The sequence below is a fragment of the Bradyrhizobium murdochi genome (assembly GCF_000472965.1).
GTDB classification, from domain to species: Bacteria; Pseudomonadota; Alphaproteobacteria; order Rhizobiales; family Xanthobacteraceae; genus Bradyrhizobium; species Bradyrhizobium murdochi.
The window spans coordinates 167,485-215,035 of record NZ_AXAU01000013.1; the positions used below are offsets into that span (position 1 = coordinate 167,485).

The following is a 47,551-nucleotide window of genomic DNA, read 5'->3' on the forward strand; positions in this document are numbered from 1 at the left end:
GCTCCCCGCCAGGATGGAAAACATGAAACGGCTGAAGGCGCTCGATTACACCAGCCCGCGCGAGGCCATCGCCGAGAAATTTCACATGAGCGAGGCGCTGCTCGCGGCCCTCAACCCCGGCAAGAAATTCGACCAGGCCGACCAGACGATCTCGGTAATCAATGTAGTGGCGAAAGAGACGAAACCAATTGCAACCCGTGTCGAGGTCGACAAGAGCTCCCAGACCGTGAAGGCGTTCGCGAATTCAGACCTGATTGCCTTCTTTCCCGCAACCGTCGGAAGCGAGGAAAAGCCGACCCCGAGCGGCGTGCTCAAGGTGACCTCGATCGATGCCCGCCCGCACTACCGCTACAACCCGGATTACAAGTTCAAGGAAGTCAGATCCAGGCGCGCCTTCATGATCAAGCCCGGGCCGAACAACCCCGTCGGAACGCAGTGGATCGGACTTTCCGCGGAAGGCTACGGCATTCACGGCACGGCCAATCCGTCGAAGGTGAGCAAGGCGGAATCTCACGGCTGCGTGCGTCTCACCAATTGGGACGCCGACAGGCTGGCCAGGCTACTGAAGAAGGGCGTGGAGGTTGCTTTCATCGAGCGCGAGGTGGCCAACAGGAAGTGACGATGGTCGCCACCAACATCATTTGCAATGACGCATGTGAGCGGTGAATATGCGCCATGTCATCTGCCTCGCTCCAGAACAATGTCCGACAGCTCTACGTGGGTGCGACGCCGGAAGGCGTCCGTTTTCGCTACGCGCTGCTGACGTTCGATATCGTAACCGTCCTGTTCATCATCGCGACGTCGTTTTTCCCCTCCAACGACATCACGGAAATACTCGATGTCCTGTTCGGCATCGTGATCCTGGCGGATTTTTCCGCGCGGCTGCTCGTCAGCCGGCATCGAATGCTGGAGTTCACACGCTTCTCGACATGGACGGATGTCGTCGCGATCATTTCGTTCCTGGCGCCGCTGGCCGGAGAGGCCGGTGGTTTTCTGCGGATCCTGCGAACGCTGCGGCTGCTGCGCGACTATCAGATGCTGGTGCGGCTGCGCCAGGACAGTTCATTCTTCCGGCGCAACGAGGAAGTGATCTTCGCGGTGACCAATCTGGCGGTCTTCATATTCGTGATGACTGCGATCGTCTATGAGACCCAAAAATTCCGTAACCCTCAGATATCGAATTATGCCGACGCGCTCTATTTCACCGTCACCGCGCTGACGACGACCGGCTTTGGCGACATCACCCTGCACGGGACTGTCGGCCGCATGATCTCGGTCGTCATCATGATTTTCGGAGTCACCCTGTTTTTCAATCTTGCCCGCGCGCTGCTCTCGCCCAACAAGGTGCGATTTGCTTGTCCAACCTGCGGATTACAGCGCCACGACAGCGATGCGGTTCACTGCAAGGCCTGCGGTACGGTTTTGAATATTCCCGACGAAGGTTTGTCGTAGCGCGGCTGCCACCGGATCATTCGTCCGTGGCAAACGCGTCGTAAACCAGCTTCTTGAACGCGGGTGTGATGCGTCCACGTTCGTTCTGGGTCTGCTCCAGCAGGATGTAGATCATGTCCAGCTTCGGGTCGACACCGAAGTAAGTGCCGCTGCCGCTATCCCATTTGAGTTCGCCGATCGAACCCGGCGGCGGCGGTTTGGCATTTCCCGGATCGGTGCGCACGGCAAAACCATAGCCGTAGCCAAAGCCATCTCCGGGAAAGTAGTAATAATCCCGCGCGACGCCGGAGCCAGGCCCGATATGGTCTGACGTCATCGACTTGAATGCGGCTGGGCTAAGGTAGCGTTTGCCATCGAGTTGCCCGCCGTTGAGGATCATCTGGGCAAAACGGGCATAGTCGTTGAGTGTCGAGACCAACCCGCCGCCGCCGGATTCCCATTCCGGATGGGCACGGCGTTCAGCCTCCGAAAGTTTCAGGATGGTATCGCTTGGCAGCGGCTCCGCCATCCGCGCGCGTTCGTCGGCACTTTCCAGCACGAATTTCGTGCTGGTCATGCCGAGCGGATCGAAGATGTGCTGCTTTTCAAACTGATAGAGTGTCTGCCCGGATACGATCTCGATGATGCGTCCGAGGACGTCGGTTGAATGTCCGTAACGCCAAAGCGTGCCGGGTTGTCGTGCCAGGGGCAATCTGGCGATGCGATCGGCAAACACCTTGTTGTCGTAACGCCCATCGAAAAGGCCCGATTCCGAATAGGCCTTCATGATCAGCTTGCCGCCGATGTAATCGTACGTGATGCCCGACGTATGGCGTAGTAGATCCATGATGGTCACCGGCCGATCTGCCGGGACAAGCGTCAAAACGTTCTTGCCGTCAAGCGTGTCGGAACCGACAAGTACCTTCGCGTCAGCAAACGCCGGAATGAATTTGGAGGCTGGATCCGCGGGCGAGAGCTTGCCTGCGTCGATCAACATCATCGCCGCGACACTGGTGATCGGCTTCGTCATCGAATGAAGCGCAAAGATCGTATCTGATGTCATCGGAGCCTTGGTCTCGACATCCTGAACGCCGAAACATTTCAGATAGACCGGCCTGCCGTGCTGCTGAATCAATACGACGGCGCCCGGCAACCGCCCCGTTGCAACTTCGTTATTGAAAAATTCAGTGATGCGTTCGAGCTTGCTCGGAGACGGCGCGGGGACTTTGGCCGCTTGGTCGGCTGCTGCCATGTCCGTCCAGATTGCCAATGACAAGGCCGCAGCAAAAAGTCGTTTGCCGCGAGATCCAGCGTTGCAATGCAATATCTGCCGGCTCGGCGTCTTCATTTTGATTTGCCCCGCGGACCGACTGATTTGCCGGAGAATTCGACCAACTGTCGAATGACTAGCATGTCGCGCACTCTGTCGCCACGTGGGCAATTGCTCCCAAGCGCGATGATGGGCGCAGCCTCCTGACAGACATGCATTGGACGAGGTGATGCCATTTTCGGCTGCAAGCTTGAGCAGAGAGCAGAATCGAAGCTCTCGTAACCAGGTGCGGACTTGGTTAACCTCAGGTTGCCAGGCCGGATCAACGGCCGGCGAACAGATTGGGAGGATGCGATGACACGCCAGGAGCGGCGCGATCCAGAACAGCAGCGCGATCCAGAAGTGACGATTTCACGACGAACGCTTGTCCACGGCTTGGCCGCCTGCGCCGGCGCGACGGTGGCAGGAGCAAGCGGCGCGCTGGCCCAGACTGGTCCTGTGGCGCCGCCGTCAACAGTCACCAGCCCGCCGCGCGATTTCAGTCCGCGCGGTGCCCCCACCACCTATTTCTGGGACCCCGACATCATCGCCGTCGATCCATCCTTCAACAATCTCGCCCAGCCCAATACGGCGATCAAGCGCCTCTATACCGGCCTGTTGTGGGCCGAAGGCCCCGCCTGGAGCGCGCAGGGACGCTATCTCCTGTGGAGCGACATTCCCAATAACAGGCAGATGCGATGGTCGGAGGATGACGGTCATGTCAGCGTCTTCCGTACGCCGTCCAACAACAGTAACGGCAACTCGTTTGATTTCCAGGGACGACAGCTCTCCTGCGAGCATCTCACCCGGCGCGTCGTGCGCTATGAGCATGACGGCACCGCGACCGTGCTGGCTGATTCCTATAACGGCAAGAAGCTGAACTCGCCGAACGACGTCGTCGCGCATCCGGACGGCAGCTACTGGTTCACCGATCCGCCCTATGGTGGCATGCTCTATGAGGGTGAGCCTGACGTCGCGGGTGGGCCGAGCAATCCTGCCGGCAAGCTCAATCCGCGGATCGGTCAGCCGGCAGGCTTCGTGCCGGGCAAGCGCGAACTGCCGACCAACTGCTATCGCATCGATCCATCCGGCCGTGTCGACCTCGTCGTGACCGAGGAACAGGTGCCCGATCCCAACGGCCTCTGCTTCTCGCCCGACTACAAAAAGCTGTATGTCGCCTCTACCGGCAAGGGGCCGGGCGACACCGGTCCGGGCGGCAAGGGCGACATGTTCGTGTTCGACGTCGGCACCGACAACAAGCTGACCAACCACAAGCGGTTCAGCGATTTCATGGTCGACGGCGTGAAGTGCGGACCGGACGGCGTGCGCTGCGACGTCAACGGCAATGTCTGGTGCTCCAGCAATGCCGGCCGCGCCGTCGGCTACAGCGGCGTGACGGTATGGTCCCCGGAGGGCAAGCTGATCGGCCGCATCCGTTTGCCCGAAGTGTGCGGCAACATCTGCTTCGGCGGCCCCAAGCGTAACCGCCTGTTCATGGCCGCGAGCCAGTCGCTCTACGCCGTGTACACGGCAACGCAGGGTGCCGGTCCGGGCTGATCGGCTAGCCTTGCTCACGACGTCATTCCGGGCCCTCGCTTCGCGAGCCCCGGAATGACGAGAGGGCGATTCATTAAAATTTGCTGCAAATTGGCAACCGCCAACCAACCGCTCCGGCAAAAGTTGGGCACGCTTAAACTGAGCGTTTATTGCGAACGGACCACCCTTCTTCGCAGGAAGGGACTCGTCCACCAATGCCCATATTCAAATATTTTACCATCGTAGGATCGACACTGCTCATATTCCTGTTTGTTTCGAACGCTTACCTCACCGACGACGAAAGCAATTTGCGCTTCGATGGATCGCTATACGGGAGCGCGCTTTACGCGCCTCGCGTGGCAGAAACCCAAGCGACCACGGAGCTTCGCTTTACCCGCGATGTCACGCCTGCCGTTCGCGTCAGGGAAGTATTTGCCGTGTTCGTCCCCAATGAGCGACGCCGCAACAAGCGGGATTCATAACACCGGTGCGCCCGCGGTTGAGACCGATGGGCACTCCGGAGCGGCATCCCTCCGGCGACGTTGCCGGTCTCTAAGCGACAGATAATGCAGGCATTTTGGAACGGGCCCGGGCCTCCGCCGTTATCTCCAAGTTCAGTTTCGCTTCATTTCCCGATGCGAAGCGTCTCCGAAACCCGTGCTTTTCAGCTAGGATGAACCCATGTTTGGTATAGGTGAGGCGAGACGTTGCGTCCCGATCATGAGGAGGTCGCCATGAGCTTCCGCCGCGATTTCATTAGCAAACCGATCTTCGCTTTCGCGCGCGGCGCTATGCCCGCGATGTCCGATACCGAGCGCGAGGCGCTGGAGGCGGGCGATGTCTGGTGGGACGCCGATCTCTTCACCGGCAATCCGGATTGGTCGAAATTGCTGGCTGTCGCGCCGGCGACGCTGACTGAAGAAGAAAAGGCCTTCCTCAACGGTCCCGTCGACGAGCTTTGCGCCATGCTCGACGAGTGGAAGATCAATTGGGAATGGCGCGACCTTCCGCCGGAGGTATGGTCCTTCATCAAGCGCCACAAGTTCTTCGGCATGATCATTCCGAAGGAATTTGGCGGGCTCGGCTTCTCGCCTTATGCGCATTCGGAAGTGGTGCGAAAGCTTTCGTCGCGCTCGCTGACCGCAGCCGTCACCGTGATGGTGCCGAATTCGCTCGGACCCGGCGAGTTGTTGATGCGCTTCGGTACCAAGGAGCAGCAGGATAGATGGCTGCCGCGGCTCGCCGAAGGCGCCGAGATTCCTTGCTTCGGCCTGACCAGCCCTGAAGCCGGCTCGGACGCGGCCTCGATGGTCGACACCGGGATCATCTGCAAGGGCAATTTCGAGGGCCAGGAAGTCATCGGCCTGCGCCTGAACTGGCACAAGCGTTACATCACGCTCGGTCCCGTCGCGACGCTGCTCGGTCTCGCTTTCAAGGCCTATGATCCCGATCATCTCGTGGGCCAGCAGGAAGAGCTCGGTATTACGGTCGCCCTGATCCCGACCCATCTGCCCGGCGTCGAGATCGGCCGCCGCCATCTGCCGGCGATGCAGATGTTCCAGAACGGTCCGAACTGGGGTCGCGACGTGTTCATTCCGATGGACTACATCATCGGAGGGCAGGAGCGGCTGGGCCAGGGCTGGAAGATGCTGATGACGGCATTGGCTGCTGGCCGCGGCATCTCGCTGCCGTCGCTGTCGGCCGCGGGGGCGGCGTATGCGGCGCGCACCACCGGCGCCTATGCCCGCATCCGCGAGCAGTTCGGCATCTCCATCGGCAAATTCGAAGGCATCGAGGAGCCGCTCGCGCGCATCGCCGGCACCGCCTATCTGCTCGATGCCGCGCGGCGGCTGACCTGCGCGGCGCTCAACCAGGGGCATCATCCCGCCGTCATCTCCGGCATCATGAAGCTGCACGCCACCGAGCGGATGCGGATCGTGATCGACGACGCCATGGATATCCATGGCGGCAAGGCCGTGATCGACGGACCGCAGAACTACATGGGCAGCCTCTATCGCGCGGTGCCGGTCGGCATCACCGTTGAAGGCGCCAATATCCTCACGCGAAATCTCATCGTGTTTGGGCAAGGTGCGATCCGCGCTCATCCATTCCTGCTCGACGAAATGAATGCGCTGGGTGAAGCCGATCGTGCTAAGGGCTTGGAAGCCTTCGACAAGGCGTTCTGGAGTCATGTCGGCCACAGCTTCAAGACCATGTTCCGTGCCTGGGCCAGGTGCTGGACCTTCGGCCTGTTTGCGCCAGCGCCCGATGCCGGCGAGGCGACGCGGTTCTACCGCCAGCTCTCGCGCTACTCCGCAGGCTTCGCGCTGTGCGCCGACATGGCGCTGTTGACGCTTGGCGGCGCGCTCAAACGCAAGGAAATGCTCTCGGCCCGGTTCGGCGACATTCTGTCCGAACTGTATCTGCTGTCCGCCGCACTAAAGCGCTGGCAGGACGAGGGACGGCAGAAGGAAGATTTCGCCGCGCTCGAATGGTGCATGGCGAGCGGCTTCAAGACCATCGAGAACCGCTTTGCCGAAATTCTGGCCAACCTGCCGAACCGGTTTGTCGCTGTGATCCTGAAATTCCTGATCCAGCCGTTCGGTGCGCGCGTGCTCGGCCCGTCCGACCGCGTCGTGCATCAATGCGCGCAGCTCGTGCTGGAGCCATCGGCCGCGCGCGACCGGCTCACCTCCGACCTGTCAGCCGTCGATGATGATGGCGGCATCGCCCGGCTGGAGAAGGCGTTCCGGCTGGTGGCGGCTGCGGACGACGTCGCAAAGCAGATGCGCGCCGCGCGGCTGCATGACTGGAAAGAGGCGGTGAAAAAGGGTGTCATCACTCAGGCCCAGGGCGAGAAGCTGCAGGCTGCACATGAAGCCGTTGCCAAGGTGATCGAGGTCGACGATTTCGCGCCCGAGGCGTTGTCGCCGATTTACAGCAAGGGGGCCGACGTGCATCAGTTCTTCCAGGAACTGGGTGAACAGAGGGCTGCAAGCTGATGGCGCGACCGGTCTTTATCGTCGACGGTAGCCGGACGCCGTTCTTGAAAGCGCGCTCCGGCCCCGGGCCCTTCACGCCGGTCGATCTCGCCGTGCAATGCGGCCGACCGCTGTTGGCGCGGCAATCCTTTGCGCCATCGGCGTTCGATCAGGTCATTCTCGGCTGCGTCAACGTCATCGCCGACGAGATGAATCCGGCCCGTGTCGCCGCGCTGCGGCTCGGCATGGGCGAGAAGATGGTCGCCTTCACCGTGCAGATCAATTGCGGCTCCGGCATGCAGTCGATCGACACCGGCTATCGTTACATCCGCGAGGGCGTCTCCGACCTGATCCTGGCAGGCGGCGCCGAAGCGCTGAGCCATGCCCCGCTGGTCTGGCCGCAACAGGGCGTGCGCTGGTTCGCAGGGCTTGCAGGGGCAAAAGGCATCGGCGCGAAAGTTATGGCGGCGCTGAAAGTGAAGCCCGGCTATTTCAAGCCGATCATCGGGCTTGAGCGCGGCCTGACCGATCCCATCACCGAACTCAATATGGGTCAGACCGCCGAGGTGGTCGGCCATCTCTTCGGCATCACCCGCGCGCAGTCGGATGCCTATGCTGCCGAAAGTCACAAGCGACTCGCAAAGGCGCAATCGCAGGGCTGGCTCAAAGACGAAGTAGAGACCGCATTCGCGCGCGACGGAAAGTTCTACGACCACGACGACGGCGTGCGGCCGGACTCGACACCGGAGAGCTTGGCAAAGCTGAAGCCGGTGTTCGAGCGTCCGTGGGGTAAGGTCACCGCCGGCAATTCCTCGCAGATCACCGATGGCGCGTCCTGGGTGATCCTGGCTTCCGAAGAGGCCGTCGCCAAGCACGGCCTGACGCCGAAGGCGGTCATCCTCGACAGCCAGTGGTCGGCGCTCGATCCCGGCATCATGGGTCTCGGGCCGGTGCTGTCGGCGACGGAGCTTCTCAAGCGCAACAAGCTGACGCTTTCCGATATCGAGAGCTGGGAATTGAACGAGGCGTTTGCGACCCAGGTACTGGGCTGCCTCGCCGCCTGGAACGACGAAAAATTCTGCAAGGAGATTCTCGGCCTCGACGGCGCGGCAGGCGAGCTCGATCAGACAAAGTTGAACGTCGATGGCGGCGCGATCAGCCTCGGCCATCCCGTGGGCTGCAGCGGCAACCGCATCGTGCTGCATTTGGTCAACGCCATGAAGCGATTGGGCACCAGGCGCGGCATCGCCACCGAATGTATCGGCGGCGGGCAGGGCGGCGCGATGTTGATAGAGACGGTGTGAGCATGGATAGCCAGATCATGAACGTTCTCGGCGATCGCGTGCTCGAACTCGGGCCGAAGCCTGGCGCTGAGGGGCCGTACAAGAATTTCAGGCTGACTCGCGATGGCGACGGTGTCGCTTGGCTCTTGTTCGATCGCGAAGGCACCAGCGCCAACACGCTGTCCACCGACCTGATCGAGGAGCTCAGCAAAATCTTGTCCGAGCTGGAAACCGCGCGGCCCACCGGTCTCGTCATCCGCTCCGCCAAAAAATCCGGCTTCATCGCCGGCGCCGACGTCAACGCGTTTCGCGGCGCCTCTGATGCGGCCGCCGTCGAGGCCGAGATCGGCCGCGCGCATGCGGTGATCGATCGGCTCGAAGCCCTGCGGATTCCGAGCGTGGCCGTGATCCACGGCTTCTGCCTCGGCGGCGGCCTCGAAATGGCGCTGGCCTGTCAGATGCGGATCGCGATCGAGGACGCGCGGTTTGGCTTCCCCGAGGTGATGCTCGGCCTGCACCCCGGTCTCGGCGGCACCGTGCGCTTCACGCAGCTTGTCAATCCGATGCAGGCGATGCCGCTGATGCTGACCGGCAAGACCATCGATTCCCGCCGCGCAAAATCGCTCGGGCTGGTCGATGCCGTGACGCAGGAGCGGCATGTCTTGAATGCTGTGAAGGATGCCGTGTCCGGCCGCTTAAAGCGCGCGAAGCCCGGACTGCTGAATAATCTGCTCAGTCTCGGCTTCGCCCGGGGGTTCCTCGCCTCGCGCATGCGCCGCGAGGCCGGCAAGGCGGCGCGCGAGGAGCATTATCCCGCGCCCTATGCGCTGATCGATCTCTGGGAAAAGCACGGCGGCGACCGGCGCGCGATGCTGAATGCGGAGAAAGCGTCTTTCGCCAGACTGATGGTGACGCTGACCGCGCAGAACCTGATCCGCGTGTTCTTCCTGCGCGAGCAGATGAAGAAGTTCGCGGGATCCGGCAATAGGATCGAGCATGTTCACGTCATCGGCGCCGGCGCCATGGGTGGCGACATCGCGGCCTGGTGCGCCGGCCAGGATTTGCGGGTGACGCTCGCCGACATGAAGCCGGAGCCGATCGCAGGCGCAATCAAGCGCGCCGCCGATCTCTACGGCAAGATCCTGCGCAAGCGGACTGCCGTGCGCGATGCGCTGGACCGGCTGATGCCGGACATGCAGGCCGAGGGCGTCCGCAACGCCGATCTCATCATCGAGGCGGTGCCGGAAAAGCTGGAGCTGAAGCAGAAGGTCTATGCCGACCTCGAACCGAAGATGAAGCCCGGCGCGATTCTTGCCACCAACACGTCGAGCATTCCGCTGCAGGACCTGCGCACCACGCTGCAAAAGCCCGAGCGGCTGCTGGGGCTGCACTTCTTCAATCCGGTCTCGCGGCTGCAGCTCGTCGAAGTCGTCAGCCATGACGGCACCGACGCGCAACTCTTGAGGGAAGCGCTCGCCTTCGTCGGCGCCATCGACCGCCTACCGCTGCCCGTAAAGTCGTCGCCCGGCTTCCTCGTCAACCGCGCGCTGACGCCCTACATGCTGGAAGCGATGCTGATGCTGGACGAGAAGATCGATAAGACAGTGATCGACGCCGCCGCGAAAAAGTTTGGCATGCCGATGGGGCCGATCGAACTCGCCGACCAGGTCGGCCTCGACATCTGTCTCGATGTCGGCGACATGCTGCGCTCGAAGCTCGGTGACGGGCTTCCGCCGACGCCGGCCTGGTTGCGTGAGAAAGTTGCCAGAGGCGAACTCGGCCGTAAGACGGGCAAGGGCTTTTACACCTGGAAGGGCGGCAAGGCCGATACCTCATCCGGCCTGCCCGCGACATCGGAACCCTCGGCGGAAATGATCGACAGGCTGATCCTGCCGATGTCGAATGTCTGTGTCGCCTGCTTGCGCGAAGGTATCGTCGACGATGCCGACGTGGTCGACGGCGCCGTCATCTTCGGTACCGGCTACGCGCCGTTCCGCGGCGGTCCCCTGAACTATGCACGAACCCGAGGGATTGAGAACGTGGTCTCGACACTGCGGGCGCTCACGGAAAAATTCGGCGGAAGATTTGCTCCGGATGCCGGTTGGGAGAATTTCAAGTGAATGAACCCCGTCTGCACGCGCCGGTCTCGACCGAAACCGAGACCCGCGGTGATCTCTGCATTCGCACGCTGGCGATGCCGGCCGACACCAACGCCAATGGCGACATCTTCGGCGGCTGGCTCTTGAGCCAGATGGATATCGGCGGCGGCGTTTTCGCTTCCAAGATCGCGAAATCGCGCACGGTGACGGTCGCGATCGAGGCGATGAATTTCCGCAAGGCCGTCTATGTCGGTGACCTCGTTTCAGTCTACGCCAATCTGGTGCGGGTCGGGCGCACCTCGATCACGGTGCATCTCGAAGCCTGGGTCGTGCGCCGCAAGGAGTTGCAACAGATCCTCGTGACCGACGGCAACTTCACCTACGTCTCGATCGACGACAACGGCCGTCCGCAGCCGGTCAGCCCGGACGGCGTGATCAAGACCTAGCGATTACGGGCAAGGACGCTCGTAGCCGTCACGACCGATGAAGGTGCCGCGGCGCGGATCATAGGTCTGCGAGCGCATGCAGCGCGGCGTGTCGTCGTAGTACCGGGGCGGCGGCGGTGCGTATTGCGCCTGGACGCCACAGTAACGCGGCGAAACTGCGACCCAGCCGTCAGGCTGCTCCACGTAGCAGCCGCCTTGATACCAGCGATAGCCGCCGGGCCGCGGCTCGCCCTGGGCGCCGATCGCAGCACCCGTCGTCGCCCCGACGATGGCGCCAACCGCCGCACCGCGGCCGCCGCCGAGCGCGCCGCCGACAATGGCGCCCGCCGCACCGCCGAACAGCGCGCCGCCTAGCGTGCTTTCCTGCGCCGCCGCCTCTTGGAGCGGTGCGCAAGCTGCAACGGCGACCAGCATCGAGAGCGCGAATTTCGGCATCATGTCAGTTCTCCAGCCATTTGAACGATTCGCCAGCGTGTTCCGCGACCAGCTTTGGCATAGGTTGGCCTTGCGGCGCAACGGCGGAAGCAGGAACAATTGGCCGTGCAACCGGTTGTAGGCCCGGAATAAATCTGAGGCTGGGCCATGTCGGACACCTACATCATTGAGGTCGGCTCGCAGCCGGCAGGGATTATCGTGCGCGCTCCCGGCGGCTATCAGTTCTTCGCCGCCTCGCACCGTTTCAACCAGTTGGAAGGACAGATATTTCGCAACGCGCGCGAGGCCGAGCGCGCGGCCTACCGTCTCGTCAACGGGATGACGCTGGCGGCGTAACCCGACAGCGCCGATCTGCCGGCGGTCAGAGCTTGGTGGCCGACCGCGACAGCAGCTTCCAGTCCGAGCCCTGTTTCTGCCAGTTCATCAGGACGTGCAGGTTCTGCGGCGTCTTCTTGCCGTCGGTGAACTCCTGCTCGCCGACGAAGTTGAAGCGCACGATGGCCGCCGGGCCGACGACACGGATGGTGGGGTTCTTGTATTCAAGCGAGGTCCATTTGTATTTCGCATTCTTGACGCCCGCCAGCAGCGCCGCCTTGTCGTCGACAGACCCGCTGGAGTGGCTGTAGCTGAGTTCTTCCGCGCAGAGCGGGGCGATCCCCTCGGCATCGCCGGCCGCCTGCGCTGCACGGAAGGCTTCGACGTTCTTCGCGATGGCATCCTCGTCCGCGCCGGCAAAAGCGGGCACCACGCTCATGAGCCCAACCCCAAGCCCAAGTGCGAGCACGGGCAAGGCGAGCTGACGGCGATTGATCTTCATGGTTTCCTCCATTCGTTTCTGGTTATGATCACAGTGTTGCAGCCACAAATTGCTTTGTCGAGCGGCCGCGCCTGGTGCGGCTCGCATGGCTTCGGGCGCGGCTGCCTTAACCAGGATTTGTTGTTTCGCCCTGCCAAACGCCTTTGCGGCCGATCTCCCTCGTTGACCGCTGCCCCAATCAGCCGCACCATAACGGCAACTTTGTGCCCGGAGTCTATATTGTAAAGGGTGCCAGCCGTGGCCGGATTATCCCATCGCCAGACCGAAATCCTCAACATCGCCCGCGCCTTTGGCCGGGTGATGGTGGAAGACCTCGCCAAGCGTTTCGAGGTTTCGGCGCAGACCATCCGAAAAGACCTCAACGACCTCTGCGACCAGCGCTCGCTGACGCGCATCCATGGCGGCGCCATTATCGCCTCCGGCGTGGAGAACCTCGCCTATGAGGCGCGGCGCTTCGTGGCGGCAGAGGAAAAGCGGGCGATCGGCGTGGCCGCCGCATCGCGGATTCCGAATGGCTGCTCGCTGTTCATCAACATTGGCACCACGACGGAAGAAGTCGCGAGCGCGCTGACCTCGCATGAAGATTTGTTGGTGATCACCAACAACCTCAACGTCGCGATGCTTTTGTACCGGCATCCGCGCATCGAGGTGATCGTGGCGGGCGGCGCGGTGCGCCGTGCCGACGGCGCGGTGATCGGCTCGACCGCGATCAGCCTGATCGGCCAGTTCAAGGTCGACTACGCTATCATCGGGGCTTCCGCGATCGACGAGGAGGGCGCGCTCTTGGACTTCGACTATCGCGAAGTGCAGGCGGCGCAAGCGATCATCGCTAACGCCCGCAGCGTCATGCTCGTCGCGGATTCCACAAAGCTCCGTCGCAGTGCGCCGGTGCGCATCGCCCATCTCAGCCAGATCCAGACCTTTGTGACCGACGCGCCGTTGCCCGCGGGTCTTGCCAGCATCTGTAGCCACCGCGGCATCGAGGTGGTCCAGGCGATGGAGAAGCCGGCGGGCGATATCGACGAGCCCGGCGGCGAGCCGGCTTCAACCGTGGTGCGGCTGAAGTAGCGCGCGACTATCCGAGCGAGCCGAGCAGCGATCTCGTTTTCAGGAACTCCCGACAGTTGGCGATGCCAAGCCAAACGACAAGAGAGGCCTGCGCAGCCAGTTTGAAGCTGAGATGACGGCCGGCAGCCTCGAAGGCCCGCAGTCCGTTGAGCGGAGGCAGTCTGTAGCTCACCAGGATTCCATCCATAGGGCGTTAGGCGCGCGCAGATTAGAAAATCTGACTTAACTGTCCAGGAAAAATGGTTTGTGCGCGACGAGCGCAGCGGTGCACGAGGTGATGTTTCGAGGACAGGAGAAACCTAATGCACATCCGACGCATCAATGCCGAAACAGTCACCGTGCCGACGACTGGCTACAGCCAGGCGCTGGAGGTCAGCGGTCACACCCGTCTGCTTTTTGTAAGTGGCCAGATTCCGCTCGGCATCGACGGCACTGTGCCTGAGGGCTTTGAAGCGCAGTGCAGGCTTGCCTGGCGAAATGTCGAGGCTCAGCTCAAGGCAGCCGGCATGACCCTCGACAATCTGGTCATGCACCGAACCTTGCCGACCGGCGCTACGCTCTTCTCAATCGCGCCGTGCGAAACGAGGTACTTGGTGGACGGGAAACCGCGCTCACGGTGGTTATCGCTGGTATCTTCGACGAGGCGTGGCTTCTCGAAGTCGAGGCCGTGGCTGCGGGCTGACCGATACGAGACCAATGCGCCGCGGTCTGAGCCCGTGGTACGGACCTGTGCGGCCAAGCCTGAACCTAGCCTCAAGTAGGAGATCCGGTTCCCCGCTTTCGACTTGCTTTCGCTTTCCTTTGTGATTAACTCCCATTCGAAAGCAAAATCGCCGAAGTGAAGAGGCGATCGCCGGGGAAGCGTTTCGTTGGATCGGATATTCGACCTCGCCATTATCGGAGGCGGCATTAACGGCTGCGGTATCGCGCGCGACGCGGTGGGCCGGGGCAATTCCGTTTTCCTTTGTGAAATGAATGATTTGGCGAGCGGAACGTCATCCTGGTCGACCAAACTCGTGCACGGCGGGCTGCGCTATCTCGAATATTATGAGTTCCGCCTGGTCCGCGAGGCGCTGATCGAGCGCGAAATCCTTTGGCAGATCGCGCCTCACATTATCAGACCTTTGCGTTTCGTTTTGCCGCACCACGCTGGCTTGCGGCCGGCCTGGCTGCTCAGGTTAGGGTTGTTCCTGTACGACCACATCGGCGGCCGTCATCTCCTGCCGCCGACGCGCTCGGTCGATCTCCTCCATGACGAGGTGGGCAAACCCTTGATCGCCAACCGCTACAGAAAAGGCTTCGAATATTCCGACTGCTTCGTCGATGACGCGCGCCTGGTCGTGCTCACGGCGCGGGATGCGGCCGATCGTGGCGCCGAAATTCACACCCGTTCGCGCGCGGTCGAGATCAGGCAGTTGGACGGCATCTGGCACGTGACCGTCGAGAAGGCCATCAGCGGCGAGCGCACCACCATCCAGGCACGCGCGCTGGTCAATGCCGGTGGCCCGTGGGTCGAGCAGGTGCTGTCGTCGGGCTCAGGCGTCAACGCGCGAGCAAAAGTGCGGCTGGTGCAGGGCTCCCACATCGTGGTGCGCAAGCTCTATGAGCACGACCGCGCCTACATCTTCCAGAATGCCGACGGCCGCATCATCTTCGTCATCCCCTATCAGGACGACTTTACGCTGATCGGCACCACCGATCGCGATTACGACGGCGACCCGGCCAAGGTGAAAGCCAGCCCTGAGGAGATTCAGTATCTCTGCGCCTCCGCCAGTGAGTACCTGAAAAAGCCGGTGCTGCCTGCAGACGTGGTCTGGACCTATTCCGGCGTCCGCCCGCTCTATGATGACGGCGCCAGCGAGGCCAAGGCCGCGACCCGCGATTACGTGTTCGAACTCGATACGCCCGGCGGTGCGCCGCTGCTATCGATCTATGGCGGCAAGATCACGACCTATCGGCGCCTCGCCGAAGAGGCGCTGGAGCGGCTCTCGCCATATTTGAGCAGCGACAAAACGAAAGAAGGCTGGACAGGCAAGGCGCCGTTGCCCGGCGGCGATATGGATGTTTCGGCGGTCGCTGCGCTGACGGCGGAACTGACGCGGAAGTATCCGTTCCTGACCTCGGCGCATGCCAACCGGCTCGCGCATGCCTATGGCACGCGCGCGACAAAATTGCTCGGCAATGCGAAATCATTGGCCGATCTAGGTCAGGCGTTTGGCGCTACCTTGACCGAAAGCGAGGTTCGGTACCTGATTTCGACCGAGTGGGCTTGCAGCGCCGAAGACGTGGTGTGGCGAAGGTCCAAACTCGGCTTGCGACTGTCGGCCGATGAAGTCGCCGTGCTCGACGAATGGATCAAGGCCAACAACGCCTCCGGTGAACGTGCCTTGCGCGAAGCGGGAGGGCGGACATGAGCGTCACGCTCGAACATGTCACGCGAACCGTGGACGGCATGGCGACCATTCGCGACGTCTCGCTGACGCTCGAGCGCGGCACGCTGAGCGTGCTGCTCGGGCCGACGTTGTCGGGCAAGACCTCGATCATGCGGCTGCTCGCCGGTCTCGACAAGCCGTCAACCGGTCGCGTGCTGGTGGACGGCAACGATGTCACCGGCGCCGATGTACGGCAGCGCTCGGTTGCGATGGTCTATCAGCAGTTCATCAATTATCCCTCGCTGACGGTGTACGAGAACATCGCCTCGCCCTTGCGAGTGCAGGGCCGGCCGCGCGAGGAGATCGACCACCGCGTCCAGGACGCCGCGAAACTCTTGCGGCTCGTGCCCTATCTGAAGCGCACGCCGCTGCAGCTTTCCGGCGGCCAGCAGCAGCGCACCGCGATCGCGCGTGCGCTGGTCAAGGGCGCCGACCTCGTGCTGCTCGATGAGCCACTCGCCAATCTCGATTACAAGCTCCGTGAGGAGCTGCGCACCGAACTGCCGCGCATCTTCGAGGCGTCGGGCGCGATCTTCGTCTATGCCACCACCGAGCCCTCGGAGGCGCTGCTGCTCGGCGGCAACACGGTGTGCATGTGGGAAGGCCAGGTGCTTCAGGCCGGCAATACATCGCAAGTCTATCGCCGTCCCGATACGCTGCGCGTCGCGCAGGTATTCTCAGATCCGCCGCTCAACATCGTCGGTATGGAGAAGAAGAACGGGCAGGTCGCATATGCCGGCGGCATCCAGGCGCCGGCCATCGGGCTCTATGCGCAGCTTTCCGATGGCCCCTATCGCGTCGGCTTCCGCGCCCACCAGCTCGAAGTGGCGAACGGCGTCGCCGGCCGCCACGCGTTTCACGCTACTGTCACCGTGACTGAGATCACCGGCTCGGAAAGTTTCGTGCATCTCAACCGCGACGCTTCCAACTGGGTTGCGGTGCTGCCGGGCGTGCATGAATACGAGCCCGGCCAGACGCTCGATGCCGTGCTCGATCCCGACAATGTCTTCGTGTTCGACGCCGCCGATCGCCTGGTCGCAGCGCCAGCCATCGCGTTTTCAAGCGAAATGCGTAGCGTTTCGCATGGAGAGAACGCATCAAAAGCTAAGAGCATGTGAGGGAGATGCGATATGGCACGCATTGACCTCGTCGATCTCGCGCATTCCTACGGCGGCAATGACGCTGCGCCCGAATCCTTTGCGTTGAAGCCGGTGACCATGATTTGGCGGCAGGGCGGGGCGTACGCGCTGCTCGGCCCCTCCGGCTGCGGCAAGACCACGCTGCTCAATCTGATCTCCGGCATCGTCACGCCGTCGCGCGGAAAAATCCTGTTCGACGGCGCCGATATCACGCCGCTGTCAACCCAGAAGCGCAATATCGCGCAGGTGTTCCAGTTTCCGGTGATCTACGACACGATGACGGTCGGGCAGAACCTCGCATTCCCGCTGCAGAACCGCGGCGTGCCGAAGGCCGAGGTCGAGGCGCGGGTGAGGCAGATCGCCGATCTCCTCGATCTGACGTTCTATCTCGACCGCAAGGCGACGCGCCTGACCGCGGACGCCAAGCAGAAGATTTCACTCGGCCGCGGCCTGGTCCGGTCCGACGTCGCGGCGGTGCTGTTCGATGAGCCGCTGACGGTGATCGACCCTGAATTGAAGTGGCAGTTGCGCTCGAAGTTGAAGGCGCTGCACCGCGAGCTCGATCTCACGATGATCTACGTCACCCATGACCAGACCGAGGCGCTGACTTTTGCCGATACGGTGGTGGTCATGCATGACGGCCGCGTGGTGCAGAGCGGCACGCCGGCCGAACTGTTTGACAAGCCCGCGCATACATTCGTGGGTTACTTCATCGGCTCGCCCGGCATGAACATCGTGCCGGCTGCCGTGAGCGGGCATGAGGCCCGGATCGACGGCCACATCATCGGCCTGCACCGCAATTACGGCGTACTGCCGGCGGGTGCGAAGATCGAAATCGGCGTGCGGCCGGAATTTGTCAATATCGCCGCTCCCGCGTCCGGCTTGCTATCGGCCACGATCGAACGGATCGATGATCTCGGTCGCGCGCGCTTCGCCCGCGTTCGCATCGGCGACGCCAAGTTTGCCGCGCGCGTGCCGCCCGGATTCTCCGTGCCCGACAACATGGTCGGGCTGGTGTTCGATCCCGCTCATGTTCACGTCTATGCCGACAGCCGTCTGGTCGAGGGGGTTGCCTGATGGACAAGATCGTCAACCAAAAAGCCTGGTTTCTGGTGCTGCCGGTATTCGCGGTGGTCGCGTTCTCCGCGATTCTGCCGCTGATGACGGTCGTGAACTATTCGATGCAGGACACGTTCGGTAACAACCAGTTCTTCTGGAATGGCGTCGGCTGGTTCAAGGAGTTGCTCGATCCCTCGACCGATCTCGGCGGACGCTTCCTGGCCTCGCTCGGCCGCAACCTGTTGTTCTCCGCAATTATCCTGGCGATCGAGGTGCCGCTCGGCATCGTGGTGGCGCTGTCGATGCCGCGCGAGGGATGGACCGTCGCCGTATGCCTCGTCATCCTGGCGCTGCCGCTGCTCATTCCGTGGAACGTGGTCGGAACGATCTGGCAGATTTTCGGCCGGCCCGATATCGGCCTGCTCGGCTATGCGCTCAACAGCCTCGGCTTCGACTATAATTACGTCTCCAACGAGTTCGATGCCTGGGCGACCGTCATCGTGATGGACGTGTGGCACTGGACCAGCCTCGTCGCGCTGCTGTGCTATGCCGGGCTGAAGTCGATCCCGGACGCGTATTACCAGGCGGCTCAGATCGACGGCGCCTCGCGCTGGGCGGTGTTCAAGGCGATCCAACTGCCGAAGATGAACCGCGTGCTGCTGATCGCCGTGCTGCTGCGCTTCATGGACAGTTTTATGATCTACACCGAGCCGTTCGTGGTGACCGGCGGCGGTCCGGGCAACTCGACCACCTTCGTTTCGATCGAACTGGTCAAGATCGCGCTCGGGCAGTTCGACCTCGGCAAGGCTGCTGCTCTCTCGCTCGTCTACAATTTGATCATCCTGATCGTGTGCTGGGTGTTCTACACCGTCATGACCAATGTCGGGACTGAGCGTCCCGAGAAGAAGGGAGCCGCGTGATGCACTCGATTCCCGGCCGCCGCCTCATCATCTCGCTGTTTTTGATCTTCCTGCTGTTGCCGATCTACTGGCTCGTCAACATGAGCTTCAAGACCAATGCCGAGATCGTCACCACGATGACGCTGTGGCCGCACCAGCCGACGCTGGAAAATTACAGGCGCATCTTCACCGATGAGAGCTGGTATTCCGGCTACATCAACTCGCTGAACTATGTGATCATCAACACGGTGATCTCGATTGCGGTAGCGCTGCCGGCCGCCTACGGCTTCTCGCGCTACCGCTTCCTCGGCGACAAACATCTGTTCTTCTGGCTGTTGTCGAACCGCATGGCGCCGGCCGCGGTGTTCGCGCTGCCGTTCTTCAACCTCTACTCGGCAATCAACCTGTTCGATACACCATGGGCGGTCGCGCTGGCGCACTGCATCTTCAATGTGCCGCTGGCGGTCTGGATTCTCGAAGGCTTCGTCTCGGGCGTGCCGCGCGAGATCGACGAGACCGCATTCCTCGACGGCTATTCGTTCCCGCGCTTCTTCGTCAAGATCCTGGTGCCGCTGATCGCGAGCGGTATCGGCGTCGCCGCGTTCTTCTGCTTCATGTTCTCCTGGGTCGAATTGCTGCTGGCGCGCACCCTGACGTCGGTCAACGCCAAGCCGATCTCCGCGATCATGACCCGCACGGTCTCAGCCGCGGGCATGGATTGGGGGCTACTGGCCGCCGCCGGCGTGCTCACCATCATCCCCGGTGCGCTGGTGATCTGGTTCGTCCGCAACTACATCGCGCGCGGCTTTGCGCTGGGCAGGGTGTAGCCATGGAAAACATCGCATGGATGGCCTGGACGCTGCCGACCGCGATCTTCTTCGTGATGCTGGCGCTGACGCTCGGCGTGATGACATGGCTTGGAATCGCCTATCCCGAAGCCGAGCGCGTCGGCATCCTGCGCATTCCAACCACGCGCGGCGACCGGCTGTTCATCTCGCTGGTGACTGCCGCCGTCATCCATTTGCTGTGGATCGCCTTTGTCGGCACCGATCCGCTTCTGACGCTGCCGATCGGGGAGGGCGTTGAGATTTCGAGCCTGTGGCTCGCAACCCTGATTTCGCTCGTTTCGGCTGTTGCGATCTTTCGCACGGTCTGAAACGGCGGAAAAAGACAGATCCGGGATCAACCCGGGCCTGAACATGTGTTTGTCGCTGCAACGGAGGATCCAACATGCGACGCTTGAGAGGAAGAAACGGTCCCTTGACCAAGGAGAGCTTTCTGACGATGACCAGCGCGGCTGCGCTGATCGCCGCATCTGTGACCATTGCCGCACCTGCGCGTGCGGACGACGCCGTCAATCAAAGGTGGATCGACAGCGAATTCCAGCCCTCGACGCTGTCGAAGGCGGACCAGATGAAGGAGCTGCAATGGTTCGCCAAGGCGGCCGAGCCCTTCAAGGGCATGGAAATCAACGTCGTGTCGGAAACGATCACGACGCACGAGTATGAAGCGCGCACGCTGGCGAAAGCCTTCACCGAGATCACCGGGATCAAGGTCAAGCACGACCTGATCCAGGAAGGCGACGTCGTCGAAAAGCTGCAGACGCAGATGCAGTCCGGCAAGAACGTCTATGACGGCTGGATCAACGATTCGGACCTGATCGGCACCCACGTCCGCTACGGCCAGACCGTGATCCTGTCGGACTACATGACCGGCGAGGGCAAGGACGTCACCAACCCGCAGCTCGACGTCAACGACTTCATCGGCAAATCCTTCACCACGGGCCCGGACGGCAAGCTCTATCAGCTTCCCGACCAGCAGTTCGCGAACCTGTATTGGTTCCGTTACGACTGGTTCTCCAATCCGGAGTACAAAGCCAAGTTCAAGACCAAGCATGGCTACGAGCTCGGCGTTCCCGTGAACTGGTCGGCCTATGAAGACATCGCCGAGTTCTTCACCAACGACATCAAGGAAATCAACGGCGTCAAGGTCTATGGCCACATGGACTATGGCAAGAAGGATCCCTCGCTCGGCTGGCGGTTCACCGACGCCTGGCTGTCGATGGCCGGCAACGGCGACAAGGGCATCCCGAACGGCCTGCCGGTCGACGAATGGGGCATCCGCATGGAAGGTTGCCGTCCGGTCGGCTCGTCGGTTGAGCGCGGCGGCGACACCAACGGCCCGGCGGCGGTCTATTCGATCACCAAGTACCTCGACTGGATGAAGAAGTATGCTCCGCCCCAGGCGCAAGGCATGACCTTCTCCGAAGCAGGTCCAGTGCCCGCGCAGGGCAACATCGCCCAGCAGATCTTCTGGTATACCGCCTTCACTGCCGACATGGTGAAGCCGGGTATTGCAGTCGTGAACGCGGACGGCACGCCGAAATGGCGCATGGCGCCGTCGCCGCACGGCTCGTACTGGAAAGAGGGCATGAAGCTCGGCTACCAGGACGCCGGCTCCGCGACGCTGCTGAAGTCGACCCCGCCCGATCGCCGCAAGGCGGCCTGGCTCTATCTGCAGTTCATCAACTCCAAGACGGTCAGCCTGAAGAAGAGCCATGTCGGCCTCACCTTCGTGCGTGAATCCGACATCTGGGACAAGTCGTTCACCGAGCGCGCGCCGAAGCTCGGCGGCCTGATCGAGTTCTACCGCTCGCCCGCGCGCGTGCAGTGGACCCCGACCGGCAACAACGTGCCTGACTATCCGAAGCTCGCGCAATTGTGGTGGCAGAACATCGGCGACGCGTCGTCTGGTGCGAAGACGCCGCAAGCCGCGATGGATGCGCTGGCCGCAGCCCAGGATTCGGTGCTCGAGCGTCTCGAGAAGAGTGGCGTGCAGAAGGAGTGCGGGCCGAAGCTGAACAAGAAGGAGACCGCCGAGTTCTGGTTCGCCAAGGCCGAGAAAGACAAGACCATCGCGCCGCAGCGCAAGCTGGCGAACGAGAAGCCGAAGGGCGAGACCGTCGACTACGACGCGCTGATCAAGTCGTGGCCGGCCACTCCGCCGAAGCGGGCTGAGGCGAAGTAAGCCTGTTACGCACGAGTGATGCAGACGAAAGGCCGGGAGCGATCCCGGCCTTTTTTCGGCTGTCATTCCGGGGCGACACGAAGTGTCGAACCCGGAATCTCGAGATTCCGGGTCTGGTCCTTCGGACCATCCCGGAATGACGACGGTTGGATTGCGACCGCCCCTCACTCCGCCGCCTGCGCCGCCGCCAATGTTGGGTAATCCGTGTATCCCTTCGCGCCACCGCCGTAGAACGTCGCCTTGTCCCACTCATTCAGCGGCGCGCCCTGCTTCAGCCGCTCGACCAGGTCGGGGTTTGAGATGAACGGCTTGCCGAATGCGATCAGGTCGGCGGCGCCGGCTTCGAGCACTTTCGTCGCGAGGTCGAAGTCATAGCCGTTGTTGGCGACATAGGCCCCGCCAAAGCGCTTTCGTAAGGACGCGTAATCGAACGGCGCGATATCGCGCGGGCCGCCGGTCGCGCCTTCGATGACGTGGATGTAGCTCAGCTTCAGCGCGTTGAGTCCATCCGCGATATGATCGAACAGCGGCTGCGGATTGCTATCGGAGACGTCATTGGCCGGCGTTACCGGCGAAATGCGGATGCCGGTGCTTTCGGGGCCTGCGATCGCGGCCACCGCCTGCGATACTTCCAGCATCAGCTTTGCGCGGTTCTCGATTCCTCCGCCGTAAGCATCGGTGCGCTTGTTGGTGCCGTCCTTCGCGAACTGGTCGAGCAGGTAGCCGTTGGCGCCGTGGATCTCGACGCCGTCAAAGCCGGCGGCCAGCGCGTTCTCGGTGCCGCGCTTGAAGTCATCGATGATCCCTGGAATTTCCGACAGCTCCAGCGCGCGCGGTTCGGAGATTTCGGTGAAGGTGCCGCCCACAAATGTCTTGCCCTTGGCTCGGATTGCCGACGGCGCGACCGGCTTGCCGCCGCCGGGCTGCAGCATGGTGTGCGAGATGCGACCGACATGCCAGATCTGGATGAAGATGCGCCCGCCTTTTTCGTGCACGCGGTCGGTGACCTTGCGCCAGCCCTCGACCTGCTCCTTCGAATAGATGCCGGGCGTGTCCTGATAGCCCTGGCCCTGCTGCGAAACCTGGCTCGCTTCGCTGATGAGAAGTCCGGCGGAGGCGCGCTGGCCGTAATAGTCGACCGCGAGCGGGCTCGGCACCATGCCTGGAGGTACCGCGCGGTTGCGGGTCAGCGGCGCCATCACGAGGCGGTTCGGCAGCGCAATCGGGCCAAGCTTGAAGGGCTCGAACAGTTTAGTCTGGCTCATGTCGGAGACGTCCGGATGGATGATGATAAAGAAGAGTTGGGCATTGCGGGCAGTTTCGCAATCCCAGAGCCATTCGGCTTGCGCAGACGAGCTGCGCACGGTACCGGCCCCGCCGGTGTCGAGCCGTAGCGGTTGCGCGCCGGCGTAGGATAATTGTTTCGAAACCGGCATCGGCGCAGCATAGGCAACCTCTCTACGGGTGCCGGATCACATTGGTTCAGGCTTCCTTCATCAAGCTCTGGTGCGCGGCAAATCCCATGCGCCTGTTCTCCAATTCCGCGATCAGCCCCGCGGAATCGACTTGCAGCAGCTCGAACGTCAGGCATTCGCAACCGATCGAGCGAAGCACCTGGCTGGCGGCCTTCTGGGCGCTATTGCCAAAACTCTGGTGATCCATCTGAATTTCCAGGCGGGACTTTCGGCTGCACACCGCTTTCGCGACCGACTGCAGGCGGATGAAGATCTCGTCCCGGTAGTTCTGGGTGCTCTCGAAAGCGGCCCTGGGATCGACGATTTTCGTCCGGACGACATAGACGAGGTTGACCGCAAAGCGGTCGGCGGACACCGCGCCTTGCATGAACCGAAACACTTCGGGGCGCAAATCGATCCGCGCCAGTTGGCGACTGCCGGCGCGGATCCGGTGCCGGCCCGGCATCAGGGCCTCTTCAAAACGCCCGTTCCGGTAGAGCAGCACGGTTTCGAACTGCTGCACGCAGACCCGATCGAAGCCGAGCAGCGTCATGACGCCTTTCCTGAACAGCGTCGAAATCCAGGTCCATGCGCCGGCGATTAGAACGATTACAATCAAAGAAAAAACGATAGAGCCCAGAAGTTCACCCACTTTTATCCTTCCCTGCCGTGTTTTTATCTCGTTGGCGGATACCGCGATATCCGCCCTTCTCTTGGCTCTTCCTGCGTCGAAAATAAGTCATTCTATCTGAAGTAGAACGATTGATCGAAAAAAAGCCGGCTCTTTCCCCGCCATTTGGATTTCCGATCGCTGCATCATGACGCCGGATTGCCGGCAGTCATCAAGATCGTCATCCCCGCGAAGGCGGGGATCCAGTACTCCGCGGCTTCTCGGTTCAATCATTGGCGTCTCTGGAATACTGGGTCACCCGCCTTCGCGGGTGACGACGACTGAATATGCGTTCGCGATCTCGCGACATGAACTGCCCGAGGTTTGCTCTCAACTTCCCGCTCTCTCAAACAGAGGGCGCAGGGAAGACCGGGTGCTTGCTGCACCCGCGGTCTCGTGTGCCATTGCGCATCAAGAACACGCACACGAGCATACAGGTACAGCGGGAGCATCCCGGCCTTCCCTGCGCAATGGCTTTACGGCTTACTTCGTGCTCTTCCCGGAGAACGGCTTTCTTGCCTCCGTCGTCCCCGAGAAGCTTCGCTTCTTAAGGACTTAACGCCAGCACCGCGGCGCCAGAACCACACGACTTCGCCGTACGCGTCCGGCGCGTACGTCTCGCGCCTTCCGCGTCCATCGCATCTCACCGCACGTTCGTGACGATCGCGAGCGCCCCTCAACGGGTGAGACGGGCGAAGTTATGCGACTGATTTGCCCTCAAAGTTAAGCGGAATATTTTTGATTCTTGGGCTTGACACGATTTCTGATAATCAGAAGTGATTTGCGCCGTCGCGTTGCTTTGCCGCAGTCGCATTGAAGTTTCGCTTGGGCGCGCCGCAAATCAGTTCGCGGTTCGTAGGGTGGGCAAAGGCGCAAAGCGCCGTACCCACCATCGCGCAACGCGATCGGTGATGGGATGGTGGGCACGGCGCTGCGCGCCTTTGCCCACCCTACGAATCTGCGAATCGCGAACGTACCGGATGGCGATTGCGTCCCGCGCGCTGCGGGCTACGATAGGGCCAACATCGCGCGACGAGAGGTTCACGATGGCCATCAAAACGGACAAGCTCGATGACACCGTACTGGCACTGCTCTATTTGACCCTGCATGACGGCGACCGGGCATGGAAGCTTTTGCCTGGAGTGTGCTCGGCCGCCTGCACGAAAAAGGCATGATCCACGATCCCGTCGGCAAGGTGAAGTCGGTGGTCTTCACGCATGAGGGGCTGGAGCGGGCGAAGCGACTGTTCAAGGAAATGTTCGAGGAGTAGCGCGGCGTCGCGTAGGATGGGTAGAGCGAAGCGAAACCCATCGCTATCCCAGCGGCGTCCCGACGATCCCGGTTCAACCATCAGTAACGTGAGTTGCGCGGCGCTCTCTAGCCGTGCCCGGGTACGTCGACGCCATCAGACGCATACTGCCGGATCTTGTTGCGCATCGTGCGCACCGAAAGTCCGAGCACGCGGGCTGCGTGGGTGCGATTGCCGTGGCAGCGCGCCAACGTCTGCAGCACGAGCTCGCGCTCGATCGCCTCGACCGTTGAGCCGATCAGCATCGGCACGATCTCGTGGGGTGAAAGGGCGGCTTGAGAATCCGAAAGAGGAGTCTCGGGCACGGAAACACAATCCGTGCCAAGGTACACGTCACAGTACTCCTGGGGCATCAACACCTCCCGATCGACGCTTGCTCCGAAACGCGGAGCAGAAACATCAGGAATCACACCCCCTGCCGCAGGGAAGCGTGGGCGCGAATGGTTAACGGAAGGTTAATAGGCACGTGTCCGCATCAGTAAACGATGTGGAGAGGAGATGTAGCCCGCATGAGCGCAGCAGTATGCGGGACTGATTCCCGGATCTCGCTACGCTCATCCGGGCTGCGGTTGCAACTCGCTACGGCGCCGGCTCCTTGGTCCGTTGTTCGGCCGCCACCGCTTCTGCAGGCTTGCTTGACCGAACCATCAGAAACGTCCCGGAGTCCGCCGTCCCCGGCACCTTCCAGCGCCCGTCGATCTCCGTCGCCTCGGCATTGACCGAGCCCTCATAAGAGACGGTGCCATAGCCGTGGCCGGGCGGCTCGTAACGCTTGATGAACGAGACGGCGCTGCCGGATCGATGACCCGCAATCGAAGCGTTGTGGGTGCTGATCGGGCAGGCTGGCACCGTGCAGGGCTCGGTCACGTTTCCCGTGAGCGCGCCACCGGATTCGATGAGCGTCGCGAGAAACGTGACCATTCCAACCTGCCGCTGAACGAAGGTGCCGTCCCAGACACCGGTCAGATTGTCGGTCATTGCGGTTTCGGTGAGTGGGTAGCGCTCACAACACCCGATTGCTCTCCTTCACCTTCTCCGCATCCAGATAGAGATCGCTCCCCATCTCCTTGAACTTGGCGCTCATCGCTGCCATCCCCTCCTTCACCAAGGCTTCGGAGGGCAGGCCGTCCTCAAGTTTGCCACTCACCGACATCCCCACACTCGTCGGATCGTTCAGTGTCGCCGCGTAGTCCCGCACATCCTGCGTGATCTTCATCGAACAGAACTTCGGCCCGCACATCGAGCAGAAGTGGGCGACCTTGTGGGCTTCCTTCGGCAGCGTCTCGTCGTGGAAGCTCTTTGCCGTATCAGGGTCGAGGCCGAGGTTGAACTGGTCGGTCCAGCGGAAGTCGAAACGGGCGCGGGAGAGCGCGTCGTCGCGGAGCTGGGCTACCGGATGGCCCTTGGCCAAGTCAGAGGCGTGGGCTGCGATCTTGTAGGTGATGACGCCGGTCTTGACGTCGTTGCGGTCGGGGAGACCCAGATGCTCCTTCGGCGTGACGTAGCAGAGCATGGCGCAGCCGAACCAGCCGATCATCGCGGCGCCGATGCCTGAGGTGATGTGGTCGTAGCCCGGCGCGATGTCTGTCGTCAGCGGCCCAAGCGTATAGAACGGGGCTTCGCCGCACTCCTTGAGCTGCTTGTCCATGTTGATCTTGATCTTGTGCATCGGCACGTGGCCGGGGCCTTCGATCATCACCTGGCAGCCCTTGTCCCACGCGATCTTCGTCAGTTCGCCGAGCGTCTCGAGTTCGGCAAATTGTGCGCGGTCGTTGGCGTCGGCAATCGAGCCGGGGCGCAGACCGTCGCCGAGCGAGAACGAGACGTCATACTTGCGCATGAGGTCGCAGATCTCATCGAAATGCGTGTAGAGGAAGCTTTCCTTGTGATGCGCCAGGCACCACTTCGCCATGATCGAGCCGCCGCGCGACACGATGCCGGTGACGCGGTTGGCGGTGAGGTGGATGTAGGGCAGGCGCACGCCGGCGTGGATCGTAAAATAGTCGACGCCCTGTTCGCACTGCTCGATCAGCGTGTCCTTGTAAAGCTCCCAGGTCAGCTTGACGGGGTCGCCTTCGCACTTCTCCAGCGCCTGGTAGATCGGCACCGTGCCGATCGGCACCGGCGAGTTGCGCAAGATCCATTCCCGCGTCGTGTGGATGTTGCGCCCCGTGGAGAGGTCCATCACGGTGTCTGCGCCCCAGCGGATCGCCCACACCATCTTGTCGACTTCCTCTTCCACCGAGGAGGTGACGGCGGAGTTGCCGATATTGGCGTTGATCTTGGTCAGGAAGTTGCGGCCGATAATCATCGGCTCGAGTTCGGCGTGGTTGATGTTGGATGGGATAATGGCGCGGCCGCGCGCGATCTCGGAGCGGACGAATTCCGGCGTGATGAAGGCGGGCACCGACGCGCCAAAGCTTTCGCCGTCGGCAAGTGCGGCTTCCGCGCGCTCGAGCTGCTTTTTGCGGCCGAGGTTTTCGCGCTCGGCGACGTAGATCATCTCCTTGGTGATGATGCCGGCACGGGCGAATTCGAGTTGCGTGATCTTGTGGCCGTCGAGGCCGCGGATCGGCTTGTGATGCGCGGTGAAGGCCTTTGCGGCGTGCGAGGCGCCGACATTACCGTTATCTTCCGGCTTGATGGCGCGGCCCTCATATTCCTCGACGCCGCCGCGCTCCTTCACCCAGGCGAGGCGGTTGCGGGGGAGACCGGCGTTGACGTCGATCACGACGGAGGGGTCGGTATAGGGGCCGGAGGTGTCGTAGACCGGCAGGTTCGGTTCGTCAGCGGCTTCCGAGAGGATGATTTCGCGCAAGGGCACGCGCAGGTCGGGCGCGGCGTCGGGGGTTGAAAAGATTTTGCGCGACGAGGGAAGCGGGCCCGTGGTGACGGCGGGCAGGGTGGTGTCGGGGTTGGAGCGAATGTTCATGGAATCCTCCGTTTTATGGACGTCGTTCCGGACGGGCCGCGAAGCGGACCGATCCGGAACCTCGAGGTTATAGAGCGAGATTCCGGGTTCGCGCTTGCGCGCGCCCCGGAATGACGCCGGTGGGGTGCTTTCTTGTTCATCTCACGCAGCCTCCGCGCTTTGGCCCAGCCATTGCCGCACCCTTGCATCCGGGTCGGCGTTCTGGGTGACGTCGCTGACGACGGCGATCGAGTCAGCGCCGGCGGCGTAGATTTCGGCTGACTGCTCGAACTTGATGCCGCCGATCGCAACCAGCGGGATGTTGCCGATGCGCTTTTTCCATTCGGTGATCTTTGGAATGCCCTGCGGCGCAAAACGCATCGATTTCAGCGTGGTCGGGAAAATCGGGCCGAGCGCGATGTAATCCGGTTTGGCGGCAAGCGCGGTCGCCAACTCCTCGTCGTCGTGGGTGGAGATGCCGAGCGTCAGCCCTGCTTTGCGGATTTCGTTGAGGTCAGCGTCGACCAGATCTTCCTGGCCGAGATGCAGGTGCTTTGCGCCGGCGACGATTGCCGCGCGCCAGTAGTCGTTGACGACGAGTTTGGCGTCGGTGCCCTTGATGACCTCCAGCGCGTCGGTCACGATCTGCAGCGCCCCGGCGTCGTCGAGATTCTTGGTGCGCAACTGGATGGTGCCGGCGCCGAGCAGCGCCAGACGCGCCACCCAGGCGACGCTGTCGACCACGGGGTAAAATCGATCAGGATACGGCATGCCAGAACGGGGTCCCGATCACAGGGGTGGAGGGCGAGGCGAAGTCGCGGGCTTCCATCAGACCGGCTTCGTAAGCGGTGCGGCCGGCTTCGACGCCTGATCGAAACGCCTTCGCCATCGCGACGGGATCGGCAGCTTTTGCCACCGCGGTGTTGAGCAGTACGGCGTCGTAGCCGAGTTCGAGGGCGTGGGCGGCATGCGACGGGGCGCCGATGCCGGCATCGACCACCAGCGTCACGTCAGGCAGGCGCTCGCGCATCAGTTTTAGCGCATCGCGGTTGGTGATCCCCTTCGCGCTGCCGATCGGCGCGGCCCAGGGCATAACCACTTTGCACCCCGTTTCGACCAGCCGCATCGCCACCGAAAGGTCCTCGGTGCAATAGGGGAACACCTCAAAGCCGTCCTTGATCAGGATTCCGGCGGCTTCGACCAGGCCGACCACGTCGGGCTGCAGCGTGTCGTTATCGGCGATCACTTCGAGCTTGATCCAGGGCGTACCGAACAATTCGCGCGCGAGCTTTGCCGTGGTCACCGCCTCGCGCACGCTGCGGCAGCCGGCGGTGTTCGGCAGCACGGTGACATCGAGCTCGCGGATCAGCGACCAGAATGCATCGCCCGTCTTGCCGCCGGCGGCCTCGCGCCGCAGCGACACCGTGACGATGTTGGCGCCAGAGGCGCGGATCGCCTCCTGCATGATCGCCGGCGAAGGATAGAGCGCCGTGCCGATCAGCAGGCGGGAGGAGAAGGTTTTGCCGTAGAAGTTGAGCATGGTCACGGTGTTTCCTCAAATGATCCTGTCATCCCCGCGAAGGCGGGGATCCAGTACGCCGGGAAATCGAGTTCAAATCGGCAGGCCGCGGCGTACTGGGTCGCCCGGTCAAGCCGGGCGATGACAGTTGAGTGCGAGGCGCGCTTCGCAGGGACGACGGGTGGAGTGCGTGCGTTCATCATCACCCTCCCTGCCGTGGCGTGATGATCTCGATCTCGTCGCCGGCTTTCAGTGCAGTCTCGGCCCAGCGGCTTTTCGGCAGCACGTCGTAATTCACGGCGATCGCGAAATGCGTGCCTTCGTATTCGAGCTCCGAGAGCAGCGCGTCGACGCGCTCCGAAGCGATCTCGCGCTGTTCGCCGTTGATGGTCACACGCATCGCATCACCTCATTGTCGATCTGGCCGCGCTGCACGTAGGCGAGCGTCAGCTCGGCCAGCGCCGGCGCCACCAGAAAACCGTGCCGGTAAAGGCCGTTGACCGCGATCTTGTTCTTGCGAACCGTGATCCGCGGCAGGTTGTCGGGGAAGGCGGGACGCAAGCCCGAGCCGAATTCGACGATGCGCGCTTCGGCAAAGGCCGGATGCACGGCATAGGCCGCGCCGAGCAACTCGAGCGCCGAGCGCACGCTGACGCCGGTATCCTCGGCCTCGATCGAGGTCGCGCCCAGCATGAATTTGCTGTCGCCGCGCGGGATGACATAGAGCGGCCAGCGCGGATGGATCAGACGCACCGGGCGCGACAGCTCGACTTCGCTCGTCTCGATGATGATCATCTCGCCCTTGACGCCGCGCAATTCCGGCTGCGCGTCGCGCGCGGAAAGCCCGCGGCAGTCGATCACGATGCCGTCGAGATCTTCCGCACTGATATCGCAATCGAACTTGATCGTGCCGCCGGCGGCTTCGATGCGCGCATGCAGCTCGGGCAGCACCTTGCGCGGCTCGACATGGCCCTCCTCGGCATAGAACAGGCCGTCGCGGAAGCGGCCGTCCAGCGAGGGTTCGAGCTGGCCGACGCCGCTTGCGTCGAGCCTGACATGGCCGGTGGTGAGTTTGGCAAAACGCTCGAAATCGGCGCGGTCGCGCGGATGCGCCACCACCAGAGATCCGTTGAACGGGGTGTTGGGAAAGAGCTCGCGCCACAAATCCAGCGAGCGAAAGCCGAGCCGGCCGATCACGGGCTCGGACGTCTCTGCCTCGCAATAAGGCGCCAGCATGCCGCCGGCCAAGTGGCTGGTGGAAAGCGTCATATCGGCGTCACTGCGCTCGTACAGAGTGACGGCGTGGCCGGCCTGTGCGAACAGCAAGGCCTGCCAGGCGCCGGCAATGCCCGCGCCGATGATGGAGACGGGGGAATCCCCCCACAGATCTGACTTCTGGTACATCCCTGTCCCTTCGCCGGCATGACCCGGATCAGGTTCAAAGGGTCACCGCGGTCCCAGGCTGAACTGCCCAAGCTTGCGGTATCTCAGCTCCTCGTCGGAGCACCCCTCGGAACAGGGCTAATGTAGGCGGTTGGGCGGAGGTGTCAACGCGGCTTTGCAGGAACTTGCAATGCTGCCGTGCCCCGGACGCAGCGCAGCGCCTTTTAGCGGTGCGCTGCTGAGCCGGGGCCTAGCGGCTGGTATTGGGTCCCGGTTCTGCGGAGCAGCGCAAACGCGCTGCACCGCGCCCGGGACACGAGGTTTGCTGTCGTGGTTAGCTATTTTGCCGCCTGCAGCGCGTTCGCGTCAGCCGGCGTTCCAACAGGCGCGGCGACGATCTTCGGCGTCGCACCGCTCGCCAGCACGGGCGCGATCTGCAGCGGCTTTTCCTGCCGTTGGCGCTTTGCAGCGTAATAATAGCCGCTCGCGTAATAACGTACGGCGCGGCTGTGATCGCCGCCCGCGGCGCGATAGGCGCCGGCGAGATATTTGATGCCCCAGGCGAGATTGGTGTCGGGATCGCGCAGGCCCGCGGCGTCGCCGGTGTAGCCGAGGCCGCGCGCAGTCGGCAGCTTGATCTGCATCAACCCGATGGTGCCGCCGCGTCCGACCAGGTTCGGATGATACTTGCTCTCGCGCACGATCACCCGATGTACCAGCGCTTCCGGCACGTTGTTGGCAGCGGCGTGGGCGGCGACCATGCTTTGATATTGCGCGCGGCTCTGCGCCATTGCGTCGGGCGAAAGCAGCAGCCCGGTCGCGGCGGCGAGCCAGACGAATTTCGGAAAACTTTTCATAAAAATGATCTCGGCGGGTGGACGCGTGAGCGAGTGGCGCTTTCAATTAGTTCCACCGGCGGGCCAAGATGTGGCGAAAAACCGACGACATCACGGCGAGATGTTCGCATCTGATGCACGTGTTAACGAACACGTTCAGCGTGACGCTTACGTTGTGGGTGCGATGCATCGCATCGAGCGACGCGAATCTGCGTCATGCGGACGCGCAAGGAATGTCGTGCAAAAGACGCAGTCAAGGTGTAAAGAAGACGCCGGGACAAAAACCAATTCATTCCGACAGCAAACCTGTCCATTCAATGACATTTAAAAAGCGAGACGTCGTTATGACGTCCGAAGTCTAGGGAGATGCGCAATGGCTCGACTCGACTCCAGCTCTCTGCCTCGCGGAAATCCTTGTGCCCAGTGCGGCAAGCCGATCCCGAGACCAGATTGGGTCGAGAGCAGCCCGGGACGCACATCCTTCCTCTGGTTCTGCCGCGCCTGCGACTATCGCTTCGAGGCGATCGCAATCTACGAGGAAGCCGACCCCGACGCGCTCGCGGCCTGACACGCGCAGGCTTCATTCGACGCTGCAGCATCATTGCCGGCGCCGCCGCCATATTTGGGCCGCGGCGGCCACGTCGGGGCATTTCGCAAATTCCGAATAGGGCAGGCTGGTTGCCACAGAGCGGAACCAGCCGCGCGCTGCCACGTTGATTCCTTCATCCATGTGTGGAGGGTCCAATGGCAAGCGATGTCATGGCCAAGCCGCATCAGTTGATCGCAAGCGACCGCGTCGAGGGGACCGCGGTGCGCCGGCCGAACGGGGACATGATCGGCCACATCGAACGGCTGATGATCGACAAGGTCACCGGTAAAGTATCGTATGCAATCCTGAGTTTCGGCGGGTTTTTGGGCATCGGAGCCAATCTGCTGCCGTTGCCGTGGGGACGGCTTCGCTACAACACGAAGTTCGAAGCCTACGAACTCGACATCGACGATGAAGAGTTGAGGCGCGCGCCGTCATTCCGTGCGGACAAGGATTTCGACTGGGGCGATCGCGCAAAGGAAGCCGAGCTGCATCGCTACTACCGCATGCCGCCTTACTGGGGCGGCTTCTGATGCCGTGTCGCAGGCCTGTTTCATGCGAAAACGCGTGGAACACTTGTTGAAGTGCCGGGTTTTCCTCAGAGCGTTTCTGAACTGAGGAGAACGGATATGTTAACGAAAACTGCCGTTGCCGGCCTCGCGGCGTCCGCGTTGCTGGCGAGTGTAGCGTTTGCGCAGCAAAGTCCTTCGGCAACGACTGACAGCGCCCAGACCGCCGCGCCTGCGGCTGCAACCGATACCTCGTCGTTCAAGGGTACCTGGCGGGCTTCGAAAATGGTCGGCCTGAACGTGTACAACGATAGCAACGAAAGCCTCGGCTCGATCAACGATCTCCTGACCGACAAGAGCGGCGATATCAAAGCAGCCGTGATCGGTGTCGGCGGCTTCCTCGGCGTCGGCGAGCACCTGGTTGCGGTGCCCATCGACAAGGTGAAGTTCGTCGATGAGCCGATTGCCTCTACCACCGCGACCGCGCCCGCGACCGGTGGGGCACGCACAGGCGCAGGCGGAGGCACCACGACGGGTGCTGCGACGGCGCCTGCCGCGGCGAAGAAGAATCCGTGGTATCCGGATCACGCCGTGTTCAGCGCCACGAAGGATCAGCTCAAGGCGATGCCGGAGTTCAAGTACTCGATCGAATGAGGCCGCGGTCTTAAACACCAGGCTTCCCTCAAAATGGCCGGACGGCGTGATGCCGGCCGGCCATTTGATTTTGGAAACGTCCGTTCGCGCAATGGTGCAGCGCATCCTATCTGTGCGTATTTCCCGATGATAGGTTGTATCGCGGCAGGAGCATCTGCCTCCTGTCTTGCATGATCCTGCGTCAACGGGAGGACGACATGGCGGATAGCGTCTACAAGGTCATCGAGCTGATCGGCACCAGCACCGAATCCTGGGAGAAGGCCGCCGCCGGCGCGGTCAGCCGCGCCGGAGAAACCCTGCGGGATCTTCGTGTTGCCGAAGTGGTCCAGCTTGACTTGCAGCTTGATGCACAAGGCAAGGTGGAAGCCTACCGCGCCAAGCTGAAAGTCTCATTCAAGTTCGAGGGTTCGTAGTCGGCAGTTTCGGAGGGTGGGCAAAGGCGCGCACGCGCCGCGCCCACCATACCTGTGTCAGACCTCATCCTGAGGAGCGCGCAGCGCGCGCGTCTCGAAGGATGAATGGCACCAGCGGGGCCTCGTGGTTCGAGACGGCGCTAACGCGCCTCCTCACCATGAGGGTTTAACGAGATATCACAGCGCCGGCAGCGCGCTGACGTGGACATTGATGGCGCCTTCCGCTTCCGCGATCACGCGCAGCGTTTTGGAATCGAAGGCGATGCCGGCGAGCCGCAGCTTGCTGATCTCGGCCGAGACGCGCAGGCCGTTCTCGTTCCTCTGAAGATCGGCGATCGCTGCTGCAATCTTCTTCTGCGCGTTGCCGGCGAACGGCTTGAGGTCGACGACAGCCTTGTCCGCCAGCGTCTTCTGCAGATGCGGGATCGCCGCGCGCGCCGCGGCGCCCAACAGCCCGAAGGCAGCCTCTGACTCGACGGCGAGTTCGATGTCGGTCAGCCGCAGCGTCTGCTCGGCCTGATCGAGCACCGGCTTGCCCCAGATATGCACATTGGCCTCGCCGCCGAGGCCCAAGAAACTCTTCTTTTCCCTGGCGCTAACCAGAAGCGAGATCAGCAGGCGGTCGCCGGAAGCGGCCACGCTGGCGCGCTTGACGGTGACGTCGACCGCGCCCGAACCGTCCTCAGGAAAAGTCTTCCCGGCGAACTGCGCCTCCACGATCTTGTTGATCTCGGTGAACGGCATGTCGATGGGTACGCCGATCGCGACCCGTCCCGGCGTCGGTGGCACCATCGCGATCGTAGCGGGGAACGGGCAGGACGGCTTGGTTTCGCCCGGTGTGATCCTGGTTTCCGCTTCGATGCCGAGCATCAGTGTCAGGTTCGAAGCGTCGACGCGCGGCTGCGCGGCAATCGCCCGCGTGGGACGCAATTCCAGCCACAGCGCCGGCATCGTCGAACCGGCTGTCGTGCCCTGCAGCGGAATCGAACGACAGGCCTTGGCCCACTGCACCCGCGCGTTCCGTTCGAAAGTCGGATCGTTGCGCATGCGCGCCTGCACCAGCGCGATTTGCTCGGCGACATTCTGGTCGATCAACGGCTTCACCTGCGCAGGCACGTTGACGCGCGCGCCGGCCACGCTGAGGCTGGTGTCGCCGAGATTGACCTGCGCTGCGAGATTAGGCTCGATGCGCCAGTTCGCGGCGATCTGTGGTCGCGCCGATATGACGACGTTGCCCTTGATCTCGGCGCTGGCGTTGAGGTTCTTGATGTTCACGCTGCCGATCTGCTTGGAGACGTTGCCGCCGAGCAGGCTTCCGAGTGCTTCGCCAACCGCACCCGTCGCCTTCGCCGACAGCGAGCCGGTTACGTTCAGTGTGCCCGTCAACGGCGTCGCCAGCGACAGTACGTCCTGCGCGCCGGTCGCGTTGATCGGCCCGCGCGAGGCGGTCCAGCCGATGTCTGCGTTTTGCAGGATCTGCGAAATCGGATTGTCGGCCTTGCCGGCGAAATTGCGCGGCGCGCCGCGATCGGCGGCATCGCGGATCGCCGACAGCGCAACCGCAATGGGCGCCATCACCGTGGATGCGCGCGCCGCCGGCGGCAGCGGCGGCAATTCGGCGAGCGCGGGCGCGCTGTTCGTGGCGCGAGGCGTGACGAAGTCCATCACCTTCAGGCTGACGGCAAACGACATGACGAGGACCGCAAGCGCGATCGCAATGGTCTTGACCCGCATCGGCAGACGCATCGTCCCCCCGGACCCCAATGAATCGCCCCACAGCGTTTTACAGGGGTGGCGAGGGGGACGCCACTGCACATTGCCGCGACGTTAGGTCAATGCAAAACGGCCCCGGCGAGCGCCAGGGCCGTTTCTCGCATTAAGAAAAGCTAATGCCTCAGCGGATGGTCCGGCCGAGATCGGCGCGGCGATCCGTCATCGGCAGCACGATCACCTTGGTTCCGACGCTGACCCGCGAATACAGGTCAATGACGTCTTCGTTGGTGAGGCGCAGGCAGCCTGAGGAGACGCGGGTGCCGATCGTCTCCGGCGCGTTGGTGCCGTGGATGCGATAGATGGTGCCGCCGAGATACATCGCGCGGGCGCCGAGCGGATTACCCGGGCCGCCGGTCATGTGGCGCGGCAAATAGGGCTGGCGGGCGATCATTTGCGGGGGCGGGGTCCAGGCCGGCCACTCGGCCTTGCGGGTGATCGTCTGGGTGCCCGACCAGGTGAAGCCGTCGCGGCCGATGCCGATGCCGTAGCGCATCGCCTGGCCGTTGCCGAGCACGAGATAGAGATAGGTGTTTGGGGTATCGATGATGATCGTGCCCGGCGCCTCGCGGGTGTAGTAATTCACGACCTGGCGGCGCAGGCGTGCCGGCAGCTCGAAGCGTTCTTCTTCCTCAGGCGCGGCCGCAACCGGCGGCGGGGCCGCTTCAATCTGCGGCAGGAAAAACGGAAACAGCGGCAGCGGGGCCGCAGTGGCGGGTGCGGAAAATGCGGTGACGCCAATCGCCAGCGCGCCAACAGCGGCGGCCGCCAAGCGGCTGAGTATCGATAAATTGGACATGATCGTCCCCCTGTTTGTCGCACCAGTTCGGCGCGTCGTTGAGGGAAACCTCTACAGATGAACCGTTTCAGGACATTTGCACGAAATCGCCAAAACGGTTTCGTGGCGTTAGGGAATTGTTTCGTTAAGGTTTCGTTGCACCCTCTCCCCTTGTGGGAGGGTGGATCGAATGAGCGTCAGCTCATTCGAGACGGGTGAGGGGTTCTCTCCGCGAGCTCATCTCTGAAGGCAAGCCCTTCATCCGGCGCCATAGCCGACGCAAAGCATCGGCGTTCTAAGAGACGGCGGCCATAAGCGCCCTATGCCACCTTCTCTCATCCCGGAGAACCTAAAGGGCGCGTGTAACCAATGCCGCCACCCGCCTCTGGAAGCCACTGATCTGTCTGAATGCTTCCCGCCGCTCTGATCCTTCAGGCAGCCGTTGCGCGGCTTCCCACAAGTTCACTAGCAACCGCGCCATATCGATCAATTCATTAAATTCCGGCATTCCAACGGTGCGTTGGCTCAATGTTAGGTCCTCTTGATACGAACGGACTAATGTGAGGGAGGATCGCGGCTTGATGGCGCACGGTCAGTAAGGGAAGAGAGTGAGTACAAATGGCAGTTTCTATGCAGTTGCCGCGCGAGAATTACTGGCGCAGCAAAAGGTGCTCTTCTCCACGCACGCGGCGTAACATCGATCTCCACGTTTTACTCATGTTGAAAACGAGGATCGGCCAGCATTTGCGGCATCCCATGTGTCATGCAGTCGTCATACTAGAGCCGTGCGTTTCTATGGCTACACGCTGATAATCCGCTTGGCTCGGGAATTGGTGATGGACGAGGGTACAGTCCTCTGCCTGGGTGCATGACGTGCTTTGGCCGGCTGCGCACCATTGCGGGCATAGGAACAGACATGAAGGCCGCGCGTTGATCGCCGAACGGGGAAGTCGATCCTGACAGACAGGGCTATTCGACTATGAGAAACATCGTGAACGAGTCCGGTGAGATCATCGCCAAGGCAACGCATGACGGCACGTTGGTCGGCGGGCACCACCGCATCGCGGTGGCGGCTAGCCTCGGTCAAAAGCTGCTTTGGCAAGACAGCGGCGAACCCGTGAGCCTTGATGCCTTCTTCAGGCATCCGAGTGGTTCTCAGCGGCACATAGCTTTAGGCTCTCGCTGACGTAGCGCCAGCCGGACCAGCCTCACTGAGTATGAGAGCACATCATCACGTGCATGCGCGTGCTTGATCAGCAAGCGACGCCTGCCTTTGCCTGTAACTTTCATGGCAGGCGTAGCCTCTTCGGCTAGGGCCTTGATGGTGTGGAACGGATTGTTAGGGGCGCTTGGGGTCTCGGTCGTGGCAAAGGAGGTGATACAGGGCCCGCTAAGGCAACGGGCTTGGCCACGGGAGGCTGCGCGCCTGCCGCGTCGTTCACGGGACTGCTGTGGCGGCCTACAATGTAAGCCCCTAGCGCCGTGACAACCAGTAGAACGAGTAGCGTTTTTGCCCGCATACTCGCACCACTGCCTTTAGCCGGTCTTTCGAGCATTCATGGCCCGCTCAACCTCGTCGGCTAGTTGATCCAGATGTCGCGCAAGCCGGTCGAACATTTCGCGCTTCGCTTTGTCGGTAGCCAAGTCCCTGACAAGCGCGCATTCGGCCGCGTCTTTGCGCAGCTTCTCCAAATGGGTCTGATAATCCTTCATTGTCCCGTGCCTGTCTTAATTTTCCGTGACGGTGGCACGGAGAACAGGGAGCTGAACTAACAAATGTCAGGTCGGGGCGGACATTCTAACTTGCTCGTACATCCGCAGGAGCATCGATCAGCGGCGTCAAGCCTGGCCAGCGCGCATTCTCGGCATGTCGGCCGCGCCGGCGCCAGCAAGCACCGCACGGCGGTCGGCGACTGCGTGGTGGAATTGTTCGAGCGCGAGGGCAATCACCGAGAGGTCGCCTTCCTCGACGGTGCCGTCGTCATAGCAATCGAACGCCTCGCGTAACATGCCGTCGGCCGCAGCTTGCATCTCGGCCAACTCTTCCGGCGTTTCGGCCTTCCTTGCCCTCGAAATCAACTCAAGCAGATAATCGCGATGGGCGATGTACTGCTCGCGCTCGTCCCTGTTCCAGTAGTGCCTGAACCAGGCGCCGGCGGAGCCCAGGCCCGACAGAATCAGGATCGCGAACCAGATGTAGTCGGTGTATTTTTCGAGGAACGTTCGCTCGTTGCCGTCGATATAGGCGGCTGCGCCCGCGTGCGCCGGCAGCGCTGCGTCCTTTTCGGTATCCGGCTTTTCGATCTGCGAGGCGGTCGGCAATTCACGCGCAAGCTGCTGGCGGTTGGTGAAGAGCTGGCGGGCGAAGGCGGCGACCGCCGTATCGGATAATGACTTCGGCGCGATGATCAGGTGATTGACGGCCACCGTATCGATCTTGTCTTCCGGCCGCTGCGGTGAAGAGCCGAAGATGCTGGCGGGAATTTCCTCCGATTCGTAGATCGGATTTTTCTTGGCGATCGCGTCGGAAACCTCGATCGGCAGGAATTTCGGCTCGCCGCGGGCAGTCGCGGTTGCAGCGATCGCGTCCACGGTGATCTTGCTCTTGAGCGGGCCGACCGCCATGAAGGCGTCGACCGACTGATCGCGCGCCATTTCGCCGAGCTGATTGGTAGCGAACTGGCTGATCGTGACCTTGTCGGGATTGATGCCGGACTCCTTCAGGATCCCGCGCAACAGCATGACATTGGCCTGCGTGCGCCCGATCACGCCGACACGGTGGCCGGCCAGTTCATCGAGACTCTTGATCTTGGGCGTGGGCTGCTTCTTCGAACCCTTGGCGGGAAGGCCGGAAGGCGCCCACAGCACGACGACATTCTTGCGCAGAATGGCAACCGACTCGGCATTCGTCGGCAGGTTCAGGTCGCCGCGGGCGACGGCCAGATCGGCCTTGCCGGCCGTGAACAACGCAATGCTCTCCGCCGCCCCCTCGGTCGTGATCGGCGCCAGTCGCACCGAGCTGCCCTCGCGCGCAAACGTCTGCGCCATCAACTGGACCAGCTTCTGGTCGTCGCTGCCGGCCGGGCCGACTGCAATCCGCAGCGTCGTCGGCCGCAGCACGTAATACAGCGTGCCCGCGGCGACGCCGAACGCCAGCAGGCCGGCGGCAAGGATCAGAAGCGCATAGCTCTTCCGCTTCCGTCGGCGGCGGGATCGCGCAGGATTGTCGTTGTGGTCTGTCATCTCGCTGTCACGTTACGTGAAAATGCGTGGAGGGGACGTAAAAACATCCTTACATATCGATGACGTCATACGCTTGAAATATCCATGGCTGAACGTCGGATTTGAGAATCATTAATCTCGGGTCCGGACATGAAGATATTGATTGCGACCGATGCGTGGCATCCGCAGGTGAACGGTGTCGTCCGCACGCTGACGTCGTTGGCGCGCAGCGCCTCTGCGCTCGATGCCGATATCAGCTTCCTGACCCCGGACGGATTTCCTTCCCTCGGCGTGCCGACCTATCCTGGCTTACGCGTCGCACTGCCGAACCGGCGCGAGATCGCGCGACGGATCGAAGAGGCGGCGCCCGACGCCATCCACATCGCAACCGAGGGGCCGATCGGCTGGATGGTGCGCGCCTATTGCCGTCGCCGCAAGCTTTCGTTCACCACGTCCTATACGACGCGCTTTCCCGAATATATCGCCGTCCGCACCGGACTCCCGGCCGCCGTCGGCTATGCAGTGCTGCGGCACTTTCATGCCGCGTCTTCCACGGTCATGGTCGCCACCGACTCGCTGCGGCTGGAACTTTCCGCGCGGGGCTTTCGGAAACTCGGCTTCTGGACGCGCGGCGTCGACACCGAATTATTCAACCCGCATAATCCAGCGGCGCTCGATCTGCCGCGGCCGATCTTTATGACGATGGGCCGCGTCGCGGTGGAAAAGAATCTCGATGCGTTCCTGTCGCTCGATCTGCCGGGATCGAAAGTGGTCGTCGGCGACGGACCGCAGAAGGCGCAGCTCGCGCAAAAATACCCCCACGCAATTTTTCTCGGCGAGAAGAAGGGCGCGGAGTTGACCGGGCATCTAGCTGCTGCCGATGTCTTCGTGTTTCCGAGCCTTACCGATACGTTCGGCGTCGTGCAGCTCGAGGCATTGGCGTGCGGCACGCCGGTTGCGGCATTCCCGGTCACCGGCCCGAAGGACGTCATTGCCGATCATCCGATCGGCGCAATCGACACCGATCTGCGCAGTGCGTGCCTGCGCGCGCTGACGATGTCGCGCGAGGCCTGCCGAAATTTTGCGCTGGCGCGCTCCTGGGAAAACAGCGCGCGGCAGTTCCTCGGCAATCTGACCGCGCTGCAGCCGAGCCGCGTGTTGCGGCCGGTGCGCCGGGCGCCTGTGAGGGGCGCCGTGCAGGGCTGAGCCGAAAAGTTCGACTATCAAACACAAGTCATATGCGTGAGACGAAAAGGCAAACCAACCATGGCAGATATCATCAAGCTTGACGGCACGAGGCCGCTCGATTTCGACCGCGAAACGGTCGAGCAAGCCTACGATCGCTGGGCGCCGGTCTATGACCTCGTATTCGGCGGCGTGTTCAGCAAGGGCCGCAGGGCGGCGATTGCCGCCACCAACAAGATCGGCGGCCGCGTGCTCGAGGTCGGCGTCGGCACCGGCATTTCCTTGCCGCTATATGCGCCGCACCTGCGTATCTTCGGCACCGACATTTCGGAAGCGATGCTGCAGAAGGCGAAGAAGCGCGTCGACGAACTCGGCCTCAAGAACGTCGAGGGTCTCGCGGTGATGGATGCCGAAAACCTCGAATTCCCCGACGATTGCTTCGACGTGGTGATGGCGCAATATGTCGTCACTGCCGTGCCGAATCCGGAAAAGGCGCTGGATGAATTCGCCCGCGTGCTGCGGCCGGGCGGCGAACTCATCATTCTTACCCGCGTCAGCGCCGATGCCGGCATGCGCCGCTTCATCGAGCAGCGGCTGCAGCCGGTGGTTCGCCCGCTCGGCTTCCGCACCGCCGAGTTCGCTTGGTCGCGCTATGCGCAATGGCTGGCGGGCGCGCGCGGCATGGAGCTGGCGGAGCGCCGCCTGGTGCCGCCGCTCGGTCACTTCTCGCTGGTGCGCTTTCGGAAAATCGACGTCGCCGCGGCTGCCTGACGCGCCCTGATCGCGGTTGCGCCATCGCGCCGCTGCGAACTGTCACATGTCATTATCATGATGTCATATCCCGGACATCGAATCTCAGTAGACCGATCCCATCGGAATTTGGGGGAGAACATGATCAAGAACTTTCTGCAAGAACTGCGAACCCAGCGCTGGGACGACCATCGCTACTATCACCACAGCCGCATCAACCAGTCGCTGCACTTCGTCAGCGCCGCGAGCTTTCTGTTCGCTTATGCCATGCTGTTCTTCGATCCCGTGGTGTCGGCGCTGGTCGGCTGGCTGGTGTCAATGACGACGCGGCAGGCCGGTCACTTCTTCTTCGAGCCGCGCGGCTACGACCACGTCAACCAGGCGACCCACGAGCACAAGGAAGAGATCAAGGTCGGCTATAATCTGCAGCGTAAGGTCGTGCTGATGACGATCTGGGCACTGTCGCCGCTGGTCTTGTATCTCGATCCGACCTTGTTCGGCCTGTTCACGCCCTGGACGTCGTCTGCGGACTTCATGCGGCAGGTCGCCAAGATCTGGCTTGCGGTCGGCATCGGCGGGCTGTTGTTCCGCACCGTGCACCTGTTCTTCATCCGCGACGTCGAGACCGGTTTGGTCTGGATGACCAAGATCCTCACCGACCCCTTCAGCGACCTGAAGCTGTACTACAAGGCGCCGCTGGCTCTCATGAAGGGCGAGCTGATCGACCCGGGTCTGGAGAAGCACGTCAAGCCCGCGTGAGAATCGCGAGGCAAGGAAAGCGTAATGCCCGGCCTAGTGCCGGGCATCTACGTTCTGGAGCCCAGCCCTGTCTGCGACAAGCAATGTCGAGCGTAGGCGTGATGGCAGGAACAAGCCTAAAGCATTATGAAATTAGATTTGATTGCGACCACGAAAAAGGTGCGCTCCCTCTCCCGCTTGCGGGGGAGGGTTGGGGTGGGGGTGTCTCTGAGGGCGACACTGCCCGAGTGGGGAGAGCCCCCACCCGGCGCTTCGCCAAAGCCGGGGCTTTGCCTCGGCCTCTCAGAGGCCGGCCACCGAAGGTGGCCTACGCCTCCCCCGCAAGCGGGAGAGGTAAAGCGCGTCTGCGCGGGAAATATGCCGCTAATGGTCGGCTCGCCCAAACTTCTTCCGCAGCATCTCCCGCAGAATCCGCCGCTTGATATCCTTGTTGGTCAGCGAACCATCATGCCACCACCAGCCGTCGCGCTTCATCTTCTCGCTCGCCGCGACAAACCGGTCGACCACCTCAGCGAAATCCGCATCCGTGTAGTTGAGGCTGAAGATCAGCCGGCCGGTGCCGACCCAGCTCAGCGCCAGCCCTTCGGCGCGCAGGTAGTATTGCAGCATCCAGTTGTAGCGGGATGGCTCGGTATATTGCACCATCCAGATCGAGGAGATGTTGCTGACGCGGACCGGCAGATCCTGTGCGGCCAGCCGCTCGTTCAGCGCCTTGGCGCGGCCGTTCCAGGTCTCGTCCAGCCCCTGGTAGACGGCATTGAAATTCGGGCTGGCGAGGCGGCTGAGGAATTCGTCCATCGCCGTCATCACGTAAGGGTGCGAATTGAAGGTGCCGCGGGCAAAGCAGACGTCGGCGGGGCGATCGTCGCGGAAGCGCCGCATCAAGTCCTTAGCGCCGCAGACCACGCCGACCGGCAAGCCGCCGGCGAGGCTCTTGCCGTAGGTCACCATATCGGCGCGGACGCCGAAATATTCCTGCGCGCCGCCGGCGGCGAGGCGGAAGCCGACGAAGACTTCGTCAAAGATCAAGACGATGCCGCGTTGGGTGCAGACCTCGCGCAATTTCTTCAACCACTCGGTATAGGCCGCTCGATCGAACGCTCCTTTTCGCGAACTGTCGACGAGTGCGGAATCGCCCGGCGCGTTGGCGTTCGGATGCAACGCCTGCAAGGGATTGACCAGCACGCAGGCGATGTCCTTGCGCGTGCGCAGCACATGCAGCGTGCGCTCGGACATATCCGCGAGCGTATAGGTCTCGTGCGGCGAAACCGGATTGCCGACGCCGGGTTGCACGTCGCCCCACCAGCCGTGATAGGCGCCGGCAAAGCGAACCAAGTGCGTGCGCTTGGTGTGGTAGCGCGCAAGTCGCACCGCCTGCATGACGGCTTCGGTGCCGGACATGTGGAACGAGACTTCGTCGAGGCCGGAAATCTCGCACAGCCGGCGGACGTTGTCGGTGATGACGGGGTGATAGGGGCCGAGCACGGGGCCCAGCGCGCGGGCACGCTTTTCGGCTTCCGTGATGCACTCCTTGTAAAAATCATTGCCGAAAATGTTGACGCCGTAGGAGCCGGTCAGGTCGTAGAAGATGTTGCCGTCGACATCGGTGACGGTGACGCCGGCGGAAGACTGCATGAAGGCGCCGGTGCCGAGATTTTCGCGCACCAGCCGGCTGTACTGGAACGGCACCCGGTAGGTTTCCGTAAACTGCAGGTCGGAGATGTGCGTCGCGGCTTCGGCCGTCATCTGCCGGCCCTTGGCGTAGCGCTCCTCGTAGAGGCAGGCGAGCCGGAAGAAGGCGTCCTGCCGCTGCATGGCGACATCGCTGGGCGCGCCATCGGACGCGAAGAAATCGTCGATATCGAATTCGTAGTGTGGCACCAGCCGCGCGACCATCTTGGACATTTTGGAATGTCCGGTCAGCGAGCGGTGTTTGGCGCGCGACAGCGCCAGCCGCGCCTGCAATTTGGGGAACACTGCCGCGGCGCTAGCGACCGCAGCGGCGGACAGCGAAAGAATCGGAAGGGACGAATCCATGCCTGAAGCGCTAGCCAATCCTGCTGACAGATTGATGACAATCCGGCGCCTGATCGCCCGCTTCACCCAGCAGGAAAACCTCAATTTCCTCCTGACCAACCGCGTCCCGCGGGCGGCGCTGACGCGCTTCATGGGCTGGTTCAGCAAGATCGAAAATCCGCTCGTGCGCGATTTTTCGATTGGCTGCTGGCGGCTGTTTTCCGATCTCGACCTGTCGGAAGCGAAGAAGACCGAGTTCAAGAGCCTGCACGATTGCTTTACCCGCGAGCTGCGTCCCGGGCTGCGGCCGGTGGATCCCGACCCGCACGTCGTCGCCAGCCCGTCCGACGGCATCATCGGCGCGTTCGGCAAGATCGCCGATACCGAGCTGTTTCAGATCAAGGGCGCGCCTTACTCGCTGATCGACCTGCTCGGCGATCCCGCGCTGGTCGAACAGCATCGCAACGGCCGCTTCCTGACGCTCAGGCTGACGTCGAGCATGTATCACCGCTTTCACGCGCCGTATGACGCCACGATCAAGAGGGTGACATTCATCCACGGCGATGTCTGGAACGTCAATCCGATCGCGCTGAAGCGGGTCGAGCGTCTGTTCTGCAAGAACGAGCGCGCCGTGCTGCAGGCGCGGTTGCCATCGGGCGAGGCGCTGACGCTGGTACCGGTTGCCGCCATTCTCGTCGCCAGCATCCGCCTGCATTTCCTCGATGTCACACTCAACGCGCAGAGCAGGGGACCGGTGGACTTCGCCTGCCTTGCGCGGGTCAAGAAAGGCGACGAGCTCGGCTGGTTCGAGCACGGCTCGACCATCATCGTGCTGGCGCCGGAGAATTTCGAATTTTGCGACAACGTCGCGGAGGGTGGGCGCATCCGCGCCGGCGAACGACTGTTGCGAAAGCCGCAGGTTTAATCTCGATTCTACGCGCTATTGCCTCTATATGCTCGCGGTCGCAGTCGCGAAACGCGGGAAGAGATAGATGGCGAGAGCGCCTGTCATGGCGGCAGGAGGAATCGTGCTGCGGCAGGCGGAGCCGCCGCTGATCGCCGTGGTGCGCCTGCGCAAGCGCAATGAATGGGTCTTGCCGAAGGGCAAGCTCGACGACGGCGAAACGCCGCGCGCTGCTGCCGAACGCGAGGTGATGGAAGAAACCGGGCACGATGTTGCCGTGCACGAGTTTCTGGGCACGCTGGCCTATGAATCCCGCGGCGGCACCAAGGTGGTGCATTATTGGCGCATGGAGGCAGGTGATCTGCCCACGCGCATACCGATGCGCGACGTGAAGGCGGTAGACTGGCTACCGCTCGCTGAAGCCGTCAAAAGGCTGTCGCGCGGCTATGAGCGCGCGTTTCTGGAAAATGTCGGGCCGATCGCAATGGCGGCGGCGAATGGTGTGGAAGGCGTCGGGTTGCCGATAGCGGTGCAGCCTGCCGAGGTGCCCAAAGTCCAGCGTATAGGCTTTCTTCAGAATCTGCTTCGGTTATTCCGCTAACCCGTATCCCGCGTGCGATGCAGCGCGCTCCCGGCGATGCGAAGCATCGTCCGGTAGCGCTGCTTCGCAGAACCGGGATCCAAGCCTCGGCAGATAGTGGACCCCGGCTCTGCGGTGCACCACTGCGTGGCGCACCGCGTCCGGGGAACGTCCTCATCAGCTCACGCGCTTCCAGGTCTGGCCGCCGCAGAACATGCCGCCGAAGGCGCAGCCCTGGACGCGCAGTGAGCCAGTACCCTTCAGCGCGATCGTCGAGTCGTAGTTGCGGCCGCTGTCGGGATCATGAATCCGGCCGGTCCACTTGCTGCCCTGCGGCTTCATGTTGATCAGGATCCTTTCCCCGGTGTTGACGGAATAGCCGCACAGATTGGCGCCGCATTGCTCGATGCGCACGTTGCCCTTGTTCTCTTCCGTCGCCCAGACGCCGATCGGCGAGTCGGTAGCGGGCGCTGTGGCCGCGGCCGGTTGCGGTGCAGGCGCGGCGGCGGCCGGGGCGGGCGGCGGAGGCGGAGCGGGCGGTGCGACTTCGGTTTGTGCAGGTGTTGCGGCCGCGACGGTGGGTTGAGCGGGCGCAGGCGTTGCAGTTGGCGCCGCGGGAGCCGCAGGCTGCGGCGCGGCGGCCTGGGCGGGTGCAGGAGCGGGTGCTGCGGGTTTGGCCGGCGCGGTCGCGACCACCTCATCGTCGTCCTTGCTCTTCGAGCCCAGCCCTTTGAGGTCGATATTGCCGAGCGTGCCGTTATAGCCGGGCGCGGTGATCTTGATGCAGGAAATGGCGTTGCAGTTGCGCGGCGCTTCGACACGAATGCGCTCGCCGTTGATCTGGAGGGTAATGCCGCCCGCATGCGCCGAGGTGGAGGCCATCAACAATGCGGCGAGAATGTACAGCTTCTTCATGAGAGCCTCCTGAGCGGCTTGTGCGCGGTGGCGGTGAACGTGGCCGGACCCTACGCGGGCACGGGGATAAGCTCTGTGATGCAGGTCACGAAGCGCTAGAGCCTTTTCGGTTCTGATTGAATCAGAGCCGGGCTCTAGATTCTTATTTTGACGCGTTTTCTTGACGCGAACCGGCGTCCACTTCGCTTGAAAACGCTCTAGGTGTGGAGCCTCAACAGGTTGTTCCCGGTTAGACCGAGTCTGCTGATGGGTGGCTTTGATCCGATACTGCCATGAGGTCTGTGCCAATTGTAGCGGTGAAGCCAGCGTGGCAGTTCGGCGGCGCGTTCGTCTGAGGTGTCGTAAGCGCGGGCATAAGCCCACTCGCGCAGGCTTGTCTGGATGAAGCGCTCAGCCTTGCCGTTGGTCTTGGGTGTGTAGGGCTTGGTACGGATATGCTTGAGGCCGAGACGCTTGCAGGCTGT

At 62.4% G+C, this 47,551-nt stretch carries 44 protein-coding genes, 4 pseudogenes and 1 riboswitch (1 of these 49 cut by a window edge); of the genes and pseudogenes, 27 read left to right on the forward strand and 21 right to left on the reverse strand.

Going from position 1 to position 47,551, the window contains the following annotated elements; all coding sequences use genetic code 11:
- Both YUO_RS0123810 and YUO_RS0123815 read left to right on the forward strand, forming a co-directional pair.
- A protein-coding gene (locus tag YUO_RS0123810; protein ID WP_035727427.1) for a L,D-transpeptidase family protein crosses the window boundary here: on the forward strand, positions 1–619 show its 3' portion. 374 nt of this gene lie to the left of the window's left edge; the window shows 619 of its 993 coding nt (coding positions 375–993); its start codon lies beyond the left edge, outside the window; it ends in the stop codon at positions 617–619.
- Between the two features lie 56 nt (positions 620–675).
- Positions 676–1,452 (forward strand): potassium channel family protein, encoded by a 777-nt coding sequence (locus tag YUO_RS0123815; RefSeq protein WP_028349540.1) that lies wholly within the window; start codon positions 676–678, stop codon positions 1,450–1,452.
- Positions 1,453–1,468: 16 nt separating this feature from the next.
- On the opposite strand, the gene YUO_RS0123820 is transcribed toward YUO_RS0123815, so the two are convergent.
- Entirely contained in the window at positions 1,469–2,683 is a 1,215-nt protein-coding gene (locus YUO_RS0123820) for a serine hydrolase domain-containing protein (RefSeq protein WP_051379604.1), read from the reverse strand.
- A gap of 372 nt (positions 2,684–3,055) precedes the next feature.
- On the opposite strand from YUO_RS0123820, the gene YUO_RS0123825 reads away from it, so the two are divergent.
- From YUO_RS0123825 to YUO_RS0123850, 5 genes are all read left to right on the forward strand, one after another.
- Positions 3,056–4,297 (forward strand): SMP-30/gluconolactonase/LRE family protein, encoded by a 1,242-nt coding sequence (locus tag YUO_RS0123825; protein ID WP_028349542.1) that lies wholly within the window; start codon positions 3,056–3,058, stop codon positions 4,295–4,297.
- A gap of 713 nt (positions 4,298–5,010) precedes the next feature.
- Positions 5,011–7,278, forward strand: coding sequence for an acyl-CoA dehydrogenase (locus YUO_RS0123835; RefSeq protein ID WP_028349544.1), 2,268 nt, complete (start codon positions 5,011–5,013; stop codon positions 7,276–7,278).
- Positions 7,278–8,561 (forward strand): acetyl-CoA C-acetyltransferase, encoded by a 1,284-nt coding sequence (locus YUO_RS0123840; protein ID WP_028349545.1) that lies wholly within the window; start codon positions 7,278–7,280, stop codon positions 8,559–8,561. The genes YUO_RS0123835 and YUO_RS0123840 overlap by 1 nt, the downstream gene beginning before the upstream one ends.
- A 2-nt stretch (positions 8,562–8,563) precedes the next feature.
- A complete protein-coding gene (locus YUO_RS0123845) occupies positions 8,564–10,660 on the forward strand; it encodes a 3-hydroxyacyl-CoA dehydrogenase NAD-binding domain-containing protein (RefSeq protein ID WP_028349546.1) in 2,097 nt (698 codons plus the stop codon).
- 74 nt (positions 10,661–10,734) lie between these two features.
- A complete protein-coding gene (locus tag YUO_RS0123850; protein WP_141686447.1) occupies positions 10,735–11,085 on the forward strand; it encodes an acyl-CoA thioesterase in 351 nt (116 codons plus the stop codon).
- Between the two features lie 138 nt (positions 11,086–11,223).
- Here YUO_RS0123850 and YUO_RS44940 read toward each other — a convergent pair.
- Positions 11,224–11,523, reverse strand: a pseudogene (locus YUO_RS44940) (YMGG-like glycine zipper-containing protein); the annotation flags it as partial.
- Between the two features lie 144 nt (positions 11,524–11,667).
- Here YUO_RS44940 and YUO_RS0123860 point away from each other — a divergent pair.
- Complete coding sequence (locus YUO_RS0123860; protein ID WP_028349548.1) at positions 11,668–11,856, forward strand: hypothetical protein; 189 nt, start codon at positions 11,668–11,670, stop codon at positions 11,854–11,856.
- Positions 11,857–11,881: 25 nt separating this feature from the next.
- Here YUO_RS0123860 and YUO_RS0123865 read toward each other — a convergent pair whose 3' ends face one another.
- On the reverse strand, positions 11,882–12,337 hold the full coding sequence (locus tag YUO_RS0123865) for a nuclear transport factor 2 family protein (protein WP_028349549.1): 456 nt from the start codon (positions 12,335–12,337) through the stop codon (positions 11,882–11,884).
- A gap of 237 nt (positions 12,338–12,574) precedes the next feature.
- On the opposite strand from YUO_RS0123865, the gene YUO_RS0123870 reads away from it, so the two are divergent.
- Positions 12,575–13,405 (forward strand): DeoR/GlpR family DNA-binding transcription regulator, encoded by an 831-nt coding sequence (locus tag YUO_RS0123870; RefSeq protein WP_028349550.1) that lies wholly within the window; start codon positions 12,575–12,577, stop codon positions 13,403–13,405.
- Between the two features lie 91 nt (positions 13,406–13,496).
- Here the strand turns inward: YUO_RS0123870 and YUO_RS46415 are convergent.
- Positions 13,497–13,577: pseudogene (locus YUO_RS46415) on the reverse strand (LysR family transcriptional regulator); the annotation flags it as partial.
- 130 nt (positions 13,578–13,707) lie between these two features.
- On the opposite strand from YUO_RS46415, the pseudogene YUO_RS41470 reads away from it, so the two are divergent.
- The 8 genes and pseudogenes from YUO_RS41470 (at position 13,708) to YUO_RS0123915 (ending at position 21,961) form a co-directional block, all read left to right on the forward strand.
- Positions 13,708–14,087: pseudogene (locus tag YUO_RS41470) on the forward strand (RidA family protein).
- Between the two features lie 187 nt (positions 14,088–14,274).
- Positions 14,275–15,819, forward strand: a complete 1,545-nt coding sequence (gene glpD / locus YUO_RS0123885; RefSeq protein WP_028349552.1) for a glycerol-3-phosphate dehydrogenase — start codon at positions 14,275–14,277, stop codon at positions 15,817–15,819.
- Entirely contained in the window at positions 15,816–16,955 is a 1,140-nt protein-coding gene (locus YUO_RS0123890) for an ABC transporter ATP-binding protein (RefSeq protein WP_028349553.1), read from the forward strand. The genes glpD and YUO_RS0123890 overlap by 4 nt, the downstream gene beginning before the upstream one ends.
- A gap of 12 nt (positions 16,956–16,967) precedes the next feature.
- Positions 16,968–18,053, forward strand: coding sequence for an ABC transporter ATP-binding protein (locus YUO_RS0123895; protein ID WP_028349554.1), 1,086 nt, complete (start codon positions 16,968–16,970; stop codon positions 18,051–18,053).
- Positions 18,053–18,955, forward strand: a complete 903-nt coding sequence (locus tag YUO_RS0123900) for a carbohydrate ABC transporter permease (RefSeq protein ID WP_028349555.1) — start codon at positions 18,053–18,055, stop codon at positions 18,953–18,955. The genes YUO_RS0123895 and YUO_RS0123900 overlap by 1 nt, the downstream gene beginning before the upstream one ends.
- Positions 18,955–19,761 (forward strand): carbohydrate ABC transporter permease, encoded by an 807-nt coding sequence (locus tag YUO_RS0123905; RefSeq protein WP_028349556.1) that lies wholly within the window; start codon positions 18,955–18,957, stop codon positions 19,759–19,761. The genes YUO_RS0123900 and YUO_RS0123905 overlap by 1 nt, the downstream gene beginning before the upstream one ends.
- 2 nt (positions 19,762–19,763) lie before the next feature.
- Positions 19,764–20,090 carry a DUF2160 domain-containing protein gene (locus tag YUO_RS0123910; protein ID WP_028349557.1) on the forward strand — a complete coding sequence of 109 codons (327 nt, stop codon included), beginning with the start codon at positions 19,764–19,766 and terminating at the stop codon, positions 20,088–20,090.
- A 128-nt stretch (positions 20,091–20,218) separates the two neighbouring features.
- Positions 20,219–21,961 carry an ABC transporter substrate-binding protein gene (locus tag YUO_RS0123915; RefSeq protein ID WP_028349558.1) on the forward strand — a complete coding sequence of 581 codons (1,743 nt, stop codon included), beginning with the start codon at positions 20,219–20,221 and terminating at the stop codon, positions 21,959–21,961.
- Positions 21,962–22,125: 164 nt separating this feature from the next.
- Here YUO_RS0123915 and YUO_RS0123920 read toward each other — a convergent pair whose 3' ends face one another.
- Together YUO_RS0123920 and YUO_RS43905 are read right to left on the reverse strand one after the other, a co-directional pair.
- The gene (locus YUO_RS0123920) at positions 22,126–23,226 is read right to left on the reverse strand and encodes an alkene reductase (RefSeq protein WP_028349559.1); all 1,101 of its coding nucleotides are present in this window, start codon (positions 23,224–23,226) and stop codon (positions 22,126–22,128) included.
- A 217-nt stretch (positions 23,227–23,443) separates the two neighbouring features.
- Entirely contained in the window at positions 23,444–23,968 is a 525-nt protein-coding gene (locus YUO_RS43905) for an SPFH domain-containing protein (RefSeq protein WP_156908736.1), read from the reverse strand.
- Between the two features lie 1,163 nt (positions 23,969–25,131).
- Here YUO_RS43905 and YUO_RS41480 point away from each other — a divergent pair.
- Positions 25,132–25,355, forward strand: a pseudogene (locus tag YUO_RS41480) (DUF6429 family protein).
- Between the two features lie 107 nt (positions 25,356–25,462).
- Here the strand turns inward: YUO_RS41480 and YUO_RS0123935 are convergent.
- The 8 genes from YUO_RS0123935 to YUO_RS0123975 form a co-directional block, all read right to left on the reverse strand.
- Positions 25,463–25,699: a helix-turn-helix domain-containing protein gene (locus tag YUO_RS0123935; RefSeq protein WP_028349561.1), complete on the reverse strand. Its 237-nt coding sequence runs from the start codon at positions 25,697–25,699 to the stop codon at positions 25,463–25,465.
- A gap of 274 nt (positions 25,700–25,973) precedes the next feature.
- Positions 25,974–26,372 (reverse strand): hypothetical protein, encoded by a 399-nt coding sequence (locus YUO_RS0123940; RefSeq protein WP_028349562.1) that lies wholly within the window; start codon positions 26,370–26,372, stop codon positions 25,974–25,976.
- Positions 26,373–26,397: 25 nt separating this feature from the next.
- Positions 26,398–28,326, reverse strand: a complete 1,929-nt coding sequence (thiC, locus tag YUO_RS0123945; protein ID WP_028349563.1) for a phosphomethylpyrimidine synthase ThiC — start codon at positions 28,324–28,326, stop codon at positions 26,398–26,400.
- A gap of 141 nt (positions 28,327–28,467) precedes the next feature.
- A complete protein-coding gene (locus tag YUO_RS0123950) occupies positions 28,468–29,076 on the reverse strand; it encodes a thiamine phosphate synthase (protein WP_028349564.1) in 609 nt (202 codons plus the stop codon).
- Positions 29,063–29,845, reverse strand: a complete 783-nt coding sequence (locus tag YUO_RS0123955) for a thiazole synthase (RefSeq protein ID WP_028349565.1) — start codon at positions 29,843–29,845, stop codon at positions 29,063–29,065. Before YUO_RS0123955 ends, YUO_RS0123950 begins: the two co-directional genes overlap by 14 nt.
- Positions 29,846–30,026: 181 nt before the next feature.
- Positions 30,027–30,224, reverse strand: a complete 198-nt coding sequence (gene thiS / locus YUO_RS0123965; protein WP_028349567.1) for a sulfur carrier protein ThiS — start codon at positions 30,222–30,224, stop codon at positions 30,027–30,029.
- Entirely contained in the window at positions 30,215–31,228 is a 1,014-nt protein-coding gene (locus YUO_RS0123970; RefSeq protein ID WP_028349568.1) for an FAD-dependent oxidoreductase, read from the reverse strand. The genes thiS and YUO_RS0123970 overlap by 10 nt, the downstream gene beginning before the upstream one ends.
- A riboswitch (TPP riboswitch) is annotated at positions 31,216–31,345 on the reverse strand. (Overlaps the previous gene by 13 nt.)
- A gap of 200 nt (positions 31,346–31,545) precedes the next feature.
- On the reverse strand, positions 31,546–32,064 hold the full coding sequence (locus YUO_RS0123975; protein WP_028349569.1) for a transglycosylase SLT domain-containing protein: 519 nt from the start codon (positions 32,062–32,064) through the stop codon (positions 31,546–31,548).
- Between the two features lie 352 nt (positions 32,065–32,416).
- Here YUO_RS0123975 and YUO_RS44945 point away from each other — a divergent pair, with 352 nt between their 5' ends.
- From YUO_RS44945 to YUO_RS0123995, 4 genes are all read left to right on the forward strand, one after another.
- On the forward strand, positions 32,417–32,611 hold the full coding sequence (locus YUO_RS44945; RefSeq protein WP_083754684.1) for a hypothetical protein: 195 nt from the start codon (positions 32,417–32,419) through the stop codon (positions 32,609–32,611).
- Between the two features lie 176 nt (positions 32,612–32,787).
- Positions 32,788–33,165 carry a PRC-barrel domain-containing protein gene (locus tag YUO_RS0123985; RefSeq protein ID WP_028349570.1) on the forward strand — a complete coding sequence of 126 codons (378 nt, stop codon included), beginning with the start codon at positions 32,788–32,790 and terminating at the stop codon, positions 33,163–33,165.
- A gap of 96 nt (positions 33,166–33,261) precedes the next feature.
- Positions 33,262–33,795: a PRC-barrel domain-containing protein gene (locus tag YUO_RS0123990; protein WP_028349571.1), complete on the forward strand. Its 534-nt coding sequence runs from the start codon at positions 33,262–33,264 to the stop codon at positions 33,793–33,795.
- 197 nt (positions 33,796–33,992) lie between these two features.
- A complete protein-coding gene (locus tag YUO_RS0123995; RefSeq protein ID WP_028349572.1) occupies positions 33,993–34,208 on the forward strand; it encodes a dodecin family protein in 216 nt (71 codons plus the stop codon).
- A gap of 177 nt (positions 34,209–34,385) precedes the next feature.
- Here the strand turns inward: YUO_RS0123995 and YUO_RS0124000 are convergent, their stop codons facing one another.
- From YUO_RS0124000 to YUO_RS0124025, 4 genes are all read right to left on the reverse strand, one after another.
- Positions 34,386–35,954 (reverse strand): DUF4403 family protein, encoded by a 1,569-nt coding sequence (locus YUO_RS0124000; RefSeq protein WP_028349573.1) that lies wholly within the window; start codon positions 35,952–35,954, stop codon positions 34,386–34,388.
- A gap of 148 nt (positions 35,955–36,102) precedes the next feature.
- Positions 36,103–36,777: a L,D-transpeptidase gene (locus YUO_RS0124005; protein WP_028349574.1), complete on the reverse strand. Its 675-nt coding sequence runs from the start codon at positions 36,775–36,777 to the stop codon at positions 36,103–36,105.
- A gap of 1,515 nt (positions 36,778–38,292) precedes the next feature.
- Positions 38,293–38,469 carry a hypothetical protein gene (locus tag YUO_RS47260; protein WP_176722067.1) on the reverse strand — a complete coding sequence of 59 codons (177 nt, stop codon included), beginning with the start codon at positions 38,467–38,469 and terminating at the stop codon, positions 38,293–38,295.
- Positions 38,470–38,595: 126 nt separating this feature from the next.
- The gene (locus tag YUO_RS0124025; protein WP_028349576.1) at positions 38,596–39,999 is read right to left on the reverse strand and encodes a TAXI family TRAP transporter solute-binding subunit; all 1,404 of its coding nucleotides are present in this window, start codon (positions 39,997–39,999) and stop codon (positions 38,596–38,598) included.
- 129 nt (positions 40,000–40,128) lie between these two features.
- On the opposite strand from YUO_RS0124025, the gene YUO_RS0124030 reads away from it, so the two are divergent.
- The 3 genes from YUO_RS0124030 (at position 40,129) to YUO_RS0124040 (ending at position 42,672) form a co-directional block, all read left to right on the forward strand.
- On the forward strand, positions 40,129–41,184 hold the full coding sequence (locus tag YUO_RS0124030) for a glycosyltransferase family 4 protein (RefSeq protein WP_028349577.1): 1,056 nt from the start codon (positions 40,129–40,131) through the stop codon (positions 41,182–41,184).
- A gap of 60 nt (positions 41,185–41,244) precedes the next feature.
- Positions 41,245–41,934, forward strand: coding sequence for a class I SAM-dependent methyltransferase (locus YUO_RS0124035; RefSeq protein WP_028349578.1), 690 nt, complete (start codon positions 41,245–41,247; stop codon positions 41,932–41,934).
- 120 nt (positions 41,935–42,054) lie between these two features.
- A complete protein-coding gene (locus tag YUO_RS0124040) occupies positions 42,055–42,672 on the forward strand; it encodes a hypothetical protein (RefSeq protein ID WP_028349579.1) in 618 nt (205 codons plus the stop codon).
- A 363-nt stretch (positions 42,673–43,035) separates the two neighbouring features.
- Here YUO_RS0124040 and YUO_RS0124045 read toward each other — a convergent pair whose 3' ends face one another.
- Positions 43,036–44,709 carry an aminotransferase class III-fold pyridoxal phosphate-dependent enzyme gene (locus YUO_RS0124045; RefSeq protein ID WP_028349580.1) on the reverse strand — a complete coding sequence of 558 codons (1,674 nt, stop codon included), beginning with the start codon at positions 44,707–44,709 and terminating at the stop codon, positions 43,036–43,038.
- Between the two features lie 34 nt (positions 44,710–44,743).
- Here YUO_RS0124045 and asd point away from each other — a divergent pair, with 34 nt between their 5' ends.
- Together asd and YUO_RS41485 are read left to right on the forward strand one after the other, a co-directional pair.
- Complete coding sequence (asd, locus tag YUO_RS0124050) at positions 44,744–45,613, forward strand: archaetidylserine decarboxylase (protein ID WP_028349581.1); 870 nt, start codon at positions 44,744–44,746, stop codon at positions 45,611–45,613.
- A gap of 103 nt (positions 45,614–45,716) precedes the next feature.
- Positions 45,717–46,193 carry an NUDIX hydrolase gene (locus YUO_RS41485; protein WP_235782804.1) on the forward strand — a complete coding sequence of 159 codons (477 nt, stop codon included), beginning with the start codon at positions 45,717–45,719 and terminating at the stop codon, positions 46,191–46,193.
- Positions 46,194–46,349: 156 nt separating this feature from the next.
- On the opposite strand, the gene YUO_RS0124060 is transcribed toward YUO_RS41485, so the two are convergent.
- Positions 46,350–47,087, reverse strand: coding sequence for a DUF2147 domain-containing protein (locus tag YUO_RS0124060; RefSeq protein WP_028349582.1), 738 nt, complete (start codon positions 47,085–47,087; stop codon positions 46,350–46,352).
- Positions 47,088–47,284: 197 nt separating this feature from the next.
- A partial coding sequence (locus tag YUO_RS44950; protein WP_028349583.1) for an integrase core domain-containing protein occupies positions 47,285–47,551 on the reverse strand: 267 nt, incomplete at its 5' end.

Excerpts from the sequence above, each read along its gene's own strand:
- YUO_RS0123815 (WP_028349540.1), top strand. The coding sequence starts at position 676 with ATGTCATCTGCCTCGCTCCAGAACAATGTCCGACAGCTCTACGTGGGT.
- YUO_RS0123820 (WP_051379604.1), bottom strand. The coding sequence starts at position 2,683 with ATGGCAGCAGCCGACCAAGCGGCCAAAGTCCCCGCGCCGTCTCCGAGC.
- YUO_RS0123825 (WP_028349542.1), top strand. The coding sequence starts at position 3,056 with ATGACACGCCAGGAGCGGCGCGATCCAGAACAGCAGCGCGATCCAGAA.
- YUO_RS0123835 (WP_028349544.1), top strand. The coding sequence starts at position 5,011 with ATGAGCTTCCGCCGCGATTTCATTAGCAAACCGATCTTCGCTTTCGCG.
- YUO_RS0123840 (WP_028349545.1), top strand. The coding sequence starts at position 7,278 with ATGGCGCGACCGGTCTTTATCGTCGACGGTAGCCGGACGCCGTTCTTG.
- YUO_RS0123845 (WP_028349546.1), top strand. The coding sequence starts at position 8,564 with ATGGATAGCCAGATCATGAACGTTCTCGGCGATCGCGTGCTCGAACTC.
- YUO_RS0123850 (WP_141686447.1), top strand. The coding sequence starts at position 10,735 with ATGCCGGCCGACACCAACGCCAATGGCGACATCTTCGGCGGCTGGCTC.
- YUO_RS0123860 (WP_028349548.1), top strand. The coding sequence starts at position 11,668 with ATGTCGGACACCTACATCATTGAGGTCGGCTCGCAGCCGGCAGGGATT.
- YUO_RS0123865 (WP_028349549.1), bottom strand. The coding sequence starts at position 12,337 with ATGAAGATCAATCGCCGTCAGCTCGCCTTGCCCGTGCTCGCACTTGGG.
- YUO_RS0123890 (WP_028349553.1), top strand. The coding sequence starts at position 15,816 with ATGAGCGTCACGCTCGAACATGTCACGCGAACCGTGGACGGCATGGCG.
- YUO_RS0123895 (WP_028349554.1), top strand. The coding sequence starts at position 16,968 with ATGGCACGCATTGACCTCGTCGATCTCGCGCATTCCTACGGCGGCAAT.
- YUO_RS0123900 (WP_028349555.1), top strand. The coding sequence starts at position 18,053 with ATGGACAAGATCGTCAACCAAAAAGCCTGGTTTCTGGTGCTGCCGGTA.
- YUO_RS0123905 (WP_028349556.1), top strand. The coding sequence starts at position 18,955 with ATGCACTCGATTCCCGGCCGCCGCCTCATCATCTCGCTGTTTTTGATC.
- YUO_RS0123910 (WP_028349557.1), top strand. The coding sequence starts at position 19,764 with ATGGAAAACATCGCATGGATGGCCTGGACGCTGCCGACCGCGATCTTC.
- YUO_RS0123915 (WP_028349558.1), top strand. The coding sequence starts at position 20,219 with ATGACCAGCGCGGCTGCGCTGATCGCCGCATCTGTGACCATTGCCGCA.
- YUO_RS0123920 (WP_028349559.1), bottom strand. The coding sequence starts at position 23,226 with ATGAGCCAGACTAAACTGTTCGAGCCCTTCAAGCTTGGCCCGATTGCG.
- YUO_RS43905 (WP_156908736.1), bottom strand. The coding sequence starts at position 23,968 with ATGACGCTGCTCGGCTTCGATCGGGTCTGCGTGCAGCAGTTCGAAACC.
- YUO_RS0123940 (WP_028349562.1), bottom strand. The coding sequence starts at position 26,372 with ATGACCGACAATCTGACCGGTGTCTGGGACGGCACCTTCGTTCAGCGG.
- thiC (WP_028349563.1), bottom strand. The coding sequence starts at position 28,326 with ATGAACATTCGCTCCAACCCCGACACCACCCTGCCCGCCGTCACCACG.
- YUO_RS0123950 (WP_028349564.1), bottom strand. The coding sequence starts at position 29,076 with ATGCCGTATCCTGATCGATTTTACCCCGTGGTCGACAGCGTCGCCTGG.
- YUO_RS0123955 (WP_028349565.1), bottom strand. The coding sequence starts at position 29,845 with ATGCTCAACTTCTACGGCAAAACCTTCTCCTCCCGCCTGCTGATCGGC.
- thiS (WP_028349567.1), bottom strand. The coding sequence starts at position 30,224 with ATGCGTGTGACCATCAACGGCGAACAGCGCGAGATCGCTTCGGAGCGC.
- YUO_RS0123970 (WP_028349568.1), bottom strand. The coding sequence starts at position 31,228 with ATGTACCAGAAGTCAGATCTGTGGGGGGATTCCCCCGTCTCCATCATC.
- YUO_RS0123975 (WP_028349569.1), bottom strand. The coding sequence starts at position 32,064 with ATGAAAAGTTTTCCGAAATTCGTCTGGCTCGCCGCCGCGACCGGGCTG.
- YUO_RS44945 (WP_083754684.1), top strand. The coding sequence starts at position 32,417 with ATGGCTCGACTCGACTCCAGCTCTCTGCCTCGCGGAAATCCTTGTGCC.
- YUO_RS0123985 (WP_028349570.1), top strand. The coding sequence starts at position 32,788 with ATGGCAAGCGATGTCATGGCCAAGCCGCATCAGTTGATCGCAAGCGAC.
- YUO_RS0123990 (WP_028349571.1), top strand. The coding sequence starts at position 33,262 with ATGTTAACGAAAACTGCCGTTGCCGGCCTCGCGGCGTCCGCGTTGCTG.
- YUO_RS0123995 (WP_028349572.1), top strand. The coding sequence starts at position 33,993 with ATGGCGGATAGCGTCTACAAGGTCATCGAGCTGATCGGCACCAGCACC.
- YUO_RS0124000 (WP_028349573.1), bottom strand. The coding sequence starts at position 35,954 with ATGCGTCTGCCGATGCGGGTCAAGACCATTGCGATCGCGCTTGCGGTC.
- YUO_RS0124005 (WP_028349574.1), bottom strand. The coding sequence starts at position 36,777 with ATGTCCAATTTATCGATACTCAGCCGCTTGGCGGCCGCCGCTGTTGGC.
- YUO_RS47260 (WP_176722067.1), bottom strand. The coding sequence starts at position 38,469 with ATGAAGGATTATCAGACCCATTTGGAGAAGCTGCGCAAAGACGCGGCC.
- YUO_RS0124025 (WP_028349576.1), bottom strand. The coding sequence starts at position 39,999 with ATGACAGACCACAACGACAATCCTGCGCGATCCCGCCGCCGACGGAAG.
- YUO_RS0124030 (WP_028349577.1), top strand. The coding sequence starts at position 40,129 with ATGAAGATATTGATTGCGACCGATGCGTGGCATCCGCAGGTGAACGGT.
- YUO_RS0124035 (WP_028349578.1), top strand. The coding sequence starts at position 41,245 with ATGGCAGATATCATCAAGCTTGACGGCACGAGGCCGCTCGATTTCGAC.
- YUO_RS0124040 (WP_028349579.1), top strand. The coding sequence starts at position 42,055 with ATGATCAAGAACTTTCTGCAAGAACTGCGAACCCAGCGCTGGGACGAC.
- YUO_RS0124045 (WP_028349580.1), bottom strand. The coding sequence starts at position 44,709 with ATGGATTCGTCCCTTCCGATTCTTTCGCTGTCCGCCGCTGCGGTCGCT.
- asd (WP_028349581.1), top strand. The coding sequence starts at position 44,744 with ATGACAATCCGGCGCCTGATCGCCCGCTTCACCCAGCAGGAAAACCTC.
- YUO_RS0124060 (WP_028349582.1), bottom strand. The coding sequence starts at position 47,087 with ATGAAGAAGCTGTACATTCTCGCCGCATTGTTGATGGCCTCCACCTCG.